We start from the raw sequence: 56084 nt of genomic DNA, 5'->3' as shown, positions 1-56084 counted from the left end.
CATCCGCAGCAGGTCGTCGAAGTTGGCGTCCGCGCGCACCACGCCGGCCGCCTGGGCCCGCGCGAACAGCGGCTCGCCCGCCGCGTACATCGTCTGGCGGCAGCGCGCGAACAGCTCCGACTCGCGGTTGAGCGCCTCGATGATGGCCCGCTTGGTGACCGCGTACTCCACGAACTGGTCGAGCCACGCCATCAGCGCCTCCCACGGCGGCCGCGAGGCGACCTCGGCGGCCACCGCGGCCAGCTGATCGATCTCGGAGACGTACACCGCCTCGAACAAATCCCGGCGCTTCGGAAAATTTCGGTACAGGGTGCCGATGCCCACGCCGGCCCGCCGAGCGATGTCCTCCAGTGAGGCGTTCGTCCCATCCGTTGCGAACGCCGTCCGGGCAGCGGCAATCAACGCGTCGTAGTTGCGCCGGGCATCCGCCCGCATCGGGCGCCGAGCATCGACCGCCGCCATGACGAGACTCACCTCATAAACCAGTTGCGAACCGGAGGCACCCCTCCACTAATGTGGAGGCATGCCTCGACTTTATCAGACCTTCGGCGTGCTCTCGGCCGCCGCGGCCGCGTTCGCGCTGATGCAGTCGCTGGTGACGCCGGTACTGCCGACCATCCAGCACGACCTGCACACCGACACCGGCACGGTCACCTGGGTGCTCACCGCCTGGCTGCTGGCCGCGTCGGTGGCCACCCCGCTGATGGGCCGCATCGCCGACATGATCGGCAAGGACCGCGCGCTGCTCGTCGCCCTCGGCGCGATCGCCCTCGGCTGCCTGCTCGCGGCGATCGCGCCCAGCATCGGGGTGCTCATCGTCGCCCGCGTCCTGCAGGGCCTCGGCGGCGCGATCTTCCCGGTCTCGTTCGGCATCATCCGCGACGAGTTCCCGCCGCACCGCGTCACCTCGGCGGTCGGCGTCATGGCCGCGGTCATCGCCTCCGGCAGCGGCCTCGGCATCGTGCTGGCCGGCCCGATCGTCGGCGCGCTCAACTGGCGCTGGCTGTTCTGGATCCCGATGATCGTCGTCACGCTGGTCGGCATCGTCGCCAAGTTCGTCGTCCCCGCCTCGCCGGTCGCAGCCCCGGCAAGGTCAACTGGCTGGCCGCGGTGCTGCTGTCCGGCTGGCTGGTCGCGCTGCTGCTGCCGCTGAGCAAGGGCACGACGTGGGGCTGGGGCTCCGGCCGTACGATCGGATTGCTGATTTTGGCAGTTGTCCTTTTCGCCGCCTGGTTCGTCGCGGAGCTCCGCTCCGCCAACCCGCTGATCGACATGCGCATGATGCGGCTGCCGGCGGTCTGGACCACCAACGTCGTCGCGCTGCTGTTCGGCGCCACCATGTTCGGCGTCTTCGCGTTCCTGCCGCAGCTCATGCAGGTGCCCAGCGCGACCGGCTACGGTTTCGGCGCGAGCGTCACCGAGGCCGGCCTGCTGATGCTGCCGATGATGGTCACGATGGCCGTCTTCGGCTCGCTCTCCGGCCCGCTCACCCGCTGGTTCCCCGGCAAGGTCCAGCTGATCGCCGGCGCCGCCCTGGCCGCCCTCTCCTGCTTCTCGCTGGCCACCGAGCACGGCTCGCGGCCGCTGGTCGCCCTGGCCGGCGGCGTCTTCGGCATCGGCCTGGGCCTGGTCTACTCCTCGATGATCAGCCTGATCGTCCAGAGTGTCCCGATGCACCAGACCGGCGTAGCCTCCGGCATGAACACCAACATCCGCACCATCGGCGCCTCCCTCGGCACCGCGGTCGTCAGCTCGATCGTCGCCGGCCACATCAGCACGACCGGCCTGCCCGCCGAGTCCGGCTACACCGAGTCGTTCCTGATCCTGGCGGTGATCGCGGTAGCGGCGATCGGCGTAGCCCTCCTCGTCCCGGCGGCCCGCCGCCGGCAAACCCCCGAGCGGGCCGAGGCACTGCCGGAACTCACGCCGGTCGAGGTCTAAACCCACATATCGTACGAGTCGAGCACCGTCCCACGCCGAGCGGCGACCGCCCCGCGGTCGCCGCCGCGCTGTAGTAGCAGGCCGGCCACGCTCACCCGGTCCGATTGAGCCGTGATCCGCTGCGCTCTTCTGGTTTCCAGGAGAATGCACTGGCGCGAATCTCGGAACAGCGATATCGGCCGCCTGTGGGCAGCCCCAGCGCGGCGGCGAGCCCCGGGCGAAGCGGCTCGTCCAGCTGGCCGGACAATCGCCGGTCGACGGTTCGGATCGAGCCCAACTGTTGAGCCGCTGCCCACCGGGACGCACGGCGTCGTCTTCGCCACGCACCCACAAATGGCCGAGCCTGTCCCGAAACCAGTTGCGGCATGTTCTCGCCTGGGCACGCCGGACCGGCGCTGCCGCGACAACCGCCTCTTCGGGCGCCGATTCGGATGCAGTGCCCCGGCCACCGGCTCCGATACCGTCCCCGGGTCGGTCTCCCGCCGCGCCCACCGCCGCGACCTGTTCCGCAACGGCGGTCTCCGGCACGACCTGCTCCGGCATTGTCTCCTCCGGCATGCTTGGCGGCGGCTCCGGCGGGACTGCCGGCCGGCTGGGTGCCTGCGCGGACGTTGCGGACGCGGACGCCGCCGCGCCGCCGTCGTGCCACCCGGCTCTCAATTCCTCGTCGCTCGGAATGTGGCCGTAAATGGAACGCAGCTTCCGCGCGTGGCGCTGTGTCATACCCCAAACGCGATGCCGCTGATGCTCCCGGCGAAATTCCTTGGCCTCGGCGGAATAGTTGCGGCGCTTCGTCGTGTCGCGCATCGTCGCCAATTGCGCGGTGGTGAACAACTGCAGCTGCCGCATAAACCATTTTCCCGCAGACCGACCCGGCCCAACCACTGTTCGATCATCCCGACGGGCAGCTAGTTTTCACGGAATCCGAAGGCACCGAGGCATCCAGCTGATTGGTGAACAAACAGACAGAAGCACGCCCGCTGGGCCAAGACCAACCCCAGGACGCTTAGCATCGCCGTGATGACCAATCCCGGAACACGACCCGACGCCCCCACCGACCGCGCTCGAACCGAGGAGGCCCTGCGGCTGCTGTCCGACGTACCGCTCGGACTCGACGTCGCCGTCAAGCGACTCGGCCGAGGCAGCGGCGTCTACGCCTGGTGGGCGACTCCTTCGATCTTTCCCGATTTCTCCGGTCCTCCGAACCGAGCCGACCCTTCGATGCGGCTGCTGTATCTCGGCCGGGCGACCAGCCTGCGAGGCCGGATCCTGCGCAACCATCTGCGGCGTTCGGGCAGCTCTACGCTACGACGTACGCTCGCCGGGCTTCTTGTCTCGGAGGGCTACTCAACGACTTGGACCGACCGTGTGGTCCTGATCCCGGCGGACGAGGCACGGCTGACCGCGTGGATGTCCGCGCATCTGCGGTTGACGTGGGCCGAGGACCCGGAGCCGGCAACCATCGAGGCCGAACTGGTCAGCCGCCTGCGCCCGCCACTGAACATATCGGGCGTCGACCCCAAACACGTTCAGGCGGCGGTAGTGGCCGCCAAAAACAGATACAACAACTCGGCCCGTCCGCCCGAGCCCTCGCCGGCGCCGTGACCCGGTTGCCCGACGCGTAGGGCATATACCGACGCGCGCTCACGGCCGCGATGATTGCGCGTTATCGAGCGCGGTTCCGGTCTGTCAGTGGGGCAGGCCGCGGTCTCGGAAGCTGTAGATGTTCGTGGCCGGCGCCAGTACCTGCTGTCCCGCCGCAGTGGCCACCAACTCGACGCTCGTAGCCGGCCCGTCGTCGGTCCACCAGTTCCGCTCGTCGTCCACGGCCGCCAACGCCGCCTGCAGCGGCTGAATGGTCAGGTCGACGGCGACCTCGACGAATCTCTTGCGTAGCAGCGAGTGCACCGCCTCCAGCAGACGTGGCACGTCGTCCGCCGGCGACTCGTGGTCGTAGTCGAGCCCCGGCCGCCACATGGCTAAAACGTCGAGGAGCATTGCGCTCTGCGCCGCCCCGATTTTGCCGCTGCCCGCTTGTCGGCCAGGTCACTCGTTGTCAAGCTCGCCGACCCCTTCCGGCTCGTCGAACGTGAGAACCAAGCGGCTGTGGTAGACGCCTCCGGAGGCACGTTTCAACCTCGGCGGACTGGCCGGCTCGACGTCCTCCGTCCAGACCTTCACCGCCCGGAAGCTGAACCCGTCCTGCTCGGCGGCCTCGGCCCGCAACCATACGTTCTGACCCGCTACGAGCTGCCGAAAACCGCCCATCGCGATCGCCGAGAAATGCACCCAGCAACCGCCTGGGACAGCCGGTCCGTCGATGACTCCCCAGCCCTCGTCCACGTGGAACTCACGCACAACACCGCTGTCGGCCATGTCGCCAGTCTGCACGAACATGTCCTCTCGCCGTTACAAGATCATGAGCGTTCTCATGTCGCCGATAATTGCGCGGCAAGGACTACCTGTAATCGCAGGGCCGTCGACCGGCCGGCGATTCAGAGGTTCGGCAGGTAGCGCGTGCGGCTACCGTACGTTCGATCCTCGAGTTCCACGAAGGCCAGGCCGGGGACCTCGGGTACGAGTTGCCCGTAAAGGTGTCGGGCGACCAGCTCGAAGGTCGGGCGGAACGGGAACCGGTCGGTCCACGACCCGTCGCTGAGCAGGTCTGCCCAGGCGGCCAGCCGGGCGGACAACGCATCAGTGTCGAAGAACCATCCGCGTTCGGTGAGGTTGCCGGTACATTTCGCCGGTGATGGCCGGCTCGCTTGACAACCCGATCGCGTTTCTCGATGTCGACGGCACGCTGCTCCCGTTCCGCGCCCGACCGACTGATCCTGCTCGACCGCAGACCAGCCGTGTCCTGCCCGCCGATGACGCACAAGGCAATCCGCTGCTGGAACGGCTCGACCCCGCGGACGGCCCCAAGCTTCTGGCCCTGGGATGCCAACTGGTCTGGGCTACGAGCTGGACGACCGACGCGAACGACCTCATCGCGCCCCGCCTCGGCCTGCCTCAGTTACCCGTCGTCGACTTCCCTGACAACGACGAACCCGCACCCGGTTCGCACTGGAAAACGGCATGCCTCGCCCGATGGGCAGTCGGCCGACCGTTCGTCTGGCTCGATGACGAAATCACCGACGCCGACCGCCGATGGATTCAAATCCATTATCCGGGAACGGCTCTGCTACAACGGGTGGATCCCTCCGTCGGCCTTGCAGATCGCGACTTCGACCACATCCGCGATTGGCTCGCCGAGCTTTAGAAACCTCATGATCGGTTCAACTATCATGCCGCAGACAAGTGCGCGGCGGCGTCCATTGACTCCCGCCGAGGTGGCCCAGGGCCGCCAGTTCCTGACGGCAACCGGGTTGACCCCGTATGCACTGGCTCGACGGGATCGGCCGGCCGTCCTGGTCGACGTGGTCGATGCGGGCGCGACCTTCACCGAGCTGTTCACGCTGATACGGGACTGGATCGAGCAGGAACGCGAGCCGTGGCCGGTCATCCGGCGCAAGCTGCGCTTCGTCGGCGTCACCAGCCGGCGCAAGGCCAGCCCGAACACCTACCGCTGGCAGCAGCACGCTGCCTGGACCCGGACGTTACCGGCCGCCGCGGTGATCAACGTGTCGCTGCCACCGTCGGTCAGGTCAGCCGGGCCACTATGCGGCCGGCCGAGTCGCGGCCCACCACCTCGGTGATGTCGGTCAGATTCATGCCGTCGCGGGCCGCGCCGCTGCGCGGGAGCCACACCGCATAGGCGCCGACCTTGCGTCCCCCGGTCGCGGGCAGCCGATGGACCTCCGCCGTCGCCGTCTCGCCGAACATCGTCACCGACACGCCGGCGATGGCGCCTCGGGCGGTGCCCACCAGGAGGATCCGCCGCGACTCCGGGTCCGGCGGGGCCAGGTACGGCAGCGGCTTGCCGGGCAACGCCGGGGCGCCGCTCTCTCGCAGCGCGAAAGGCGCCGGATCGCAGAAGACATTCGCATTCCCGCGGGCCCGCGCGGCCCGTACGCAGAAAGCCTCGCCGGCCAGCCAGGCCGAGGTCTCCCAGCCGGGCACCCCGGTATCGAGCACGACGGGCCGCCCCACATCTGGAGAGGGCGCGGGATCCGGGGGCGGCCGCTCGGCGGCGCAGCCCGCCAGCGCCGCCACCGTTGCGATCGACGCGATGCGCTTGCTGGCCGGGGACTCGACGGGCGTCCGAAGAGGTAGATCGAGTTGATGCGGCCCTCGGCGCTGCCGGTGAGCAGCGCCGAGGGCCAGGGTCGCACCAGCGGACGATCGGACGGACGTCAGGCGGCCGTGCAGGTCAGGGTGGGCGGCTGGTTGCTGCCGGTCCACGAGCCCAGCATGCCGAACGTGGTGCTCGCCGCGGCGGCGAGGGAGCCGTTGTAGCTCGCGTTGCGGGCGGTCACCGTCGCGCCGGAGGTGGAGATGACGGCGTTCCAGGCCTGGCTCACCTGCTGGCCATTGGCGAAGGTCATGGTGACGGTCCAGCTGGTGATCGGCCTCGCGCCGGCGGTCACCCGTACCTCGCCCTGGAACCCGCCGGTCCATTGACCCACCTGGCTGTAGGTCGCCGAGCAGGAGGCGGTGGCGGGTGGCGTCGTGGGCGGCGTGGTGGATGGCGTGGTGGGTGGCGTGGTCGGCGGCGTCGTGGGCGGGGTGGTCGGGGGTGTGGTGGGCGGCGTTGTCGTGCCGCCGCCCCACGCGGACGTGCCGTCGAGCCAGGCGGCGCGGCGCAGCATCCAGTCGCGCATCACCTGCACCTGGCCCGCCCACGTCGCGGACGTGTCGGTGATGAACGGGCCGATCATCCGGGTGCTCAGGTTGGGCCAGCGCTGGAAGTTGCGAGCGGCCGCGGCGGTCAGCGGGGCGGCGAGCGCGTCCACCCGGGAGTTCAGCGACGTGTTGGACAGCAGACCCTGGCGCAGCGTCTGCCAGCGGGTCTTGAGCTCCTGCTGGAACGCCGGGTCGGTGAGCAGGATCCGGAACCAGTCGGTGGCGTCCGGCGAGCGGGTCTGCTGGTACTGCCAGCCGGCGACCTGGTCGTTACCGAAGTACCCGCCAGTGCCGAAGCTCAGGTCGTAGTCCCACAGCGGGCCGGCCTCGATCGGGCCCTCCCGGTCCTTGTAGAAGTAGGTGCTGCGCAGGTACGAGTCCATCTCGCGGCTCAGCTCGTTCAGGATGATCAGGTCGATCCACGACTGCGTGTCGATCCAGCTGCGGTAGTTCGCGCCGAAGTCGGACCGGTGCAGCATGTCGTGGAACTGCTGGAGGTACTGGGTGAGCCAGGCCTTCTGCTCGGCGTTGAGCGGCGACGGGTCCGCGACCTCCAGGTAGTTCCAGCACGGCGAACCCGTACACGTCAGGGTCGGCTCCTCGGCGGCCATCCACTCGAACTTGAAGATGTAGCCGCCGGTGATCTTGGGCAGGGTGGTGTCGGCCTCTTTGAGCTGTTTGAGGTCGAGCCGGTTCTTGCTGTTCTTGATCGTCTCCTCGAGCATGTAGACGCCCTGGTAGTCGTTCGCGGCAACCGGGCCGGAGTCGGTGTTCAGGTACAGCTCGACGAACCGGTAGCGCGGCGTGGCCAGGCCCATCTCGCGGCCCAGGTCGAAGACGAGCGCCTCGCGGATCAGCGCCTTGTCGGTGAACGGCCCGCGCAGCACCCAATCGGAGTCGGCCGGCATGCCCAGCACCTCGAGGTCGCTGTCGTCGTCGGTGCTGTCGCGGAACTCGAGGCGGTAGGGCGCCTTGTCGAACATCGCCGACGACTGCCCGCGCAGGTGGATGCCCGCGCGGGTGGCCAGGGTGGGCGCCGCGGACACCGAGCGATCGAAGAGCATGGTGGCCGCGTCGACGTAGTCGCGTCCCGGCTTGCCCCGGCCGTAGTCGTCGATCAGCAGCACCGGCAGGTCGTGCTGAGCGTCGAAGTTGCGCGCCACGTAGAGCCCGGTCGCGCCGTCGCCGGAGGCCACGCCGTTGACGAACGCCTGGGCCCGCAGCTGCGTCGTCGAGGTCAGCGTCAGCGCCCGCCCGGGATAAACGGGCGACGCGGCGGTCGGCGCCGAGCCGTCCACTGTGTACCGGATCTCGGCGCCGGCCGTCGGGGTGCTCAGCGTCACCGACACCTGCCCCTGGAAGGTGCCGCTGGGCATCGAGAAGACGATGTCGCCGTCCGCCGCCGCGGCCGGGCCGGCCACCAGGGTCAGGAGCAGACAGGGTACGGCGAGGAGCGCGAGCGCACGCCTAACCATGGGCCAGTTCCTCTCTCGCAACGGTGAAGTGCCGCCGGAGCACCCGCCGCCAGGGCGCGGCCGGGAGGTCGGCGCGCAGGGCGGCCAGACCGACGGCGTACTTGGAGATGGCGATCGGGCGGTGGCCGCGCTGCCACAGCCGCCGGTCGGCGGAGGACACCGCCGCGCCGGTCTTGGTCTCGACAATGCTCATGCCGGGCAGCCGCAGTTGCGGCTCGTCGTCGGTCGTCCGCCAACGCAGCTCGGTGTCGATGGTGACCCGGCTGTCGCCCTCCGGCAGCAGCAGCGTGAACCGCTGGTAGGCGGTCCGCAGCGTGGCGCGCAGGCTCGCCGGGCAGGCGGCCATCCGGTGCCGCGCGAAGACCTCGCCGACGAAGACGTGGTCGATCGTCTCCGGCGAGGAGTGCGGCACCCGGTACTTGACCGTCGTGCCGCGCGGCCCCGGCACCTTGACCTCGAGCCAGCAGGACCCGGAGTCGACATACGTACGCGTACGGATCTTGAACCGGCGCCGCCGCCGGTAGGCCGCGCCCAGGTAGCTCGCCAATTCGGGCGTGTCGAAGTACAGCGACTCGTACGTGAACTGCCGCCGCCCGTCGATCTCCAGCACCCGGGCCGTCGGCGCCAGACCCGCCAGCAGCGCCTCCGCCTCGGCCTCGGGCATCAGGTACTTGCGGTCGACCCGGCTGCACAGCGCGGCCCGCTCCTCGAGCTCGGCCAGGCTCACCACGGGCAGGGCGGCCAGCTGCGCGTTCATCGCGGGTATCCCGCCGGGCTGACCGGCGCCGCGGACCGCACGCCCACGGTGTAGCGGACGTCCACCACCGTCGAGTCGTTGATCAGGTCGATGCGCTGGGCCTGTGCCGCGTGCACCCGCCCGCCGAGCAGCTCCTCCAGCCGCCGGACGAGCTCGTCGCGGTCGGTGATCGCGGCGTCCAGCACGACGATCTGGTGCTCGTGCCGGCGGAGCACGCGCCGGCCGTCGACCACCGCCATGACCAGCAGGATCAGGCCCATCAGCGCCAGGTTGCGCCAGATCGACGAGGTCTCCAGCGCGCCGAGCAACCCGAGCGCCAGCGCCGAGAAGAAGTACGAGACCTCGTGCTGGTCGAGCTCGGTCGAGCGCAGCCGGATGATCGACAGCACCCCGAACAGCGCCAGCCCGATGCCCAGCCCGCCCGCGCCGGGCTGCCCGGCCTGCAGCGCGTCGGCCACCGCCAGCACCCCGACGTTGACGCCGAAGTACGCGACCACCAGGTCGCGCCGGCGGTGGCGCGGCAGATAGAGCCCGACGACGAGCACCGTGACGGCCACCATCTCGGCGCCCAGCAGGGCGAGCTCCTCCATGCCCCATCCCCCTTCGCAACTTCCGGAAAGCTATCGGAAATTGATACGGAGATTACGAGCATAGTTCGATCGAAGTCAATGTCTTGTTCACCTGATGAACCGGTTCAGATGAGATCTACCCCGACCTGCGGGTTAAGCAGCCGATCAGGCGGAACCGAAAGTTTCGGTACGCAGGTGACCCACGATCGTCCCGAAGTTGGCGATCAGCGAGAGGTGCCCCTCGCCCGGCACCAGGTGCACGTCGGCCGATGGCAGGTGCGCCGCCAGCCAGCGCCCGTGCGCGAACGGCACCATCCGGTCCTGGTCGCCCTGCCACAGCGACACCGGCGCCCGGACGTCGGCCGGAGAGAACCCCCAGTCCCGCGCGAAGGCCAGGTCGTCCTCGCGCCAGCCGGCGATCCCGGTCGAGACGGCCGCCCGGAAGGACGCCGCGAGGTACTCGGCGAGCCCGCCGTCGACCAGGGCCCGCTTGTCGACCTCGGAGATCAGGTCGCCGAGCGCCTCGATCATGTCGGCGGCCGCCACCGACTTCAGCGGGGCCGCGGCCGCGGCCAGGAACGCGTCGAGGGACTCCGGGCCGGCCACCGCGGCGGAGAACTCCGCCACGTTCTCCTCGCCCATGCCGTCGAGCCAGTCGAGACCCTCCGCGTCGTACGGCGCCACCGCGGCGATGGTGGCCGCGGCCCGGCAGCGCGTGGGCAGCAGCGCGGCGCAGGCGAGCGCGTGCGGGCCGCCGCCGGACCAGCCGACGGTGACGAAGGTCGGCGCCCCGAGGGCGTCCAGCAGGGCCGCGGTGTCGGCGGCCACGTCGGCGACCCGGCGGCCCGGGTGCGGGGTGGAGGTGGCGTATCCGGGCCGGCTGGCCTGGACCACGCGGAAGCCGCCGGCCAGGGCGGCGTCGAAGACCGGGGCGTAGCGGACCGTGCCGGACGGGGTGCCGTGGTGCAGGACCAGCGGGATCGCCGACGACGGCCCCTCGACCAGGTATTCGAGGGTGCGGCCGTCGGGAAGGGAGAGATGCTGCATGCCGGAACGGTACCGGCGGAAGGGCCCGCGGGGGACGACGTTGCGCGGGCCCTTCCGGTTACCTCGGGAGCGGGCTTGAATGACGAAGTTGCATGGGGTTTTCCGCCGCGGGTCAGCTTAATTGCGGATGATGGTGAACGTGCTCGTCTGGTTCTCGATGTCCCGGTAGTTGTTGCTGAACTGCAGGTTGGTGAACGTCGCCGAGCCGACGGCCGGGCCCTGCCCCGCCTCGGGCATCGGGTTGGCCCAGATGCCGAAGCCGGACTTGGCGTCGTACTGATCGCCGGAGCGGACGGCGCCGCTGATCGTGACGTTGGTGAACGTGGTGTCCTTGATCGGGTACTGCGGCGAGGTGGGCGACGTGTAGTTGGTCTGGAACATGATCCCGGAGTAGGTCGGGTCGACGATGTCGACGTTGCTGACCCGGATGCCCTGGAAGACCTTCGACGCGCTGAAGACCCAGATCGCCGGGAAGGTCTGCGCACCCCAGAAGTGGCCGCCGGCCCGGACGATCGAGATGTTGTCGAACACCGTCGGCGGGCTGGCGCCGAAGCCGTTCATCGGATATCCGAAGTCCAGGCTGCTGATCGTGATGCCCGAGTAGACCAGCGTGTCGGCGATGTAGATGTTTTTGAACGTGTTGGCATAGCCGCCGTAGACGGCGACGCCGGCCGCCCGCCAGGTCAGGATCGATGTGAGGTTGGAGTAGGTGTTGTTGATCTCGTCGGCGCCGCCCGCGTCGATCGCCGAGAACAGCGCGAAGCTGTCGTCGCCGGTGGCCCGGGCCTCGTTGTTGTCGACCAGGTTGCCGGTGCTGCCGTTGGTCATGTTGATGCCGTCGGCGAACGTGTTCCGGATGCGCGAGTTCTTGATCACCATGTTGTCGGTGTTCGCGCCCCAGTACAGGCAGACCACGTGCTCGGCCCAGATGTTGTCGATGGTGATGCCGCTGACGTTGGCGAAGTCGAAGACCTTGCCGGGGCCGTCGATGCGGATCGTGTAGTTGCCGAAGTATGCGAAGTTCTTGAACGTGGAGCCGTTCGCGCCGGCGTCGGCCCGGAAGCCGGCGTCGGTCTCGGTCTGGGTGGATGGGGTGAAGAAGCGGGTGTACCACGGGCCCGCGCCGGTCACCACGATCGGCCGGCCGTACACCTGCAGCTTGCTGGAGACCTGGTAGTCGCCGGCCGGCAGGTAGACGCCGAGCTTGGTGGTGTCCTGCCGGGCCGTGTCCAGCGCGTTCTGCACCGACTGCTGGTCGAAGCCGGTCGGCACGACGTACTTCGACGGATCGGGGCTGGCCAGCGCCGCGACCTGCTCCAGGTTGACGAAGTCGATCGCGATGGTGCCCGGGTTACCGGAATCCTTCTGCAGGCGCAGCGTGCTGCCGGCCGGGAACGACCCGGTCAGCAGGGTGTTCGCCTCGTCGTAGATGTGCCGCGGGCCGGAGCCCGAGTTCTGCGGCGCGGTCTCGTTGCCGTACAGCCACGCGTACTTGGAGGTGAGCGGCAGCGTCTTGACGAGGTTGCCGTTCACGTACACGTTGACCGAGCTGGTGGTGCCGTCCGGGATAGAGAACCGGGCGACGATCGTGTTGGTGGCCGCGCGGGTGGTCCACTGCACGTACGCGCCGGTCTGGTTGAGCGTGACGGCCTTGCGCCCGGACGCCTCGCCGGCCAGGTCGCCGACCGTCCGGTTGGGACCGACGATCGCCGCACCGCCGCCGAGCGAGCCGTCCTCCGCCTCATACATGTCGTAAGGCATATTGGCCCCACGACCGACGAAGAACGGTTTGTCCGACGTGTTGTTCGCCTGCTTCACGGCCAGCTCGTTGGCGTCGACCGCGACAACGGTACGAACCGTATATTTCCCATTTGCGGCGGTCCACGTACCCAGTGACAGCGCCGGCGATGAGGCGCCGGCCGCCAAAACCCCGGTGTATGAGCCGGTCAGGGTCTTGATCACCGAAGACCCGCTCAAAACCGACAAAGTTACACCGTGCGCGCCGGAAGCCGACGCCGCCGAGCCCTGGTTCTTGATGGTCACCGAGAAGGTGACCGTGTTGCCGGCCGACGGGTTGCCCGGCGACCAGGAGACCACCGAGGCGACCAGGTCCGAGCTGGAGACCGGGGTGACGATCAAGGACGAGGACGACGTGTACGAATTGTTCGCCTCGTTCAGCTCGACGACGGTGTTCGACTCGTCGACCTTGGCGGTCAGCGCGTAGGTGCCGGCGTCCCGGGCGCCGATGTTCACCGAGACGGTGGCCGAGGCTCCGGCCGCCAGCGCCGCCACGGACGCGGTGCCGACCTTGGTCGTACCCAAATAGAAGTTGACGTTGGTTGCGCCCGACGCTGCCGTGCCGCCGTTGCGAATCGTGGCCGAGAGCGTCACCGCGTCGGTCTCGACCGGCGCGGCCGGGGTGGACGTGATGCCGGTGACGGTGAGGTCCGGGTTGGGCGCGGCGACGCCGATCACCTGCAGCTCGGCGACCTGACCGCTGGGCGCGCCGGTGTTCGCGGTGAAGGAGAGCCGCAGGTCCGCGGCGGTCCCGCTGACCGGGATGGTCACCGTGTTGCCCGAGGCCGGATTGAACGTGTACGAGGCCGAGCCGACCAGCGTCGTGAACGCGCTCGAGCTCTGCTCCCGGCCGAGGATCGAGAACGTCTGCTGCCGGGTGCCCCACGCGCCGTCCGGGTTCAGCTTGACCACGACCTGCTGCAGCGACGCGTTCGCGCCCAGCCGCACGGTCAGGGTCGACGGGTATCCGCTGCCCTCCCAGTACGTGGCGGTGTTGTTGTCGTTGGCGTTGGCGGGCACGAACGTGTACGTGTACCCGGACGCCTCGATCGGCCGGTTCAGCGCCAGGTTGGTCCCGGTAACGCCGCTGCCGGCCCGGGTGACCGTGTTGCTGGGCGCCGACGCGTTGCCGGCCGCGTCCTTGGCGGTGACGTAGTAGGCGACGGTCGCGGTGTCCGGCTGGTTGTCGGTGTAGGTCAGCACGCCCGCGCCGACGCTGGTGCGCAGCATCCCGTTGGCGAACACGTCGTAGCCGGTGACCCCGACGTTGTCGGTCGCGGCCGACCAGGTGAGCCGGATCTGCCCGCTCGCCGGCTGGGTGTAGGCGAGGTTGCCGGGCGCGCTGGGCGCCTGCGTGTCGCCGGTGGCGGGGCCGTAGACCTCCAGCTCGGACAGCTGGCCGGCGGGCCAGCCGGTGTTGCCGGTGAAGGTCAGCCGCACGAAGTGCGCGGTGGCCGCGGTGAAGTCGATGGTGACGGCGTTGCCGGTGGCGGGATTGAACGTGTAGCCCGCCGACGGCTTGATGGTGCTGAACGACGAGCCGTCGCCGGAGACCGAGACGGACAGGGTCTGGGTTCGGGTGGCCCAGGCCGTGGCCGGTGGCAGCTTGAGGACGACCTGGTTGACCGGCACGGCGGACCCGAGGTCGACCTGCAACCATTGCGGGAAGGCGTTGTTGCGGCTCTCCCAGTAGGTGTTCGGGTTGCCGTCGCCGGCGTTGCCGGCCGGATAGACGTCGGTGTAGCTGCTGGCGGCGAAGGCCTTGCCGACGGCGAGGTTGGGGCCGGCGGCGAGGGCGGGGGTGGGTGCGACGAGGACGGCGGCCACGACTCCCGCCGCGGCAGCCGCGGCGAGCAGTCGTCTTCTGAGTCGAGGCATGGCGGGGAGCGAGCCTTTCTTCCGTGAAAGCCCCCGGGGAAGGTGCTTTCCTCCTGTTAGCCCTTCATGCGCAGCCAGACGGCGGTGTCCGGGGGGAGGCGGTCACCGTCGAGCGGGCCGCTGGCGAGCAGGCAGGTCTCGTGGTCCGGCAGCGGGACGGGGCCGCCGGACATGTTGACGACGCAGGCGAAGTCCGCGCCGCGGGTGAAGGCCAAGACCTGGGGATGCAGGTCGAGCCAGGTCATCTCGGGGTGGCGAGGACCGGGGCGCCGCCGGATCGCCTCCCGGTACAGCTCGAGCATCGAGCTGGGGTCGCCGGTCTGCGCCTGGACGGTGCGGTCCTTCCACTCGGCGGGCTGGGGCAGCCACGGTTTTCCGGTGCTGAAGCCGAACGGGGGCTCGTCGCCGCTCCACGGCAGCGGCACCCGGCAGCCGTCCCGGCTGTGCCCCCGCCGCTCCCACATCGGGTCCTGGTACTGATCGGGCGGGATGTTCTCGTTCTCCCAGAGGCCGAGCTCCTCGCCCTGGTAGATGTAGGTGGCCCCGGGCAGCGACAGGGACAGCAGCGCCGCGGCCCGGGCGCGGCGGGTGCCGAGCTCGAGGTCGACCGGGGTGCCGTCGAGGTTGTTGTCGAAGCTGAACGTGGTGTCGGCGCGGCCGTACCGGGTGACGTGCCGGGTGACGTCGTGGTTGGAGAGCACCCAGGTGGCCGGGGCGCCGATCGCGGCGTGCGCCCCGACGGTGACGTCGATGCACTCCCGCATCAGGGCGGCGTCCCAGGCGCAGCCGAGGAAGAGGAAGTTGAAGGCCTGATGCAGCTCGTCCGGCCGCAGATAGTTGGCGAACCGCTCGACCTCGGGCATCCAGACCTCGCCGATCAGGGCCCGATCTCCCGGGTACGAGTCGGCGACCCGTCGCCAGGCCCGGTAGACGTCGTGCACCTCGTCCAGGTCGTGGAACGGATGCGGCTGCCCCTCGACGACCGGCGGCAGCGAGCGGTCCTTGAAGAGCAGCGCCGCGGAATCGATGCGAATCCCGTCCACCCCGCGGTCGAACCAGAAGCGCAGAATGCTCTCGAACTCGGCGCGGACGTCGGGGTGATCCCAATTGAGGTCCGGTTGCTCGGGCGTGAACAAATGCAAATACCAAAGGCCATCCGGCGTACGGGTCCAGGTGGTGCCGCCGAACTCCCCTCGCCAGTCCGTCGGCATCTCGTCGCCGTTCTCGCCGCGGCCCGGGCGGAACCAGAAGTAGTCGCGTTCGGGTGCGGCCGGGTCGGCCAGGGCCGCCCGGAACCACGGGTGCGCGCTGCTGATGTGGTTCGGGACGATGTCGACGATCATCCGGATGCCGGCCGCGTGCGCCTCCTCGATCAGCGCCTCGGCCTTGGCGAGCGAGCCGAAGGCCGGGTCGATGTCGCGGAAGTCGGCCACGTCGTAGCCGGCGTCGGCCATCGGCGACGGGTACCAGGGGCTCATCCAGATCGCGTCGATGCCGAGGTCGCGCAGGTGCCCCAGGCGGGCGCGGATGCCGTCGATGTCCCCGACGCCGTCGCCGTCCGCGTCGGCGAAGCTGCGCGGGTACACCTGGTAGATAACCGCGCTCTTCCACCACGGACTACTGTCTGTTGTGGACACAGGCACCAACTTTCTGCATGGTCGACCAAGCCCGGGGTCGCCGGACCAGAGATGTGCGGATGTGCGCGTCAGCCCTTGAGGCTGCCGGCGGTGAGGCCCGACATGATGTTGCGCTGGAAGATCAGGAAGATGATCACGGTCGGGATCGCGGCGATGACCGAGGCGGCGACGACCACGTTCATCGGGGTGCCGCCGGAGAAGGCGTAGATGCCGACGCTGAGCGTGCGCGTCTCCGGCGACGGCATGACCAGCTTCGGCCAGAGGAAGTCTTTCCAGACGTAGGTGACCGCGAAGATCGAGACCACCCCGAGGATCGGCCGCGACATCGGCAGGATCACCGACCACAGCGTGCGCAGCGGGGACGCGCCGTCCACCATGGCCGCGGCGATCAGATCCTCGGGGATCGAGTCGAAGAACCGCTTCAGCAGGAAGATGTTGAACGCGTTGGCGACCAGCGGCAGCCAGATCGCCCAGGGCGAGTCGAGCAGGCTCGCGTGCACGAACGGCAGGTCGATCGCGGTCACGTACTGCGGGACGATCACCACCATCGCCGGGATCATCAGCGTCGCCAGCATCAGCGCGAGGACGACGTTGCCGAAGATCGGGCGGAGCTTGGAGAGCGCGTACGCCGCCGCGGTGTCGAACACCAGCTGGAAGAAGACCGCGCCGATCGCGTAGTAGAACGTGTTGAACATCAGCTTCGCGAGGTTGAGGTTGTTCCACGCGTTCGCGTAATTCGCCGTCTGCGGGTCCTCGGGCCACAGCGTGGGTGGGGTCTGCGCGATCTCCTGGCCGCTCTTGAGCGCGCCGGTGACCATCCAGTACAGCGGCCCGATGAAGGCCAGGGTGAAGACGACGATGACGGCGACGAGAATCGTCCAGTAGAGGAACTTGCCTCGCCCGCGCCGGAGCTGGGCCTGCGAGATGAGGGTCCGTGACATCTCAGTCCTGCTTCGTGGTCAGCCGCACGTACACGGCGGAGAAGGCGGCCAGCACCAGCAGCATGATCACGCCGAGCGCCGCCGCGCCGTTCAGGTCGTTCTGGAAGAAGCCGTGCTGGTAGATGAGGTACGCCACCGAGGTCGCCGAGTCCTGGGTGCCGGCCCCGTTGGCCAGGATCAGCGGCTCGATGAAGACCTGCATGGTGGCAACGATCTGCAGCATCGCCAGCAACGCGAGGATCAGCCGGGTCTGCGGGATCGTCACGTTCCAGATCCGGCGCAGCAGGCCGGCGCCGTCCAGCTCGGCCGCCTCGTACAGCTCGCCCGGGATGTTCTGCAGGGCGGCCAGGTAGATCAGCACCGCGGCGCCCATGTTCATCCAGGTCGACGCGATCACCATGGCCGGCATGGTGGCGGTCGGCGACTGCATCCACTCCGACGTGGGCAGGTGGAGGAACTTGAGGATCGCGTTGAACAGGCCGGCGTCGCTCGGGTCGTACGCGTAGTACTTGAACAGGAACAGCGCCGAGGCCGGCGGCAGCATCACCGGCAGGTACACCAGGATGCGCAGGTAGCCCTTGCCGTGCCGGAGCTCGTTGAGCAGGATCGCCACCACGAACGGGACGGCGTAGCCGAGGATGAGCGCGAGGAACGTGAAATAGAACGTGTTCTTCCAGGCGGTCCAGAAGCTCGGGTCCTGTACGATCCGCACGAAGTTGTCGAAGCCCACCCAGGTGGTCTCGCCGCGCCTGGTGTGCTGGAAGCTCATCACGATGCCGCGGATCATCGGGAACCATTGGAACAGGGCGAAGCAGAAGATCGCCCCGATCAGGAACGCGTAGCCGGTCAGGTTGTCCCGCAGCCTGCGGCCGCGGCGCGTCCGCGCGGTCTTCGGTCCCGCGTAGACCCGCGGCCGCCGGCCGGTCTCCGGGGCGCTGATCATCGTCGCCAAGGGAACTCCCGCTTTCCGCAAGGGGGTGGGGGGGCTCGCGCCCCCGCATCTCATCCGATCAGCCGTTCGAGGCCAGGAGCTGGTTGGTCTTGGTCTCGGCCGTCTTCAGCAGCTCGTCGACGCTGGCGTTGGGGTTGGTCAGCACCCCGGACATCGCGCTGTCGAGCACCGCGTAGATCGCCTGGGCGTTGGCCGGCTCACCCTTGATCGGCACCGGAGTGGCCTCGAAGAGCGCGAAGTTCTCGCTCGGCACGTTCTGGTTGGCCTTGCGGGCGTCGAGCTCCTGCTTCTGCGCGTCGCTGCCGTTGGCGAACAGCAGCGGCTGGGGCAGGCCCACCGGCTGGTTCTGCGGCTTGGCCCGGGCGTAGTCGAACTGGCCCTTGCCCGGGGTCAGCTTCTCGAAGGCGATCCACTTGAGACCGGCCTTGACCTGCTCGGGGGTGAGGTCCTTGCGGAAGAAGTAGCCCTCGCCGCCGCCCAGCGTGCCCTTGGCCGCGCCGTCCTGGCCGGGCATCGGGGCCATCGCCCACTCGTCGTACTTGCCCTGGAACTGCTGGACGATCGCGGTGGTGGCGTCGGGCGCGCCGACGAACATGCCGACCTTGCCGGCGGCGGCGTTGGTCAGCAGGTCGGCCCACTGCAAGAGCTGGCGGCTGCCCATGCTGTTGTCGCCGTACCGCATGTCCTTGAGGTTCTGCAGGACCTGCTTGCCCTGCGCGTTGTTGAAGTCGGCCTTCTTGTTGTCGGCGGTGAGGATCTGGCCGCCCTGCGAGTACAGCTCGGCGGTGAAGTGCCAGCCGCCGGTGTTGCCCGCGCTGTATTCCGAGTACCCCGCGATGCCGCCGCCGAGGGCGGAGATCTTCTTGGCCGCGGCGCGGACCTCGGGCCAGGTCTTGGGCGGATTGGCGATGTCCAGCCCGGCCTTGGTGAACAGGGTCTTGTTGTAGAGCAGGCCCATCGAGTAGTTCTTCGTCGGGATGGCGTAGATCTTGCCGTTGTCGGTGAAGACCTCCTTGAGCGCCGGGTCGATGCTGTCCCAGGTCGGGATGTTGTCCTTGGTCGCGTACTGGGTGATGTCCATCGCCTGGCCGGAGTCCAGCACCTGCTGGAGGTCGGTCATGTACCCGTAGAAGACGTCGGTCATCGTGCCGCCGGTGAGGCGGGCCGTGAAGTCCGGCGGGTTGTTGCACTGCTGGCCGACGCTGACGCTCTTGATCGTGACGTCGGGGTTCTGCTTCTCGAACTCGGCGACGTCCGCGTTCCAGTTCGCCAGCAGGTCCTTCTGGGAGCCGTCGGGCTGGCAGTCGACCGTGATGACGGTCTTGCCGGCCGCGTCCTTGCCCGAGTCGTCACTGCCCTTGGTGGAACACGCCGCGATGCTGAATCCCAGGCCGGCCGCGAGGGCGATCGCCGCGGCCCTCTTGTACTGCGGTACGGACATCGGTCCATCCCTTCGGGAACGAAAAGTATCGGAGAACTGCGCTGAGCTGCGGTGTCGTCGCTGCGCGAGGCCCGGTGTGACGGGGGTCTCGTCGCCGTGTTTCGTGGAGGTGACGATACAAAGTCAAACGGCTCGCCGCAAGAAGGCGACTGCATGAAGAAAAAACGCGACGCGCGGGTAAAAACCCGGGAACGACGAAGGGCGGGCCGACGGCCCGCCCTTCGTTAAGGAATATTGCCTGGTCAGCCCGCCGGGGCCGGCGCGGTCGACCCGCGCACCACCAGTTCCGGCTCGAACAGCAACTCGTCGGCGGCCACCCCGCTGCCCTCGATCTGGTTGACGAGCAGGTCCACGGCCGCCTGGCCCATCATCTCGATGGGCTGCCGCACCGTGGTCAGCGGCGGGTCGGTGCAGGTCATCAGCGCGGAGTCGTCAAAGCCGACGACCGAGATGTCCCGCGGCACGTCGAGGCCGAGACGGCGGGCGGCGCGGATCGAGCCGAGCGCGAGCACGTCGGAGGCGCAGATCATGCCGGTCACGCCGCGCTCGATCAGGCGGGCCGCGGCCAGCCGGGCGCTCTCCATCGAGAAGTTGGTGCGCTCGACGTGCCAGTCGCCGGCCGCGATCTTTTCCAGGCCGGCCAGCTTGCGGCGCGACGGCACGTGGTCCTCGGGGCCCATCACCATGCCGATGCGCTGGTGGCCCAGCGACTTGAGATGGCCGTACGCCTGCTCGACGGCCACCGCGTCGTCGGTCGAGATGTGCGGGAAGCCCAGGTCGTCGACGCCGGCGTTGACCATCACGACCGGCATGCGGCGGTCGGTCAGCGCGCGGTAGTGGCTGTGCTCGGCGCCGGCCAGCGCGTACGACCCGCCGGCGAAGACCACCCCGGAGACCTGATGGTCGAGCAGCATCTCGATGTAGTCGCGCTCGGGGACGCCACCGATCGTGCGGGCCGCCAGCAGCGGGGTGAAGCCGCGCTGCGCCAGCGAGGCGGTCACCACCTCGGCCAGCGCCGGGAAGATCGGGTTTTGCAGCTCGGGCAGCACCAGGCCGACCAGCCGGCCGCGCTCGCCGCGCAGCTTGGTGGGCCGCTCGTACCCCAGGACATCGAGCGCGGTGAGCACGGACGCGCGGGTCGCCTCGGAGACGCCGCTGCGCCCGTTGAGCACCCGGCTGACCGTGGCCTCGCTGACGCCGGCCTTCTTGGCCACCTCGGCCAGACGTTTGGTCACGGCGGAATCCTACGTCAGCTCCTTGCAAATTTCGAACCTCTACTTGCAGCGGAACCCGTACCCGACGGCTGTCCTTGCAGATCACGTCAAAAGAGCGAGCCGGGACGTTACCGGACGGCCCCGGCGCGAAGCTGGGAGAATCCGGACATGGCCCGGAAGACGAAGACCATCACCGCCTGCCCGTGCGGCCGCGGTTTCCCGTACGCGGAATGCTGCGCCCCCGCGCACCGGGGGCACGCGCCGGCCACCGCCGAGGCGCTGATGCGGTCGCGGTACTCGGCGTTCGCGCTGGACGACGACGAGTACGTGCTGCGCTCCTGGCACCCCGACACCCGGCCGGCCACGATCGAGAACGACCCGCATCTGCGCTGGGTGGGTCTCGACATCCTGGAGTCCACCGGCGGCGGCATGTTCGACGCCGAGGGCGTGGTCGAGTTCCGGGCGCACTACCGCGACCACGGCAAGCCGGGCGACATGGTCGAGCGCAGTCGCTTCGTCCGCCACGACGGCCAGTGGGTGTACTGGGGCCCGATCCTCGCCGACGGCTCGCTCGCCACCATCTGACCGCCCCGTTCGCCGTTGCCGGGCCGGCATGGCAAGTGTCTTCGACGGTTCGGTCCGACCCGGCCGGAGCTTCGGCGTAACCCTTCGGATCGACCCCGTCACTCGGTGCGGACCGCCCGGCATATGCTGCGGGATTCGGGCGACCGTTCGTCGAGCGAGGTTGATGTGACCCGGACCGGAAACCTACCGGCGGAATTGTCGAGCTTTGTGAACCGGGGCAATGAGCGCGCCGCGCTGAAGCGGCTGCTCACCGCGTCCCGGCTGGTCACCGTCACCGGGGTCGCGGGCGTCGGCAAGACGCGTACGGTGCTGCGGGTCGCCGCCGAGGTGCAGCGGGCCTTCCCCGACGGGGTCTGGCTCGCCGACCTGGCCCCGCTCCCCCAGGCCGATCTGGTCGCCGAGGCCGTCGCGCTGGCGGTCGGGCTGCGCGACCAGTCGACCCGGCCGCAGGCCGACACCCTGGCGGAATACCTGGCGAACCAACACCTGCTGCTGGTGCTGGACAACTGCGAGCACCTCGCCGAGTCGTGCGCGCGCCTGGTCGACTCGCTGCTGCGCGCGGCGCCGGCCCTGCGGGTGCTGGTGACCAGCCGGCAGCCGCTCGTGGTGCAGGGCGAGCACGTCTTCCCGCTGCTGCCGCTGCCGCCGGCCGGCGCCGCGGTCACCCTGTTCACCGAGCGGGCCCGCGCCGCCTCGCCGACCTTCGCGCTGACCGACGACAACCGGGACGAGGTGGCCCGGCTCTGCCGCGGCCTCGACGGCATCCCGCTCGCCATCGAGCTCGCGGCGGTGCGGGCCCGGGCGCTGCCCGTACGGCAGATCGCCGAGCTCCTCGAGGGCCGGATGGCCGACCGGTTCGCGCTGCTCAGCGGCGGCGTGGTGGCCGGCCGGCACGAGTCGCTGCGCACCGCGATCGACTGGAGCCACGGCCTGTGCACCGCGGCCGAGAGCCTGCTCTGGGCCCGCGTCTCGGTCTTCGCCGGCGACTTCGACCTGGCCGCCGTGCGGGAGGTGTGCGACGGCGACCTCGAGGTGCTGGCCGCTCTGGTCGACAAGTCGATCCTGCTCGGCGACGGCGGCCGGTACCGGCTGCTGGACACCATCCGCGAATACGGGCTCGAGCTGCTGCGCGCGACCGGCGAGGAAGAGCTGTTCCGCGGCCGGCACCGCGACTTCTACCTGCGGCTCGCCCGGCAGTTCGACGCCGAGTGGTGCGGCCCCGGCCAGGTCGACTGGTACCGCCGGCTGAGCCGGGAACACGCGAACCTGCGAGCGGCGCTCGACTTCCACCTCACCGACGCGACCGGCCTCGAACTGGCCGGGTCGCTGTTGTTCTTCTGGATCGCCTGTGGGCACGCGCGGGAGGGCCGGCACTACCTCGACCGGATGCTCGCGGTCGAGCATCCGGTGAGTCCGGCGCTGGCCCGGGCGTTGTTCGTGAGCGCGTGGGTCGCCACGATGCAGGGCGACATGCCGACCGTCGCGGAGCGGATCGAACAATGCCGGCCGCACGCGGACACCGCCATCGCCGGCTGGCTCGGGTACCTCGCGAGCATCTGCGCCCTCTTCGAGGGCGACACCGGCCGAGCCCTGGCGATCGCCGAGGAGGCGGCCCGGCTGCACCGCTCCGGCGGCGACCCGGGCACCGGCCTGCTCGTGGCGTTGGCCGGGCAAGGCATCGCGCTCGCCTTCGCCGGCCAGTTCGACCGCGAGATCGCCGTCACCGAACAGGTCCGGACGCTGTCCGGCCGGTACCGCGAGCGGTGGATGCGCTCGTACGCCGACTACCTGCGCGCGCTCGCCGAGATGGGCCGCGGCGACCCCGTCGCCGCGGTCAGCTACGGCCGGGACGCGCTGCGCTTCAAGCGGCAGCTCGGCGACAGCTCGGGCTGCGCCATGGCGATCGACGTGCTGGCCACCGCGGCCGCCGCGCTGGGCGACGCCCTGCGGGCGGCCCGCCTGCTCGGCGTCGCCCACCGGATGTGGGAGGCCGTGGGCAAGCCGCAACTCGGCGCCCCCGACCTGGTCGCCACCCGGGTCGCGGTCGAGAAGCAGGCCCGGGCGACGGCCGGCGACGACGGCTTCGACGCCGCCTACGCCGAGGGGCTCGGGCTCGAGCCGGAGGCGGGGATCGACTACGCGCTCGGCGAGCCACCGCGGGCCGGCGCGGCGCCCAGCACATCGGGGGCGGCCGGCTGGGCGCCGCTGACCCGGCGCGAGCGCGAGGTCGCCGCGCTCGTGGCCGAGGGCCTGACCAATCAGCAGATCGCCGACCGGCTGGTGATCGGGCGGCGCACCGCGAACACGCACGTCGAGCACATCCTCACCAAGCTCGACTTCACGTCCCGCGCCCAGATCGCCGCATGGGCCGCGCATCAGGGCGCTGCGTGACCGGCTCCCTCCGCTCGGGGCGGCGGGTGGAAACCACGAACAGCTCGTCCAGGCCGAGCACGTCGAGGATCCAGCGGGTGGTCTGCGGCGCCTGGCTGATGGTCAGCGCGCAGTCCGCCGCGGCCGCGTCGAAGTGCAGGTCGTAGAGGACCCGCACGCCCGACACGTCGATGAAGTCGAGCCGGTTGAGGTCGAGCCGGATCATGCTGGGCCGCTCCAGCACGAGCGTCTCGCGCACCCGCCGCGCCAGATCGTCCGCCGTGTAGATGTCGAGCTCTCCCGACACCGTCAGGCGCACCGCGCCCGGCCCGGCCGGTTCCGACTCCACGCGCAAGGGTCGCACCCCACTCATCCGCGCTCCCAGCTCCGACAACTTGTCTGAAGGCATCGTCGCGAACGAGCCGCCCCAGGCGAATCGGTCAGATGACCGATTCGCGGGGCGAAACGCGCTCCGCCGCGGCCCGGTCGCGGTTCAGGCGTGCGAGCGGATCCAGCCGGTGCAGGTCTTGTCCACCTTGGCGAACCCGATCCCGTACGCGTCGTGGGCCGCGACATCGTAGGTCTCGCTGTGAACCAGCACCTCGCGCACGAAGCGGAACATCTTGTCCCGGCCGTAGACCGTCGCCATGCAGTCCACCGCGAAATGGCTCAGCCCGTAGTAGGCGTCGCCGGCCCGCACCGAGGCGTTGGCCCCCGGGTCCTTCGGGATCATCGTGGCCGGCCGCTTGCGGGCGATCTGCCAGCGCACGCTGGACCGGCGCATGCTCCCCGCCGCCGGCCGGGGCGACCAGCCGATGTACTCGGCGACGCCTTCGGCCAGCCACTTGTCGCGCGCACGGCTGCCCTGGGCGCCGTACAGGGTGATGACGTGGCCGAACTCGTGCTGCAGCGTCACTTGCGTCTCGGTGACGGTGTGCAACGACCGCACCCGGAGCACGACGTCGAAGCCGTACTGGTTGATCGGCACCGACATGCCGACCACCCATTTGGTGTCGTCCCCGCCGTACCACCGGTGCCACTGTTTCTCGCCGGCCAGGAAGACGCGGAAGCGTTTCTGCTCGGCGTGCAGCGTGGCGGCGAAGGGGTCGTTGGTGGCGGCCGCCTTCTCGGCCAGCGGCAGCACCTGGGCCAGGTATTTCGTCTCGCTGGGCTCGGCCGCGACGGTGACCCGCGAGCCTTGCGACACCACCAACGTGCCGTCTTCCCAGGGCGCCGGGTCGAACTCCTCCGGAGCCGGATCGGCGGCGACGCCGACGATCAGCCAGTGGCCGCCGATCTCCTTCATGGTCAGCGCCTGCCGGACGCGCGGCGGATCGACGCCGCCGCCGCCGCAGGTGTCCGTGCCGTAGCAGTAGTACATGTCGACCGGAATGACCAGCGCGGACGGGTCCTTCCGGTCCGCCTTGCCGATGCTCGGCGTGTATTCGACCTGGGTGCTGCCGAGCGCGCGCAGGGTCCGGAAGACGTTGCGGTAGCGCGCTTGCAGCTTCGGCTGACCGGGGTCGACCGCGGCCATCCACTTGGCCTCGTTTCCCTCCGCCACCGCGCCGGCCTGCCACTGCAGGGCCCAGGCGGCCTGGTCCCCCGGGGCGGTGGCGGTCGGCTGCGGCGGGTAGAGCGGACCGCCGGGAACGGGGGTGGGCGCGGACGCGGAAGCGAGCGGGTGGGCGGAGGGCGGCGCGGCCGACACGGCCGCGCGCCCGGTGAAGATCCGCGGCAGGGCCACCGCCGCCACGGCGCCGATCAGCACGAGTACGGCGACGCCCGCGACCGCCCGGCGTCGCCGGCGCCGAGGTACGGGCTCCGCCTCTGCCGGTGCCGGCAGAGGCGGAAACTCCGGTGACTCCGGAACGGACCCGTTCTCGTCCTCAGGCATGGCGTCCCCGTTTCCCGCGCCGTCGATCATGGCGCACGGACGATACACGCGCATCGCATCGAGCGGATAGGACGGTCAGGCGGTTGCCTTCGCGGCCTTCTCGACGACCCGGGTCACCGCCTTGGGGTCGGAGATCAGGCCGAGGTGGCCGGCATTGAAGTAGGAGATGTCGGAGCCCGCGCGCCGGGCCATCGTGCGCTCGACCGAGGGCGGGATGATCAGGTCCTTGGTGCCGATCAGGTACCAGGAGCGGATGGTCTTCCAGGCCGGGACGCCGGACGGCTCGCCCAGGGCGCCGATGGTGGCCGGGCGCTGGGTGGCGGCCAGGATGCGCGCGTCGCGGGCCGGGAGGCCGTTGGCGAACGAGGTCAGGAACGTCGGGGTCTTCAGGTAGAGATCGGTCGCCGGCGTGGGCGGCAGGGTCGGCGGGATCAGCGTGAAGACGGTGGTGGGGTCGGGCACGGAGAGCGCGGAGTCGGGGCCGGCCAGCGTGGTGGCGTCCTCGCCCTGGTCGGGGGCGAACGCGTCGATGTAGACCAGGGCCCGGACGTTGTGCAGGCCGGTCGCGGCGTTGGTGATGACCGCGCCGCCGTACGAGTGTCCAACCAGGACTATCGGGCCGGGGATGGTCTGCAGGTAGGCGCGGACGTTGGCTGCGTCGCCGGAGAGCGAGCGCAGCTCGTTGGGGATGGCGGCCACCGGGTAGCCGTCGTCCTGCAGCCTTCGCACCACGCCGTTCCAGCCGGAGGAGTCGGCCCAGGCGCCGTGCACCAGCACGACGGTGGGTTTCGCGCCGTGCGAACCGGAGGCGAAGGCCGGCATCCGGACGGCGGCGAAGGCGGTGAGCAGGACGGCGGCGAGCGCGCCCACGGTCAGGCGGCGCTTGAAGGATCGGGACATGGGTGTGGCTCCTTCTCGGTGAGATGGTCGTTCGAGAAGCAGGACCGGCGACCGTACGTGGATGTGACGTCACCCACGAATTCCCGTGCCAAGCTGGATTCCCAGCAGAATGACGCCGTGGGCCCGTGATCGACCGAACAGGAGTGACGGGTGACAACGAGCCAGGGGGATCTGGACGATGCCGTAGCGATCTTCACGAGCGTGCGACCGCGCCTGTTCGGGATCGCCTACCGCATGTTGAGCAGCGCCGCCGAGGCCGAGGACCTGCTGCAGGAGGTCTGGGTGCGGTGGCAGACGACGGACCGGTCGGTGGTGGTCAATCCGGGCGCGTTCCTGGCCACCGCGACGACCCGGATGGCGATCAACGCGCTGCGGTCGGCGCGGGTGCGGCGCGAGTCGTACGTCGGGCCGTGGCTGCCCGAGCCGGTGGACACCAGCGCCGACCCGTACCTGGGCGCCGAGCGCGGGGAGGCGCTCGAGTTCGCCACGCTGATGCTGATGGAGAAGCTCAGCGCGAACGAGCGGGCGGCCTACGTGCTCCGGGAGGCCTTCGATTACCCGTACGATCAAATCGCCCAGATCTTGAATTCCACCGAGCCCGCGGTGCGGCAATTGGTCTCCCGCGCCCGCCGGCACGTCACCGAGGAGCGGCACGCTCCGGTGGCGGCGGACGCCCAGCGCGAATTGCTGGACGCCTTCATCGCGGCGGCCCGCACCGGCCAGGTGTCCGCGCTCGAGCAGTTGTTCGCGACCGGGGTGACCAGCTTCTCCGACGGCAACGGGCGGGTCCGCGTCGCGCGCACGCCGATCGTCGGGACCGAGCGGGTGACGAAGTTCCTGGCCGCGATCTCCACCTGGTTCTGGGCGGACGTCGACCTGCGGTTCGTGAGCGTCAACGGGCAGACGTCCGTCGTCGTCCACCACGGCGGGGCCGTGCGATGCGTGTTCACGATCGGCGCTTCGGCCGGGGGGATCGACCACGTTCTGTGGATGTTCAACCCCGACAAGATTGGGGCAATATCGTCACGTGCCGCATGACGATCTCGTACGCAGGTTCGCGGAGGCCTGCCGTGTCGGTGACACCGAGGGCCTGCGCGCCATCCTCGATCCCGACGCCTCCGCCGTCTGCGACAGCGGCGGGACGCTCCCGGCGCTGGGCCCGATCCGCGGCGCCGACGACGTGGCCAGCCTCGCGATGGCGCTGCTGGGCGGGCGGCCCGGCACCGAGCTGACCACCGAGGCGGTCAACGGCCGGGCCGGGCTGGCGCTGCGCCGCACCGGGCAGGCGCTCGCGGTGACCGCGCTCGACACGTCCAGCGCGGGCGTCATCGCCCTCTGGATCATCGTGAACCCGGAGAAGCTGCGGTCATGGCAGCCGTGATCGGCACGTCGAGCCGCTCGGCGAGCTCTGCGAACGAGATGCCGAACGTCTCCCGCACCACCACCGCGTCCGGGTTGATCAGGAAGGTCGCCAGGTCGGTGTAGATCCGGTTCACGCAGCCCACGCCGGTCAGCGGGTAGGTGCACTCCGGGACCAGCTTCGGCGTGCCGTCCTTGGCGAACAGCGTCATCATCACGAAGATGCGCCGGGCGCCGATCGCGAGATCCATCGCCCCGCCCACGGCCGGGATGGCGTCGGGCGCGCCCGTGTGCCAGTTGGCCAGGTCGCCCCGCGCCGAGACCTGGAACGCCCCGAGCACGCACACGTCGAGGTGGCCGCCGCGCATCATCGCGAACGAGTCGGCGTGGTGGAAGTACGCCGAACCCGGCAGCTCGGTCACCGGGATCTTCCCCGCGTTGATCAGGTCGGGGTCGATGTCGTCGCCGGTGGCGGCCGGACCCATGTTGAGCATGCCGTTCTCGGTGTGCAGCACCACGCCCGAGTCGGCCGGCAGGTGGTCGGCCACCAGCGTCGGCTGGCCGATCCCGAGGTTCACGTACGCGCCGCGCGGAATGTCCCGGGCGATCCGCGCCGCGATTTGATTCTTGTCGAGGCTCATGCCCGTACCACCCGGTCCACGTAGATGCTGGGAGTCACGACCGCCTCCGGGTCGAGCGCGCCGGTCTCGACGATCTCGCTCACCTGGGCCACCACGAGCCCGGCCGCGGTCGCCATCACCGGCCCGAAGTTCCGCGCGGTCTTGCGGTAGACGAGGTTGCCCATCCGGTCCGAGCGGTACGCCCCGATCAGCGCCACGTCCCCGCGGATCGGATACTCCAGGACGTAGGTGCGCCCGTCGATCTCGCGGGTCTCCTTGCCCTCGGTCAGCGGGGTGCCCACGCCGGTCGGCGAGAAGAACGCCCCGATGCCCGCGCCCGCCGCGCGCATCCGCTCGGCCAGGTTGCCCTGCGGCACCACCTCGAGCTCGATCTTGCCGGCCCGGTAGAGCCCGTCGAAGACCCACGAGTCGGTCTGCCGCGGGAACGAGCAGATCACCTTGCGGACGCGTCCCTTGGCCAGCAGCGCCGCGAGGCCGGTGTCCCCGTTGCCGGCGTTGTTGGAGACCACGGTGAGATCCTTCGCGCCCTGCTCGATCAGCGCGTCCACGAGCCGCACCGGCATGCCGGCCATCCCGAAGCCGCCGACCAGCACGGTCGACCCGTCCTCGACCCCGGCGACCGCCTCGGCCGCGGTCTCGCAGATCCGCGCGGTCATGCCACGTTCTCCAGCACCACGGCCAGCGCCTGGCCCACGCCGATGCAGATCGCCGCGACTCCCCACCGCTCGCCCGAAGCACGCAGCCGCTCCGCGAGCGTGCCGAGGATCCGGCCGCCCGACGCGCCCAGCGGATGCCCGATCGCGATCGCGCCGCCCTTGGCGTTGACGATCGCCGGGTCGATGCCCCAGGCGTCCACGCAGGCGACCGACTGCACCGCGAACGCCTCGTTCAGCTCGACCGCGGCGACCTCGGCCCAGGTGATGCCGGCCCGCTTCAGCGCCCGGTCGGCCGCCTCGACCGGCGCGTACCCGAACATCGGCGGCTTGACTGCCGACACCCCGCGCCCGGCGATCCGCGCGACCGGCGCGCTGCCGATCCGCTGCGCGGCGTCCGCCGAGCCGAGCAGCACCGCGGACGCGCCGTCGTTCAGCGGCGAGGCGTTGCCCGCCGTGATCGTGCCGGTCGGGCGGAACGACGGCTTCAGCCCGGCCAGCTTCGCCGGCGTGGACCCCGGCCGGATCCCCTCGTCCCGGGCCAGGTCGACGCCCGGCACCGGCACCACCAGCGGGTCGTAGAAGCCGGCCGTCCAGGCCGCGTCGGCCAGGTTGTGCGAGCGGGCCGCGAACTCGTCCTGCCGCTCCCGGGAGATCCCGAACTTCTCGCCGAGCAGCTCGTTGGCCTCGCCCAGCGAGACCGTCCACTCCTTCGGCATGTTCTCGTTGACCAGCCGCCAGCCCAGCGTGGTCGACACCGCCGTGACATTTCCGGCCGGGAAGGCGCGCGACGGCTTCGGCAGCACCCACGGCGCCCGCGTCATCGACTCGACGCCGCCGGTCAGCACCACCTCGGCGTCGCCGGTCTCGATCGCCCGCGACCCGATCATCGCCGCGTCGAGCGAAGAGCCGCAGAGCCGGTTCACCGTCGTGGCCGGCACCTCCACCGGCAGCCCCGCCAGCAGCACGGCCATGCGCCCGACGTTCCGGTTGTCCTCGCCGGCCTGGTTGGCGCACCCCCACACCACGTCGCCGATCGCCGCCGGATCCAGCCCCGGCGTCTTGCCGAGCGCTCCCCGGATGGCGATCGCGGCCAGGTCGTCGGGACGCACTTCGGCGAGGGCGCCCCCGAACCGGCCGAACGGCGTGCGGACGGCGGCGTAGAGAAAGGCGGAGTTCACGACTCCCAACCTACGACCCGCGCCCCGATGATCAAACAGATCGCCAACGCCTACAGATTGTAGGTATCGGCGGATCGCCGAACGAGGGCCGCACCCCGGCGGTACGCAGCGATTTGTACCGATCTACGTGCAGGGTTTTCCCTACGGTTCCCCTTCGGCTCTTGTCCATCGTGGTGGGTGGTGACGAGGATGCGCGGGCGCGAGCGGTCATCGGACCGTAGCGCACCGTAGCGAAGGAGGGGCAATGGGGCCTCGTCTCGTCGCCGTGGCCGCCACGGCGATCGCGTTGCTTGTCTCGCCGGTCGCGGCGTCGGCGTCCGCGCCGGGGAACGGCGGCCGGCCGATGCCGTATCGGCATCTCAAGGACCTCGCGGCCGAGCGGGCCTCGCAGGTCGGCACGCTGGCGGCCGAAGAGGACGAGGGCGAGGACCCGGACGAGATCGCCGAGCAGGCCGAGCAGTGGGCGGAGGCCCGCTCGGCCCCGGGCATCGTCGCGCCCGGGGCCTACTCGGCGGCCTGGCGGCAACAGCAGAGCCTGCCGCACTCGCCGGGGCGCTGGACGCCGCTGACGAACCTGCCGTACAACTCCGACGACCCGCGCTATCGGGACATCGAGAGCAACTCCTCGGGCGGGGCCGGGCTGGTGACCGGCCGGGTCACCGGGCTGGCCGCCGACAACGACGGGTACGTCTACGCCGGCGCGGCCAACGGCGGGGTGTGGCGCTCCGCCCGCGGCGGCGGCCACTGGCAGCCGATCTCGGACCGGCTGCCGTCACCGTCCACCGGCGACCTGCGGCTGGACCCGCGCGGGCGGCTCTGGTACGCGACCGGCGAGGCCAACACCAGCGCCACCTCGTTCGTCGGGACCGGCGTGTACGTGCTGGCCCACCCGCGCGGCGGCACGTTCGGGCCGGGCGACCGGGTCGGCGGCACCGAGCTGGAGAGCACGATCATCCGGAAGCTCCGCTTCATCGGGGACACGGTGTGGGCGGCCACCAACCATGGCGCGTACACGCATTCGCTGCGCAACCTGCACGGACCGTGGAAGCTCGAGTTCGCCCCGAATCCGGACTTCCTGCCCGGCGGCGCGAGCGCGGCCGATCCCGACGCGCCGTACAAGAACATCGTCAACGACTTCGCGGCCGACAAGGCCGGCCGGTCGGGCCACACCCGGGTAATCATCGCGGCCGGGTGGCGCAGCGGCGACACGTACAACGGCTTCTATGTCCAAAATGCCGGGAGCTGGCAGCGGACGACGCTGCCCGGCCTCCCCTCGGGCCCGGGCGACGTCGGCCTGGTGACGTTCGCGGCGGCGGCCGACGGGTCCCGGTACTACGCGATCGAGCAGTCGCCGACCCAGCTGGCCACCAACCCGGACAGCGCCCTGCAGGGCATCTACGCCTCCCGCTCGGGCTCGCCGTTCGGGCCGTGGACGCTCGGCGCCGACTACCGGGAGCTGGCCGAATCCGGCTCCGCGCTGACCGATCCGGGCTACATGCCGGGCATCCAGGCCTGGTACAACCAGTTCCTGCAGGTCGACCCGGGCAATCGCGACCACGTCTGGGCCGGCCTCGAGGAGGTCTTCGAGTCGACCGACGGCGCGGCCAGCTGGACCACGCCCGGGCCGTACTGGAACTTCGGCTTCCCCTGCTGGAGCATCGACCCCGCGAAGCAGACCGGCGACTGCCATCAGACCGTGCACCCCGACCAGCACTCGGTGGCTGTCGGCCGCGACCACGGCCGGCCCTACCTGGTGGTCGGCGACGACGGCGGGATGTACCGGCGGCCGGTCCGCGGGCACGCCGACGCCGACGGGCACGCCACCGACTGGACCTCGCTGAACGACGGCACCATCGACGTGCTGCAGTACTACTCGGTGGACGCCGGCCGGGACCGGCACGGCCTCGCGATCTCCGGTGGCCTGCAGGACAACGGCCAGTCGATCCGGCGGCCCGGCGACCGCACGATGGGCTCCAACTTCGGCGGGGACGGCGGCGACACCATCGTCGACCCGGCCAACGGGTGCAACATCGCCCAGGAGTACGTCTACCTGGACATCTGGGTGACCAACAACTGCGCGGTCAACGACGGCTCGTGGGTCGAAGACCCGGCCCTGGCCACCAGCTACGAGGTGGCGCCGCCGGACGCCGAGACCGGCGCGGCGCGGTTCATCGCCCCGATCAACCAGGACCCGGCGAACAGCCGCACCTGGGTGTCGGGCGGCCAGCACGTCTGGCTCAACACGGCCGGCTATGCGATCCGCGACGGCGAGCAGTGGGTCAACCTCGCCGACCTGGGCGAGGGCCATGTGGCCACGGCCGTGGCGACGTCCGGCGGTTACGTGTACGCCGGCTGGTGCGGCCCCTGCAACAACCAGGGCTTCGCCCGGGGCATCGCGGTCGGCCGCACCGACGGCACCGGCTGGCACCAGCTGACGCTGCCGGTCGACGGCGACGTGCCGAACCGGTACGTCTCCGGCTTCGACATCGACCGGGCCGACCCGCGGCACGTGCTGGTCGCGATCAACGGCTTCTCCCGGAAGTGGACCGAGGGTCCGGGCGCGGGCGTCGGCCACCTCTTCGAGTCCCGCGACGCCGGCGAGCATTGGACGGATATTTCCGGCAACCTGCCGGACGTCCCGGCCAACTCGGTCAAGCTGCTGCACGGCGGCGCGATCGCGCTCGGCACCGACACCGGCGTCTTCTATCGCCCGGCGCACAGCACGAAGTGGCAGGTGCTCGGCAAGGGTCTGCCGACCACCACGACGCTCCAGCTCAGGACCGACCCCAACGGCCGGCTGATGGCCGCCACCCACGGCCGCGGCCTCTGGGCCCTCCGGTAGCGCGCTTTGCTCTGCTCACTGTGGGGAAGCGCGGACTGCCGAGCCGCGCTTCCTGCGAGTGAGCAGAGCAAAGGGGCCGAAAGTCAGGATGCCTTCCAGACGTCCTGGTTCGCCTCGTACATCTCGCGGAGGATCGCCGGCACGTCGTACGTGAGCTTCCACTCGGGGTAGTGCTGCTCGAAGCGTGACGTGCTGGAGATCCACCACTGATGGTCGCCGACCCGGTTCTGCTCGACGTAGTCGGTGCGGGCCTCCAGGCCGGTGATCTCCGACGCGATCTGGAACGCCTCGAGGTGACTGCAGTTCGAGAAGCGTCCGCCACCCATGTTGTAGACCTCGGCGACGCGCGGCGCCTTGTGGAACGCCTCGAACGCCGACACCAGGTCGTGCGAGTGGATGGCGTCGCGCACCATTTTGCCCTTGTAGCCGTAGATGTGGTAAACGCGCTGTTCCATCACGCAGCGCATCACGTACGCCAGGAAGCCGTGCAGCTCGGCGGCCGAGTGACCGGGCCCGGTGAGTGTGCCGCCGCGGAACACCGCGGTGGGCATGTCGAAGTAGCGACCGTACTCCTGGACCATCACGTCGGCGGCGACCTTCGACGCGCCGAAGACCGAGTGCAGGCACTGGTCGATCGACATCGTCTCGTCGATGCCGCCGTACCATTTGTGGTCTTCGGGCAGCTCGTATCGGGTCTCGCCCTCGATCAGCGGCAGCGAGTTCGGCAGGTCGCCGTACACCTTGTTGGTCGAGGTGAAGATGAACGGCGCGGCGGGCGCGTGCTGCCGGACCGCCTCGAGCATGTTGAGCGTGCCGACCGCGTTCACGTCGAAGTCGGTGAACGGCTCGCGGGCCGCCCAGTCGTGCGACGGCTGCGCGGCGCAGTGGATGACCAGGCCCACGTTCCTGCCCAGCGCGGCGAACAGCTTGAGCAGGGCGTCGCGGTCGCGGATGTCGATGTCGTGGTGCGTGTACCGCTCTCCGACCTCCTTCGTCAGGCGGTCCAGGTTCCACTTGGTGGACCCGTCCTTGCCGAAGAAGTAGCCGCGCATGTCGTTGTCGATCCCGACGACGTCCATGCCGAGGCCGGCGAAGTGCCGGACCGACTCGGAGCCGATCAGGCCGGCCGAACCGGTGACGACGGCCACACTGCTCATCAAAACCTCCGCGTATTCGGAACGGCCCGAGGCTACAGGGTGTGTGCATCCGGCCCGAAATGGGCACGACATGAATTCGGCACAAGCGATGGCGAGGGTAGGGCGGCCATCCCTGGACGAAGGTGGTCGCGCATGACGGAATCCCTCCCCACCGTGGCAGAAGAAAAGACCGTGGCGGAAGAAAAACCGGCAAAGCCGCTGGACCTCTCGCTCGGCGTCGAGGAAGAGCTGCATGTCGTCGACCTGGCCACCCGCGAGCTGGTGCCGCGTGCCCCGGAGATCCTGGCCGGCCTGGACGGCGACCGCTACTCGGCGGAGCTGCACCGCTCGGTGGTGGAGACGAACACCCCGGTGGCCGCGACGCTGGACGCGCTGCGCGACGGCATCGTGAGGCTGCGGCGCGACGCGATCCGGACGGCCGAGCGGCACGGCCTGGGTCTGGTCGCCGCCGGCACCGTGCCGCTGGTCGACCTGGAGTCGCTGCCGGTGACGCCGACCTCGCGCTACCGGCGGATGCTCGACGACTACCAGCTGCTCGCCCGGGAGCAGCTGATCTGCGGCGCGCAGGTGCACGTCGGCGTGCCGGACCGGGACGAAGCGGTCGCGGTGACCCAGCGTGTCGCGCCGGCGCTGCCGGTCCTGCTCGCGCTGTCGGCCAGCTCGCCGTACTGGATGGGCGAGGACTCCGGCTACGCGAGCGTCCGGTCGCTGGTGTGGATGCGCTGGCCGACCGCGGGCGACCCGGGCGAGCTGCGGTCGGCGGCCGAGCACGACGACCTGGTGGCCGACCTGATCGCCTCGGGCACGATCACTGACCCCAAGATGGTCTATTTCGACGTCCGCCCCTCGGCCCACGTGCCGACGGTCGAGCTGCGGGTGACCGACTCGTGCCCGGACGTGGACACGGTCGTGCTGCTGGCCGGCCTGTTCCGGGCGCTGGTGCTGCGGGCGCGGCAGGAACACCGGGCCGGCTACCCCATCACCCACGTGCGGCCGCCGCTGCACCGGGCGGCGATGTGGCGGGCCGCGCGCTCGGGCCTGGAGGGCGATCTGCTGGATCTGCCGCGGTCGCCGGCGCCGGTCCCGGCCGCGGCGGCGGTCGAGCGGCTGATCGCCGACCTGCGGCCGCAACTGGCCGAGCTGGGCGACTGGGAGCAGGTCTTCGACCTGTCGGTGCGGGCGCTCAGCCGCGGCAGCTCGGCGTCCCGCCAGCGCCGGGCGGTGTCGCGGCGCGGGCGCATCTCCGACGTGGTCGACCTGATCGTGGAGGACACGCGCGGCGGGGCGACGGGCATCGGGCTGGCCGGCCCGGGCGACACCGTCCCGGCGGGCCTCTTCCCGTACGCCGGCAGCGGCGACGAGGCGTTTTCCGGCGGGGACATCGCGCCCGCGTACGCCGGAATTGTCAATGTCCTGGGCGCCCTCGGATCGGCCGGCCTGCGCCGTCGCGAGGACGCCCGGGACGACGAGCAGCGCGCGCGGGGCATTACGTTCAGCGTGGCCGGCGAGGCCGCCACCAGGCTCTTCCCGTTCGATCTGGTGCCGCGCATCGTGCCCGCCGAGGACTGGGGGCGGCTGGGCGCGGGGCTGATCCAGCGGGTCCGGGCCCTGGACCGGTTCGTCAGTGACGTGTACGGCGACCGCACCGTCGTCCGGGACGGGGTCGTCCCCGAGTGGGTGATCGACGGATCGCCGGAGCTGCGGCCCAGCGGCGCGCTGGTCGGCCACGACGGCGTGCGCGCCCAGGTGGCCGGCGTCGACCTGGTGCGCGACGTCGACGGCGCCTGGTGCGTGCTCGAGGACAACCTCCGGGTGCCGTCCGGGATCGGCTACGCGATGCAGAACCGCCGCCTCACCGTCAGTGTGCTTCCCGAGCTGCCGATTCCCGACGGCCTGCTCTCGGTCGAGCCGACCCCGTCGCTGCTGCTGCGGGCGCTGCGCGAGGCGGCCCGCCCGGCGGCCGGCGACGATCCGCGGGTGGTGGTGCTCAGCCAGGGCCCGGAGGACGCGGCCTGGTTCGAGCACCGGATGCTCGCCGAGGAGATGGGCGTGCCGGTGGTCCGCTCGACCGAGCTGTTCGTCGAAGACACCCGCGTGTACCGGATGCGCGACGGTAAACGCTCCCCGGTCGACGTCATCTACCTGCGGATGGGCGAGGACGACGTGATGCACGCGCCCGGCGCGGACGGCATGCCGCTCGGGCCGAGCCTGGTGGCCGCGCTGCACGCGGACACCGTCACGCTGGCCAACGCCCTGGGCAACGGGATCGGCGACGACAAGGCCGTCTACGCGTACGTGCCGCGGCTGATCGAGTACTACCTGGGTGAGAAGCCGCTGCTGGCGGACGTGCCCACCTACCTGTGCGGGATCGCCGAGCAGCGCGCGGAGGTCCTGCGGCGGCTGGACGAGCTGGTCTGCAAGCCGGTCGACGGGTACGGCGGCGACCGCATCGTGATCGGCCCGCACGCGTCGCCCGAGGACCTCTCGGCGGTGCGCCGGCAGATCCTCGCGGCGCCGCGCCGGTGGGTGGCGCAGGAGGTCGTGCGGCTGTCCACGCATCCGGTCTTCGACGGCCACCAGCTCTCCCCGCGGCACGTGGACCTGCGTGCCTTCGTCTTCACCGGGCAGACGTCGTCGGTGGTGGCGCCGGCCGCGCTGACCCGGGTCGCCCCGGCCGGGAGCATGATCGTCAACTCCTCCCGGGGCGGCGGTTCCAAGGACACCTGGTTGCTGTCTTGAGGAGGTCGCATGTGTGGCATCGCCGGTGAGATCCGGTTCGACGGCGGCCCGCCGGACGGCGAGGCGGTCCGGCGGATGCTGCCGCGCCTGGAGTCACGCGGGCCGGACGGCGAGGGCTACTTCGAGCGCGGGCCGGTCGCGTTCGGTCATCGCCGCCTGAGCATCATCGACCTCTCCGACACCGGCCGGCAGCCGATGACCGACCCTCAGCTCGGGCTCACCCTCGTCTTCAACGGCTGCATCTACAACTACCAAGAACTTCGGCAAGAGCTTTCCGCGTACGGATACCGCTTCTTCTCCACGTCGGACAGTGAGGTGATCATCAAGGCCTATCACCGCTGGGGTGCCGACTGCGTGCGCCGGTTCCTGGGGATGTTCGCGTTCGCCGTGCTGTCGCACGAGACGGGCGAGGTGGTGCTGGCGCGGGACCGGCTCGGCATCAAGCCGCTCTACGTCGCCTCGGCGCCCGGCCGGATGCGCTTCGCGTCGACCGTGCCGGCGCTGCTCGCGGCCGGGGACGTGGACACCTCGATCGACCGGGTCGCGCTGGAGCACTACATGACGTTCCACTCGGTGGTGCCGGCGCCGCGGACGATCCTGAACGGCGTGCGGAAGCTGCCGCCCGCCACGGTCCGCACCATCCGCCCCGACGGGAGCTTCACCGACTCCGTCTACTGGGCGGCGTCCTTCACCCGGCACCTCGACGTGGACGACTGGCCGGCGCTGATCCACGAGAAGCTGCTGACCGCGGTCGAGCGCCGGATGGTCGCCGACGTGCCGGTCGGGGTGCTGCTCTCCGGCGGGATCGACTCCAGCTACATCGTGGCGCTGCTCGCCTCGCGGGGGCAGCGCGGGCTTACCACGTTCAGCATCGGGTTCGAGGCGGCCGGCGGGGAGAGCGGGGACGAGTTCGCCTACTCCGACCTGGTGGCCAAGCAGTTCGACACCGACCATCACCAGATCCGGATCGGGCGCGACCGGTTCCTGCCCGCGGTCGAGAGCACGGTGGCGGCCATGAGCGAGCCGATGGTCAGCCACGACTGCATCGCGTTCCACCTGCTCAGCGAGGACGTGGCACAGCACGTCAAGGTGGTGCAGTCGGGCCAGGGCGCGGACGAGATCCTGGCCGGCTACAGCTGGTACCCGCCACTGGCCGGCGTGCCCCGGGAACGCGCCGTCGAGGCGTACGCGAAGGAGTTCTTCGATCGGCCCAAGCGTGACCTCGCCGCCCAGCTCAACCCCGGCTGGCTGGCCGACCGGGACGAGAGCCTCGCGTTCGTGACCGAGAGCTTCGCCCGGCCCGGGGCGGCGACGGCGGTGGACGCGGCGCTGCGCCTGGACTCCGAGGTGATGCTCGTCGACGACCCGGTCAAGCGGGTCGACAACATGACGATGGCGTGGGGCCTGGAGGCCCGCGTCCCGTTCCTCGACCACGAGCTGGTCGAGGTGGCCGCGGCCTGCCCGCCCGAGCTGAAGCTCGCCCACGGCGGCAAGGGCGTGCTGAAGCAGGCGGCCCGCGGCGTCGTGCCGGACGAGGTGATCGACCGGACCAAGGGCTATTTCCCGGTGCCCGGGATCCGCCATCTCGAGGGACCGATGCTCGACCGGGTGCGCGACGCGCTGCTGGCGCCGGCGGCCCGCTCCCGCGGACTGTTCCGGCCCGAGTACGTCGACCGGCTGCTGGCCGACCCGAACACCCCGCGCACGACGCTCGGCGCCAACCAGCTATGGCAGCTCGCCCTGCTGGAGATGTGGCTGCAGAAAAACGGGATCAGTTGATCGGCAGCTGGTCGCCCGCGCTGTCGCCGGACGGCCGCCGATGCGCCTACATCTCCGACCGTGGCGGGCGGCCGCAGGTGTGGGTGCAGCCGGTGGACGGCCCGCGCGCGGTGCTGGTGGCGACGGGCGAGTCGCCGGTCGCGGCGGTGCGCTGGTCGAGCCGGGGCGACTGGCTGGCCTGCCAGGTGGCGCCGGGCGGCGCGCCCCGGCACGAGGTGTGGCTGGTGCGGCCGGACGGCTCCGGGCTGCGCCAGGTGGCCGGCTTCGGCGCGGACACCGCCGAGAACATGCGCTGGCTGCCCGGCCGCCCGCTGCTGGCGGTGACCGAGAACCTCACGACCGGCGTGCTGATCGACCCGGACGCCGCGGCCCGCACGGTCGTGGCCACCGGCCCGCTGACCGCCCTGCTGGACGTGTCGCCGGGCGGGCAGCGGGCGCTGCTGCGGATCGGGCCGCGCGGCGAGCGCCGGATCGTCGTGCGCGACCTGGCGACCGGGGCCGGCTCGCGGGTCGCGGTCGGCTCGCGGGTCGCGGCCGGCTCGCGGGTCGCAGCCGGTACCGATGCGGTGGTGGCGCCCGGCGAGCAGGCGGTGTTCGCCCCGGACGGCCGGGCGGTGTATGCCCGCTCGGAGGCCGGCGAGTTCCCGGCGCTGATCCGGGCCGGCCTCGCCGCCAGGGCGGAGCCGGTTGCCGACGCCGAGCCGCTGGCCGGGGCCGAGCCGCTGGCCCGGGCCGACGATGCCGAGGTCGAGGCGTTCGCGTTGCGTGCGGACGGCACGGCGGTCGCGGCGCTCTGGAACGTCCGCGGCGGCGAGTCCGAGGTCGAGCTCGTCGACCTTTGCGGCGGCGACCTTTGCGGCGGCGGGCTTGGTGACGGCGGGCTTTGCGGCGGCGGGCTTGGTGACGGCGGGCTTGGTGACGGCGGGCTTGGTGACGGCGGGCTTGGTGACGGCGGGCGCCGGCGGTTGCCGCTGCCGGGGATCGTCGTGGCCGGGCTGGACTGGAGCTTCGACGGATCGGCGCTGGCCTTCACCGCCGAGGGGCCCGGCCGGCCGCGCGGGGTGTGGGTGCACACCGAGCCGCACGGCGTCCGGCCCGTCTCGGCGACCCCGCCCGCCGCCGGGGCGGTCCGCCCCACGCTCGAGACCTTCGCCGCCCACGATGGACTCCCGCTCAGCGGATGGCTCTATCGGCCGCCGGGCGCCGGGCCGCACCCGACGGCGATCTGGCTGCACGGCGGGCCGGAGGCGCAGGAGCGGCCCGGGCACGAGCCGCTGTTCGAGGCGCTGACCGAGCGGGGGATCGCGGTTTTCGCGCCCAACGTGCGTGGGTCGTCGGGCTTCGGGCGGAGTTTCGTCAACGCCGACAACGGGTCGAAGCGGTATGCGGCCATCGAGGACGTGCGCACCTGCGTCCGTCACCTGGCGGACGCGGGCATCGCCGCGAAATCGCGGGTCGCCTGCGCGGGCCGGTCCTACGGCGGCTACCTCACGCTCGCCGCCCTGACCAGGTTTCCGGATCTGTTCGCGGCCGGCCTCAGCGTCTGCGGCATGTCCGACTTCGCGACGTTCTACCGGGACACCGAGCCGTGGATCGCGGCCGCCGCGATCTCGAAGTACGGCGACCCGGTCCGCGACCGGGACCTGCTCGCCGACCTCTCGCCGATCAACCACCTCGACCGGCTGCGCGCGCCCCTGATGATCGTCCACGGCGAGAACGACACCAACGTCCCGGTCGTCGAGGCCGAGCAACTCGTTGCCGCCCTGGCCGAGCGCGGTCACCCGCACCGCTACCTGCACTTCCCCGGCGAGGGCCACGAACTGCTGCACCGCGCGAACCGCGCCACCTTCCTGCGCGAGACGTCAAACTGGCTGGCGGCGCGCCTTGCGGACCGAACCTGACCGCAATTACTCGTAACGTCCGGGGCATGACCACGACGCTCAGCCGGCGCGCGCTCAACCGGGCCACTCTCGCCCGGCAGTTCCTCCTTGAGCGCCGGGCGATCGGCGCCCTCGAGGCGATCGAGCACCTGGGCGGCATGCAGTCCCAGGCCCCGCTCGCGCCCTATGTCGGCCTCTGGTCGCGCCTGACCGGCTTCGCGCCCGCCGAGCTCTCGGCGCTGACCGAGAGCCGGCAGGTCGTCCGGGCCCACCTGATGCGCACGACAGTCCACCTGGTGAGCGCGCGCGACTGCCGGAACTGGTACGCGCACTTCCACCGCCGGAAGGCCGCCGCGTTCGGCCCGCACCTGCGCGGCCTTTCCGCGAGCCTGGACGAGGTGCGCGCCGAGGCGACCCGCCTGCTCGACGAGCGCCCCCGCACCCGCGCCGAACTCGGCCGGCTGCTCGCCGAGCGCTGGCCCGGCGACGATCCGAGCGCGTTGTCGTTCGCCGCCGCGCAGCAGGTCGCCATCTGCCAGGTGCCGCCGCGCGGCGTCTGGGGGCGCACCGGCCCGGCCGCGTGGACGACCATCGAGACCTGGCTGGGCGAGCCGCTGCACACCACCCCGCTCGACGATCTCGTGCTGCGCGGCCTCGGCGCCTTCGGCCCGGCGAGCGTCGCCGACCTGCAGGTGTGGTCGGGCCTCACCCGCCTGTCCGAGGTGGTCGCCCGGCTTCCACTGCGAAAGTTCAAGACCGAGACCGACCAGATCGTGTACGACCTGCCGGCCGCACCCCGGCCCGGCGAGGACGTCCCCGCTCCGCCGCGCCTGCTGCCCGAGTACGACAACCTGCTGCTCTCCCATCAGGACCGCAGCCGCGTCAACCCGGCGAACCGCCGGGTCCCCCTCCCGCCCGGCAACGGCGCGACGACCGGCACCTTCCTGGTCGACGGCGTTTGGGAGGGCACGTGGCAACTCCGCGACGGAAAACTCCGGCTTCACCCGTACGCGAAAATCGACCTCGACCCCCTCCTGCCGGAAGCGGAATCGCTGTGCGCGTGGCTGGCGCCGGGCGCGGACGTGGAGGTGGTCATGCCCTGACCCCGCCGTGCCGTGTTCCGCTCGATCGCCGGACCCACCATGCTGGGACGATGACGGAGACGATCGGCAAAGTGTTCGGCGACATCACCGTCTCGGCCGACGGGTATTCGGCCGGGCTCGACCAGACCGAGGAACGCCCGTTCGGCGCCGACGGCGGCGACGGCACGGGCAGCAAGCTGCACGCGTGGATGTTCGACCACGCCGACGAGAACCGCGCCGAGATCGATCTGATTCTCGACGCCGGCGCCTTCATCATGGGCCGCAACATGTTCGGCCCGGTGCGCGGCGAATGGGACCGCCCGTGGAACGGCTGGTGGGGCGAGGACCCGCCGTTCCACGCCCCGGCCTTCGTCCTCACCCACCATGCCCGCGACCCGGAGCAGATGAAGGGCGGCACCACCTACCACTTCGTCACCGACGGCATCGAGGCGGCCCTGGCCGAGGCGCGCGCGGCTGCCGGCGCCCGCGACGTGGCGATCCTGGGCGGCGCCACCACCCTCAACCAGTACCTGGCCGCCGGCCTGGTCGACGAGTTGCGCCTGCACATCGCGCCGTTCACGCTGGGCGCCGGCACCCGGGTGCTGGCGGGCGTCCCGCCTTTGCAGCTCGAGCAGGTCAGCTCGCGAGCGGCGACCGCGATCACCCACCTGACCTACCGCGTGCGGTGAGCGTCCGCTCGGGGGCGTAGCGGGTCAGCCGATGGGCCGGCCGGAGATCAACGCTCGGCCACCGCGACGCGGCTGTTCTTGAGGGTGGACCGCTGGCTCAGGCGCACGCCGAGGCCGGTCGCGACGGTCAGCAGGTCGTTGTCCGCGCGGACGGCGAAGCCGTGCAGGGCCAGCAGGCGGGACATCGCGGCCGGCGACCAGGCCGAGCGCCACGGCTCGCCGGCCCACGGGCCGGTCGTGCGGAACACGGCCGACATGGTCTTGCGGATCAGGTCGCTCACCAGCGACGGGGACTGGTAGTTGACGATCAGGCGGCTGCCGGCGGCCGAGCGGGCCGCCACCGCCGCGACCGTGGCGGTGACCTCGGGCCGGGTCAGGTACGGCACCACGCCCTCCCACACCCAGACCGTGGGGGCGTCGGCGCGGTGGCCGGCCGACTCGAGGGCGTCGGTGAGCACGTCGCGGGCGAAGTCGACCGGCACGAAGACCGGCGGGGCGCCGTCGAGGCTCTCGGCGCGATCGCGCTTGTCCTGCTGGGAGGCGGGATGGTCGACCTCGAAGAAGGTGGCGCCGGACAGCGGTAGGCGCCACGCCCGGCCGTCCAGGCCCGCGCCGAGGATCACCACCTGCTCGGTCGGGGCCGCGCGCACGGCGTCGTCGATCGCGACCGTGCGGGGCACCATGATCTCGGCGGAGGCCCGGATCATCTCGTACCCCAGGCGCGGCTTCGTTCCGGCCGGGGGCTGCCCCCGGCGTACCAGATGGACCTGGGCCTGCTCCTCCGCCCGCAGCAACGGCATCGCCGTCGGATCCGCGAAGCGGTCCGGCGCCAGGCGGCCATGGGCCGCGGCCCGGCCCTGGCAGACGATCACGGCGGTACGGCTGGCGGCACGCTCGGTCACCACCCGCGAAACCCTACTCCCCACCGGCCGCCGCCGCCCGGCCCCGTGGGCAGCCCGGCGAATCCGGGCCCCACCAGCCGCAAGGGCCGCGCGACAGTGACCGGCGGCACGTGTGGCCTTGGCCGCGATGCGTTGTCGCGGCCGGGACCGCGGGCAAGGCTTGATCGCGTACGTGTGTCAGCAGCGATCGGAAGGCGAGCCATGCCCCTGCGACCCGGCCGGCGGGCCTGGGCGGTATGGGCCGTCGGGCTCGCCGCCTACATCGTCGCGGTGCTGCACCGCACGTCGCTCGGCGTCGCCGGGCTGGACGCGCAGGACCGTTTCCACGTCGGCGCGGGCGCCCTCGCCTCGTTCGCGGTGCTGCAGTTGCTCGTGTACGCCGGCCTGCAGGTGCCGGTCGGGCTGCTGCTGGACCGCTTCGGCTCGTTGCGGCTGGTCGTCTCGGGCGCCCTGATCATGGCGGCCGGGCAGGGGCTGATGGCCACCGCGCACGGCATCGAGGGCGCGGTGATCGCCCGGGTGCTGGTGGGCGCGGGCGACGCGATGACCTTCATCAGCGTGCTGCGCCTGGTCCCGCACTGGTTCCCGGCCCGGCGCGTCCCGATCGTCACCCAACTGACCGGGCTGGTCGGGCAGGCGGGGCAGGTGCTCTCGGCCGTACCCCTGGCCGCCCTGCTGGCCGGGCCCGGCTGGACCACCGCGTTCGTCGGCGCCGCCGGCGCCGGGGTGTTCGTCGCGATGGTGGCGCTGGCCGCCCTGCGGGACACGCCCGAGCGTAAGGTCTCCAGCGGCGCCTCCGTCACGCTGCGCCAGGTCGGCACCGACCTGGCCGGCGCGTGGCGGCACCCGGGCACCCGGCTCGGGCTGTGGTCGCACTTCACCACCCAGTTCACCGGCACGGTGTTCGCTCTGATGTGGGGCTTCCCGTTCCTGATCGCGGGCGAGGGCCTCGACCGGCAGACCGCGAGCACGCTGCTCACCCTGTTCGTGCTGGTCGGCATGGCGGCCGGCCCGGTGATCGGGGTGCTGGTGCAGCGGCATCCGCTGCGCCGCTCGTGGCTGGTGCTCGGGATCATCGCGGTGAACGCGGGCGCGTGGACGCTGGTGCTGGCCTGGCCGGGGCGCGCGCCGCTGCCGGTGCTGGTGCTGCTGGTGCTGGCGCTGGGCACCGGCGGGCCCGGCTCGATGATCGGCTTCGACTACGCGCGGACGTTCAACCCGCCGAACCGGCTGGGCACCGCGACCGGCGTCGTGAACGTCGGCGGCTTCGTCGCGTCGCTGGTGACCATCGAGCTGATCGGGCTGATCCTGGACGCCCGGACCGGCGGCCACCACGCCTACGGCATCGCCGACTTCAAGATCGCTATGAGCGTGCAATATCTCATCTTCGCCGTCGGGCTCGTCGCGATCCTGCGAAGCCGCAGGCTGGCCCGGCGGCACCTGGCCGCGGAGGGGATCGTGGTGCGCCCGCTGCGCGAGGTGTTCGCCGAGCGGCGGGGTTTAGCAATGAGCCGGGCGGCAAAGGCGAAGAGCTGACGACCGGCGGAAGCAGACAAGCAGGAGCAGAGGAGGACATGACCGAGCGCGCACCGGACCGGATCTGGTCCGGCATCGACATCCCGAAAACCCTTGCCGGCGTGCTGGCCGCGCTGTCCGCGGCCGTGATCGGGTCGTTTCTCGGCGTCGCGGGAACGCTCGCCGGGGCGGCGATCGCGAGCCTGATCGGATCCGTCGGCACCGAGGTGTACCAGCGCTCGATTCACAAGGGCGCGCGAAAGCTGCAGGGCACGTTCACGGCGGCGCCGGCCGCGGTGGGTACGCCTCCGGTGGCGGCGGGCGGCGACCCGGCGGTACCGCCGCCGGCGATGGACGCGGCCTCGGCGCGGAAGATCCGGTGGAAGCGCGTCGCGCTGGTTGCCGGGTCACTGTTCGTGCTGGCGATGGGTACGCTGACGGCGGCCGAACTGATCTCGGGCCGCTCGATTGAGGCCGCCACCCGGGGCGGGGACGCCGGCCGCTCGACGATCTCCACCGTCTTCGGCGACCACAGCGCCCGGTCCGGCCGATCCGAGAAGTCGACGCCCGCGCCCGCGGAGTCGGCGGATCCCGGCGAGCAGGCGACACCCGGTGCGACGCCGACGGAGCAGGCGCCGCCGACCGGCACGGCGTCCCAGCCGGCCGACGCGCCGACCACCGCACCGCCCACTCCGGCGCCGGCCGGGAACACCGAGACCGGCGGGACCGACCCCGGATCGGGCACCGGCGACGGGAGCGGCAGTGGTAGCGACAGTGGCAGTGGCGGCGGCTCCGGCGACGGGAGCGGCGCGGGCAATGGCAGTGGCACTGGCACCGGCACCGGCGCCGACAGCGGCAGCGGCGGCGCCGGTCTCGCGACGCAGACCGGGAGTGACGCGAACCGGGAGTGACGCGGGCCGGGAGTGACGCGGCCCCGGAATGACGCGGCCCCGGAATGACGCGACCGGCAATATCGGCGCGGAACGGCCGTAGGCGCGGATACTCAGAACCCGGATCGACGGGACGGAGCACCAGCATGGACGCCAAGGACATCCTGACCGACGCCTTCGGGCGCATTCCCGACCTCGTGCACCAGGCCGTGCACGGCCTCACCCGCGAGCAGCTGCGCTGGGCGCCCGCCCCCGGTGCCAACTCGATCGGCTGGCTGGTCTGGCACCTCACCCGGGTGCAGGACGACCACGTTGCCGACGTGATCGGCACCGAGCAGATCTACGTCACCGGCGACTGGGCCGCACGCTTCGGCCTCAAGCCCGACCCGTCGGACACCGGCTACGGCCACTCGCCCCGGCAGGTCTCGGTCGTCGCCCCGGAGAGCGCGCAGGCCCTCGAGGACTACTACCGCGCGGTGCACGAGCGCACGCTGGCCTTCGTCGCTGGCCTGACCGACGACGACCTGGACCGGGTGGTCGACACCGCCTGGGATCCGCCGGTGACGCTCGGCGTCCGGCTGGTCAGCGTCGCCGACGACGACGCGCAGCACGCCGGCCAGGCGGCGTACGTGCGGGGCCTGCTCTGACCGATTCCTTCCGGCGGTGGCGCGGGTCTGTACGGGCATGAATGCTCAACTCGTGGACACGGACATATTCGAGCGGGAGCGGCGCGGGCTGCTCGCGCACGCGTACCGGATGCTGGGGGCCTGGGACGAGGCCGAGGACGTGGTGCAGGAGACCTACCTGCGGGCGGTGCGCGGATGGCCCGGCTTCGGGCAGCGGTCGTCGGTGCGCACCTGGCTCTACCGGATCGCCACCAACGCCTGCCTGACCGCGCTGGACGGGCGGGGGCGGCGGGCGCTGCCCTCCGGGAGTGTCGGCGCCGACGGCTGGATCGGCACGTTCGCCGCCGACCCGGCCGACTCGGTCACCGACCTGGAGACCGTGCGGCTCGCCTTCGTCGCCGGCCTGCAATACCTCCCACCGCGGCAGCGGGCCGTGCTGCTGCTGCGTGAGGTGCTCGCCTTCTCGGCCGCCGAGACCGGGGAGATCCTCGAGCTGTCGGTGCCGGCCGTGAAGAGCGCGCTCCAGCGGGCCCGGCAGCGGCTCGGCGAGGTGGCCCCCCGGCGCGACGACGTGCTGGAGCCGGACGATCCGCGCGCCCGGGAGCTGCTTGACCGCTACATGGCGGCGTGGGAGGCGGCCGATCCCATCGCGTTCCGCGAGGTGCTGCGCGAGGACGCCGCGATCGAGCAGATCGGCTCGACGACGTGCGCGTCGGGGCGGGAGAGCTGCCTGGCGTTCGCCACGCCGTCGATGGGCGCGCCCGGCGACTGGCAGATGACCCCGGCGATCGTGAACGGCCAACCGGCCGCGCTCGCGCGGTGGCACGGCAGCACGTACGGCACCGCGGTGCTGACCGTGACCCCGCGCGGCATTCTCACCATCACCCTCTTTCCTGAGTAAGGATCGCCCTTTCCTGAGTAAGGATCGCCAGCCGGCTTTTCTAAGTGAGGGCCGCCAGCCGGGCCAAGGCCGACCTGCACATCCCGATCCCCGACGAGGGCAGCTATCCGGCCGACCTGCGGGCCTTCCTCGCGGCGGCGTTCGCGCTGGGCAGCAAGCCGCGGGTGATCGAGACGCTGCGGGCGCTGATGGCCGAGGCCCAGATCAACCCGGCGTTCGGCGAGCGGTTCCGCACCGGCTTCCTGCAACGGCGGCGCGATGCTCTCGCCGTACTCGTCGACCGGGCCCGGACCCGCGGTGACCTGCCACCCACCCCGCGGGCCGGCACCATCGCCGGCATCGTGTTCGGGGTGATCTGGTGCCGCGTGCTGGCCACCCGCGAGCCGGTCGACGACTCGCTGGTCGACGAGCTGGTCAGCGTGCTGGGGGCAGGCGATACACCGACACGTGCGAGCGCGAGTCGGCGGTGAACGGCGCGCCCGACCAGTCGGCGTCCCGGGACTCCAGCTCGAACCCGGCGAGCTGGGCCATCAGGTCGAGCTCGGCCGGCCAGATGTAGCGGTGCGGGGTGCGGCCGACTTGGGCCGCGCGGCCGTGGTCGGGGTCGAAGGTGAAGTGGTGCGACACGACGTGCTGGTGGAGCGTGTCGTAGGTGTCGACGCCGAGATATCCGGGCTCGCTGGTGAACACCGTGGCCGGCGTGCCCGGTGGGAGCCGGCGCAGCTCGGGCACCCACAGCTCGATCACGAAGCGGCCGCCGGGCTCGAGGTGGCGGGCCGCGTTGCGGAAGCACTCCACCTGCTCGCGCTGGGTGAGCAGGTTGGCGATCGTGTTGAAGACCAGGTAGACCAGCGTGAAGCCAGCTTCGACGAAGGTGGTGGCCATGTCGCCGGCGACCACCGGGATGTCCGCGTTCTTCGTGCGCAGCTGGTCGATCATCGGCTGGGACAGCTCGATGCCGGTGACCGGCACGCCGCGCTCGTGCAGCGGGATCGCGACGCGGCCGGTGCCGATCGCGAGTTCCAGCGCCGCTCCCCCGCCGGCCAGCGTGGCGAGCCTGTCGACGGCCGGACCGAGCACCTCGGGCGCGAACATGCCAGTGCCGGGGGTGTCGTAGTGCTGGGCGGCGTGGGCGTCCCAGATCTCGTCCTGTCGCACGCCGCCTACGATCTCCGCCCCGCGGCCGCGTTGTCGAGCGATTAACGTCGCACCCATGGAAAGGACCTTGCGCACCGAGCGGCTCGTGCTTCGCCCGGTACGCGACGAGGACGTCGACCGGATCATGGAGTACCGCACCCGGCCGGAGGTCACCCGCTGGCTGCTGCGCAAAGACGCCGACGCCGAGTTCCTGCGGCAATGGTGGCGCAGCGTGGCGGACGACCCGGACAACCACAGCATGGCGGTGACCCTGGACGGCCTGGTGATCGGGACCGTCTCGCTCGAGGTGCACGACGGCATGGGTCAGCCCGGCATGCCGCCGCGCACCGAGGCGGAGATCGGCTACATCTTCGACCCGGCCCACGGCGGGCGCGGCTACGCGACCGAGGCGGTGCTCGCGATGATCGCGCACGCGTTCGACCGGCTGGGGGTCCGGCGGCTCACGGCCGGCTGTTACGCGGACAACCACGCCTCGGTGCGGATCCTCGAGAAGGTCGGCATGCGCCGCGAGCAGCACGGCGTCGAGGACTCCTGGCACGACGAGCTGGGCTGGGTGGACGGCTACACGTACGGCCTGCTGGCCGCGGAATGGCGCGAGGCGACCTCCTCGGGACGGGTCCTCCGGTAACGGCGCTTTGCTCTGCTCACTCGTAGGAAGCGGCGCGTTCCCCGTCGGAAGCGGCGCGGCTGGGCAGCAGCCTGCGCTTCCCCAGAGTGAGCAGAGCAAAGCGGAAGCGGCGCGGCTGGGCAGCAGCCTGCGCTTCCCCAGAGTGAGCAGAGCAAAGCGGTGCCAGCGGGGCCGGGGCGGCGACGCCCCGACGCGGTAGCCCACCGTGAGGGCGGATTGAGGCCGGCAGGGACGGTGGGTCGTCAGCGCGTTGGGACCGGTCGCACCTCGGCGAGCCGCTTGATCGAGTACTCGTCGTCCCAGCAGACCGCGGCCTCCCACGCGGCCGAGGCCTGCGCGGCGATGTCGTACGCCTGGTCGTCGAGGCCGGCGGCGTTGTCCGGCAGCACCAGGTCGAGGTCGGGCACGTCGACGTGCGACTCGTCCCAGTCGATCAGCGCGACCCGATCGGCGGTCACCCGGACATTGCCGACATTGGGGTCGCCGTGCACCACGCAGGTGGGCCGGCCGGCGAGCCGGGCCCAGGCCGCCCGGCATCGGGCGACGCCCTCCGCGGGCATCGCGCGCAGGTCAACCTTGGTCCCGGTGTCGGCGTGCAGCAGGTCGGCCGACGAGCGCCAGCCCGGCCGCTGCGGCCAGCCCCGGGTCAGCCGATGCAGCTCACGTAGCGTGCCGGCCACCCGGCGCCAGTCGGCCGGGGTCTCCGGCGGGCGGCCCTCCACGTAGGTCATCACCATCAGGCCGTCGGCGAACAGCCGGCCGTCGGTGGCCGGGATCGGCACCGGCACGGTCAGGCCGGCGCGGTCGAGGTGCCGCAGGAGGCCGGTTTCCCAGGCCAGGTCGGCGTCGCTGCGGGTGCCGAGGCGTGCGACCGCGAGATTTCCGCCGACACGTACGCTCCACACGTCGTTGGCAACCCCGCCGGCGAGCCGTTCGAGCCGTGTGGCGTCGGCGCCCCACTGCCGCAGCGCCGCCCACCCGGGCTGCCGCATCAGGCGAACCGCACGGTGGCCAGGAAGGTGCCGACCAGCAGGCCCATCCCGTTGGTCGCCCAGTGCAGCGCGGCTGCGGCGAGGATGCTCCCGCTGCGCCGGCGCAGCTCGCACAGGAGCAGCCCGGCCAGCGCGGTGAACGCGACGACGCCGGCCACGGTGAGGACCCGGCCGGCCAGGTCGGTGCCGAGCACCGCGCCGACCGCCTGGTTGGCGCCGTTGAGGCGGAGCGACGGCAGGATGTGCCAGAGGCCGAAGAGGACCGATGAGGTGATGCTCGCCCAGGCGGCGCCGCGGTGCCGGCGCACCAGGCCGAGCAGCACTCCGCGGAAGGCCACCTCCTCGAGCAGCACGGTGCCCAGCGGCACCACGATGAACGCGGTCATCAGCGCGGCGCCCAGGTGCAGGTGATAGCGGACGTCGTGGAACGCGGGCCGGGTCCAGGGCAGCGCCGCCCCGGCGCCGTAGACGACGGCGACCGCGAGGACGGCGCCGACGGCGTACTTGAGGCCGGGAAGCAGGGTGCGTTTGGACATGCCGAGGTCGTGCCAGCTGAGGCCGGCGCGCCGGCCGAGCAGCACCAGGCCCAGGGCGACCAGGGGGCCGACGACGAGGCCGGTGTGGTGCGGACCGTACTTGTCGGCGACGTTGACCGCGGCCAGGACCACGAGCACGGCGCCGAAGAGGAGGACCAGACGGCGGCGGGAGGGACGGGGATTACGGAGTGTCATCGCGGACGAAGGGTACCCGCGGACGACGCCGGCCAACCAACTCAGCGGCGCCGATATCCCACGACCGAGGTCGCGAGCAGCGCCAGCCCGATCGCGAGCGTGCCCACGCCCACCCACACCGGCGTCGCCTGGGTGACGACCGAACCGTTCACCCGCAGCGCGACGGCCTGTCCGGGAACGACATTGCCGCTCAGATCGATCGGCGCGGTGTGCGGGCCGCTCGCATCGTCCCAGGCGACGTCGCAGGTCTGGATCGTGCGCGACGTGGTTTCGGTGCGGTCCACCCGGGTCGTGCAGGCGCCGACGACGCCGTCGGCCCGATCCCAGCCCTGACTGGCCAGCAGCACGCCGCCGACGATCAGGAAGATCAGCCCGATCCCGCCGGCGATGAACGGGCCGAAGCGGCGAAAGGCCGGCGGTACCGTGCTTGACATGCGCACACGTTAACCGCCGGCCCGGGCCTTGTGGATCATCCAAATAGCCGGTGGATCATCCCATCAGGCAGAGGCGGGCTCGGTGATCGGGAGCCGCACCTTGAACTTGGTGTCGCCCGGCTCGGAGTCGAGCACGATGTCGCCGCCGTGGCCGTTGACCACAATGCGGTAGGAGATGTCGAGGCCGAGCCCGGTGCCCTCGCCGACCGGCTTGGTGGTGAAGAACGGCTCGAACACCCGCTTCTTCAGCTCGTCGGGCACGCCCGGGCCGGTGTCCCCGATCGAGACCACCACGTGGTCGCCCTCGCGGTAGGTGCGCAGCGTCAGCGTGCCGACGCCGTTCATGGCCTGCACCGCGTTGTCGATCAGGTTGGTCCACACCTGGTTGAGCTCGGCCGGGTGGGCCGGGATCTGCGGCAGCGTACGGTCGAAGTCCTTCACCACCCTGATGCCCGTGCCGATCTTGTGGTTGAGCATGACCAGGGTCGACTTCAGGCCCCCGTGTACGTCGATCCACTGGTGCGCGGCCCGGTCCATCTGCGAGTACTGCTTGGCCGCGTTGACCAGGTTCGACACCCGGCCGGTGGCGTCCTCGATGTCGCTCATCAGCTGCTCGGTCTCCAGCGCGTACCCGAGCCAGTGGATCGCCTGGTCGAGCAGGTCGGGCGACCCGACCCGGGTCTCGATCTCGTTGAGGCAGTCGATGTCGATCCCGCCCTGGGCGAAGACCGCCGCGAGGTCCCAGCCGCCGGTGACGTTGCGCTCCTCCATCCACTCGCCCAGCTCGTCCTCGCGGTCGGCGGTCTCCATGGCCGTCAGCGCCGGCGCCTTGGCGGCCCGCTCGATGACGTCCTCCTGGAGGTCCACCAGCGCGATCAGCCGGTCGGTGGGCACCTTGCCGGCGGCGAGCATGCCGAGCTTGTGCCGCATGCCGGCGACCCGCTGGCGCAGCGCGGCGGCGGCCCGGGACGCGGCCGCGGCCGGATTGTTCAGCTCGTGCATGAGGCCGGCCGACAGGGCGCCGAGCGCGGTGAGCCGCTGCCGCTCGCTGATCGCCGCGGCCGTGGTCCGCATGCCCAGAGTCAGCCCCTCGAGCAGGTGGATCGCCATCGGGAACCACTCGCGCATCATGTGGCCGAAGTCGGCGGCCGACATCACGAAGAAGTCGGAGTCGTCGAGCGCCCGCATGGTCGCCATGTACTTGCGCGGGATGCCGTCGTCGCGCAGGTACGACTGGGTCGCGCCCATGTAGACGCCGCGCTGCTCGGTGCGGGTGGTCTCGACGTCGTCCTGGCCGACTCGCCGGGTCAGCGCGATGGTGCCGCTGAGCAGCACGAAGAACTGGTCGGCCGGATCGCCCTCGCGGATCACGACGCCGCCGGCCGGCATGTGCATCGTGCAGCCGTGCGCGGCGATCCAGGCGAGCTGATCGTCGGTCAGCTTCTCGAACAGGAACAGGGTGCGCAGTTCCGCGGGCGTGAGGGCACCGGGCTCACACGGGACGAGGGTGAGCGATTCTTCGGACATTACTGCGCCTCCAGGTAACGATGGACCAGCGTGACGGCCATCGCGCCCTCGCCGACCGCCGAGGCCACCCGCTTGACCGAGTTGGCCCGGACGTCGCCGGCGGCGAAGATGCCGGGAACACTGCACTCCAGGTAGAACGGATCGCGGTCCCGATCCCATCCCTTCGGACGGGATCCGTTCGCCAGCAGATCGGGGCCGGTGAAGACGAAGCCCCGCTCGTCGCGGGCCACCGTCTCGCCGAGCCAGTCGGTGCGCGGCTCGGCGCCGATGAAGATGAACAGCGCCCCGCACTCGACGGTGGTCTCGAGGCTGCCCTTGTTCTCGCAGATGGTGATCGCCTGCAGGTGGCCGTCGCCGTGCGCGCTGAGCACCTCGCAGCGGGTCCGGACCTCGATGTTCCCCGTCTGGTTGAGCTGCTGGATCAGGTAGTACGACATGCTGGCCTCGAGCGAGTCGCCGCGGACCAGCAGCGTCACCTTCTTGGCGTACCGGGAGAAGAACAGCGCCGCCTGGCCGGCCGAGTTGGCGCCGCCGACGATGAAGACGTCGGCGCCCGCGCAGGCCGGGCCCTCGGTGGAGGCCGAGCCGTAGTAGACGCCGGAGCCGGTGAGCCGGGCGATGCCGTCGGCCTGCAGCGGGCGGTAGGCGACGCCGGTGGCCAGCACCACCGAGTGCGCCGAGATCTCGCCGCCGTCGGCGAAGGTCAGGGTCCGGGCCGAGCCGTCCAGCCGCAGGCCGGTGACCTCGCGGGTGTTGAGCACCTCGGCCTCGAACTTGCCGGCCTGCCGGCGCGCCCGGTCGGTCAACTGCGCGCCGGAGATGCCGTCGGGGAAGCCCAGGTAGTTTTCGATCCGGGAGCTCTGCCCGGCCTGGCCGCCGACCGCGGTGCGCTCGACCAGGAGCGTCTTGAGCCCCTCGGACGCGCCGTAGACGGCCGCGCCGAGCCCGGCCGGCCCGCCGCCCACGATGATCAGGTCGTAGAAGTCGCGCCCGGGCGTGGTGGACAGCCCCGCCGCCTCGGCCACCTCGGCGGTGGTCGGCTGGGCCATCGCCCGCCCGTCGGCGGTGACCACCAGCGGCACCGACTCGGGGCCGACCGAGGCGGCCTCGAGCAGCCGGCGGCCCTCCGGCTCGTCGGCGGCCAGCCAGCGGTACGGCACCAGGTTGCGGGCCAGGAAGTCGCGGATCTGGTACGACGGCTCGGACCAGCGGTGCCCGACCACCCGGATGTCCTCGATCTCGCGGTCGCCGGTGGCCTGCCACGCGTCGAGCAGCGCGTCGAGCACCGGGTACAGCTTCTCCTCCGGCGGGTCCCAGGGCTTGAGCAGGTAGTGATCGACGTCGACCACGTTGATCGCCTGGATCGCCGCGTCGGTGTCCGCGTACGCGGTCAGCAGCGCCCGGCGGGCGTTGGGGAACAGGTCCATCGCCTGCTCCAGGAACTCGATGCCGTTCATCTGCGGCATCCGGTAGTCGGCGAGCATGACGGCGACGCGGCCGCCCCGCAGCTTGATCTCCCGCAGGGCGTCCAGGGCCTCGGCCGCCGAGGAGGCGCGCAGGATGCGGTACTCCTCGCCGTACTTGCGCCGCAGGTCGCGGGCGATCGCCCGGGAGACCGAGGGGTCGTCGTCGACGGTCAGGATGGCGGGATGGCCCATGTGTCAAACCCCATCTGATAGCAGGTCGGAGTATTCCGGGTGGCGGTCCAGGTAGCCGCGGACGAACGGGCAGGTGGCGACGACCGGGGTGGCGCGGGAGCGGGCGTCCTCGAGCGCCGCGGAGGCGAGCCGGCCGGCCAGGCCCTGGCCCGAGAACGACTGCTCGATCTCGGTGTGCATCAGCTCGACCCGGCCGCCGTGCCGGCGGTAGTGCAGCACCCCGGCGACCTCGCCGCCGAGCAGGATCTCGTAGCGCTGCCGCTCGAACGCGTCGACCACCACGGCGCTGTCCGCCGGGTCGCGCACGCTCACCTGGGCGCTGCCCTCGACCCGAAGCTTGCGCCGGGCGCGCTCGTAGAACGAGGTGGAGCCGAGCCGGACCACCTGCGCGGCGGCCGGCACCGGCTCGATCCGCAGCTTGTCGTCGGCGTCGACGTACCCCTCGATGATGCCGTCCACCTCGATGGCGAGGCGGCCGCTGGTGGGCAGCACGTCCAGCTCGAGCCGCTCGTCCAGCGCGAGCATGAGCGAGCGGTTGAACGACGAGTGCGCGGCCGCGGCGCTGACGATCAGGGCCTCGACGTTCGGCGAGACGATCGGGCCGCCGGCCGAGAACGAGTACGCCGTCGAGCCGGTGGGCGTGGCGACGATCACCGCGTCGGCCGCGTAGTTCACGAAGTTCTTGCCCTCGACCGCGATGCCGACCGCGGCGAGGCCGTCGCCGGGCACCCGCACCAGCGCGATGTCGTTGAAGGCCGACACGTCGCGGCCGTCGGGCAGCACCGTGCGCACCGCCGTGCGCGACTCGATCGTGAACTTGTGCTCGTCGATCGCCGAGAGCGCGGCGGCCAGATCGGGCAGGTCGACCTCGGCCAGGAAACCGAGCCGCCCCACGTTGACCCCGAGCACCGGCGTCTTGCGCCCCTCGACCAGCCGCATCGTGCGCAGCATCGTGCCGTCGCCGCCGAGGCTGACCAGCAGGCCGGCCCGCTCGACCATCTCCTCGGGGGTGACCGCCACGGCGTCGCAGTCGATCCGGCTGATCTCGTCGTGCAGGCCGAGGACGGTCACGCCCCGCCGGGTGGCCCACGCGACGATCGCGTCGATCGCCGAGCCGCAGTCCCGCCGCGGGTGCAGCACCAGCCCGACAACTTTGATCATGCCCATTGGCCCCGTTTACCCCATCGCTCGTGGCATCGAAAGAACCAGCCTCCCACGCGCGCCCCCGCGGCGGCGAGGGCACGCGATCCAGCACACGCCGGTAACTCCGGGGAAGGTTTCGCGCAGGTTTCGCGACGGCGTCGGGGCATCGCGGGTAATCCGCCCCGGGCGAACGGGCAATCGCACCTTAAAGGAACTGTAAAGACCTGTCGGTCGTACCGCCGCGCTTCCCAGGATGGCGGTCATCCCCGTTTCCCCCTTTCCCGGAGGCAGCCCGGCGATGCGCCGTAACCGAACTCTTCTGCTCACCGTCGTGGCCGCGGTAGCGGCCGCCGCGACGATCTGGATCGCCCTGCCGGCCTCGGCCGCGGCGCCGACCGCATCCGTGCGGACGGTGTCCGACTGGGGCAGCGGCTGGCAGGACGAGGTGACCGTCAGCAACACCGGGGCGGCCGCCATGGCCTCGTGGAAGGTGGAGTTCGATCTTCCGGCGGGGGCCACCGTCGGCAGCTTCTGGGAAGCGGACATGACGCTGTCCGGGCAACACGTCACGTTCGCCAACCGCGGGTGGAACGGATCGGTGGCCGTCGGGGCCTCGGCGACCTTCGGGTTCGTCGGCTCCGGCGGCCGGCCGGTCAACTGCCGGATCAACGGCCTGCCCTGCGACGGGGTCGTCGCGACCGGCACGCCCGGCACACCTGCCACGGCTGCGCCCACCACGGTCAGGCCGACCACCGCCGCGCCGGCCACCGCGCCCACGAAGGCGCCCACCA

General features: G+C 71.2%; 52 protein-coding genes (2 of these 52 running past the window's edge). 22 read left to right on the top strand and 30 right to left on the bottom strand.

The window, feature by feature from the left end; translation table 11 throughout:
- Positions 1-462, bottom strand: partial view of a TetR/AcrR family transcriptional regulator gene (locus ACFQS1_RS15965; protein WP_378968640.1) — the 5' portion only. Its footprint begins 93 nt before the window's first position; the window shows 462 of its 555 coding nt (coding positions 1-462); it begins with the start codon at positions 460-462; its stop codon lies beyond the left edge, outside the window.
- Between the two features lie 61 nt (positions 463-523).
- Here ACFQS1_RS15965 and ACFQS1_RS15960 point away from each other — a divergent pair, with 61 nt between their 5' ends.
- The 3 genes from ACFQS1_RS15960 (at position 524) to ACFQS1_RS15950 (ending at position 3546) form a co-directional block, all read left to right on the top strand.
- Positions 524-1153 carry an MFS transporter gene (locus ACFQS1_RS15960; protein ID WP_378968638.1) on the top strand — a complete coding sequence of 210 codons (630 nt, stop codon included), beginning with the start codon at positions 524-526 and terminating at the stop codon, positions 1151-1153.
- Positions 1111-1941: an MFS transporter gene (locus ACFQS1_RS15955; RefSeq protein ID WP_378968636.1), complete on the top strand. Its 831-nt coding sequence runs from the start codon at positions 1111-1113 to the stop codon at positions 1939-1941. Before ACFQS1_RS15960 ends, ACFQS1_RS15955 begins: the two co-directional genes overlap by 43 nt.
- Before the next feature lie 1020 nt (positions 1942-2961).
- Positions 2962-3546 carry a GIY-YIG nuclease family protein gene (locus tag ACFQS1_RS15950; protein ID WP_378968633.1) on the top strand — a complete coding sequence of 195 codons (585 nt, stop codon included), beginning with the start codon at positions 2962-2964 and terminating at the stop codon, positions 3544-3546.
- Positions 3547-3630: 84 nt separating this feature from the next.
- Here ACFQS1_RS15950 and ACFQS1_RS15945 read toward each other — a convergent pair whose 3' ends face one another.
- The 3 genes from ACFQS1_RS15945 to ACFQS1_RS15935 form a co-directional block, all read right to left on the bottom strand.
- Positions 3631-3939 (bottom strand): hypothetical protein, encoded by a 309-nt coding sequence (locus ACFQS1_RS15945; RefSeq protein WP_378968631.1) that lies wholly within the window; start codon positions 3937-3939, stop codon positions 3631-3633.
- A gap of 48 nt (positions 3940-3987) precedes the next feature.
- Positions 3988-4338: a cold shock domain-containing protein gene (locus tag ACFQS1_RS15940; RefSeq protein WP_378968628.1), complete on the bottom strand. Its 351-nt coding sequence runs from the start codon at positions 4336-4338 to the stop codon at positions 3988-3990.
- Positions 4339-4436: 98 nt separating this feature from the next.
- Positions 4437-4634, bottom strand: coding sequence for a hypothetical protein (locus ACFQS1_RS15935; protein ID WP_378968626.1), 198 nt, complete (start codon positions 4632-4634; stop codon positions 4437-4439).
- Positions 4635-4693: 59 nt separating this feature from the next.
- Here ACFQS1_RS15935 and ACFQS1_RS15930 point away from each other — a divergent pair, with 59 nt between their 5' ends.
- Positions 4694-5203, top strand: a complete 510-nt coding sequence (locus ACFQS1_RS15930; protein ID WP_378968655.1) for an HAD domain-containing protein — start codon at positions 4694-4696, stop codon at positions 5201-5203.
- Positions 5204-5228: 25 nt separating this feature from the next.
- Positions 5229-5639 carry a hypothetical protein gene (locus ACFQS1_RS15925; RefSeq protein WP_378968624.1) on the top strand — a complete coding sequence of 137 codons (411 nt, stop codon included), beginning with the start codon at positions 5229-5231 and terminating at the stop codon, positions 5637-5639.
- Here the strand turns inward: ACFQS1_RS15925 and ACFQS1_RS15920 are convergent.
- The 11 genes from ACFQS1_RS15920 to ACFQS1_RS15870 all read right to left on the bottom strand — a co-directional run bounded on the left by ACFQS1_RS15920 (position 5584) and on the right by ACFQS1_RS15870 (position 20455).
- On the bottom strand, positions 5584-6018 hold the full coding sequence (locus ACFQS1_RS15920; RefSeq protein WP_378968622.1) for a hypothetical protein: 435 nt from the start codon (positions 6016-6018) through the stop codon (positions 5584-5586). The two genes, ACFQS1_RS15925 and ACFQS1_RS15920, sit on opposite strands and share 56 nt — an antisense overlap.
- A gap of 218 nt (positions 6019-6236) precedes the next feature.
- Positions 6237-8201: a CotH kinase family protein gene (locus ACFQS1_RS15915; RefSeq protein WP_378968620.1), complete on the bottom strand. Its 1965-nt coding sequence runs from the start codon at positions 8199-8201 to the stop codon at positions 6237-6239.
- Positions 8194-8958, bottom strand: a complete 765-nt coding sequence (locus tag ACFQS1_RS15910; protein WP_378968617.1) for a polyphosphate polymerase domain-containing protein — start codon at positions 8956-8958, stop codon at positions 8194-8196. The genes ACFQS1_RS15915 and ACFQS1_RS15910 overlap by 8 nt, the downstream gene beginning before the upstream one ends.
- The gene (locus tag ACFQS1_RS15905; protein ID WP_378968615.1) at positions 8955-9548 is read right to left on the bottom strand and encodes a DUF4956 domain-containing protein; all 594 of its coding nucleotides are present in this window, start codon (positions 9546-9548) and stop codon (positions 8955-8957) included. The genes ACFQS1_RS15910 and ACFQS1_RS15905 overlap by 4 nt, the downstream gene beginning before the upstream one ends.
- Before the next feature lie 144 nt (positions 9549-9692).
- Entirely contained in the window at positions 9693-10574 is an 882-nt protein-coding gene (locus ACFQS1_RS15900; protein ID WP_378968613.1) for an alpha/beta fold hydrolase, read from the bottom strand.
- Positions 10575-10691: 117 nt separating this feature from the next.
- Positions 10692-14249 carry a CARDB domain-containing protein gene (locus ACFQS1_RS15895; RefSeq protein ID WP_378968611.1) on the bottom strand — a complete coding sequence of 1186 codons (3558 nt, stop codon included), beginning with the start codon at positions 14247-14249 and terminating at the stop codon, positions 10692-10694.
- 56 nt (positions 14250-14305) lie between these two features.
- The gene (locus ACFQS1_RS15890; RefSeq protein WP_378968609.1) at positions 14306-15835 is read right to left on the bottom strand and encodes a glycoside hydrolase family 13 protein; all 1530 of its coding nucleotides are present in this window, start codon (positions 15833-15835) and stop codon (positions 14306-14308) included.
- Between the two features lie 119 nt (positions 15836-15954).
- On the bottom strand, positions 15955-16827 hold the full coding sequence (locus ACFQS1_RS15885) for a carbohydrate ABC transporter permease (protein WP_378968607.1): 873 nt from the start codon (positions 16825-16827) through the stop codon (positions 15955-15957).
- Position 16828: 1 nt separating this feature from the next.
- On the bottom strand, positions 16829-17770 hold the full coding sequence (locus tag ACFQS1_RS15880; protein ID WP_378968605.1) for a carbohydrate ABC transporter permease: 942 nt from the start codon (positions 17768-17770) through the stop codon (positions 16829-16831).
- Between the two features lie 67 nt (positions 17771-17837).
- Positions 17838-19220, bottom strand: coding sequence for an ABC transporter substrate-binding protein (locus tag ACFQS1_RS15875; RefSeq protein WP_378968603.1), 1383 nt, complete (start codon positions 19218-19220; stop codon positions 17838-17840).
- Positions 19221-19462: 242 nt separating this feature from the next.
- Positions 19463-20455 carry a LacI family DNA-binding transcriptional regulator gene (locus tag ACFQS1_RS15870; RefSeq protein ID WP_378968600.1) on the bottom strand — a complete coding sequence of 331 codons (993 nt, stop codon included), beginning with the start codon at positions 20453-20455 and terminating at the stop codon, positions 19463-19465.
- A gap of 147 nt (positions 20456-20602) precedes the next feature.
- Between ACFQS1_RS15870 and ACFQS1_RS15865 the strand changes: the two genes are divergently transcribed.
- Entirely contained in the window at positions 20603-21019 is a 417-nt protein-coding gene (locus ACFQS1_RS15865; RefSeq protein WP_378968597.1) for a YchJ family protein, read from the top strand.
- Positions 21020-21226: 207 nt separating this feature from the next.
- Positions 21227-23410 (top strand): ATP-binding protein, encoded by a 2184-nt coding sequence (locus ACFQS1_RS15860; protein ID WP_378968595.1) that lies wholly within the window; start codon positions 21227-21229, stop codon positions 23408-23410.
- On the opposite strand, the gene ACFQS1_RS15855 is transcribed toward ACFQS1_RS15860, so the two are convergent.
- From ACFQS1_RS15855 to ACFQS1_RS15845, 3 genes are all read right to left on the bottom strand, one after another.
- On the bottom strand, positions 23358-23762 hold the full coding sequence (locus ACFQS1_RS15855; protein WP_378968593.1) for an STAS domain-containing protein: 405 nt from the start codon (positions 23760-23762) through the stop codon (positions 23358-23360). The two genes, ACFQS1_RS15860 and ACFQS1_RS15855, sit on opposite strands and share 53 nt — an antisense overlap.
- 120 nt (positions 23763-23882) lie before the next feature.
- Complete coding sequence (locus ACFQS1_RS15850) at positions 23883-25286, bottom strand: hypothetical protein (protein ID WP_378968591.1); 1404 nt, start codon at positions 25284-25286, stop codon at positions 23883-23885.
- A gap of 75 nt (positions 25287-25361) precedes the next feature.
- Positions 25362-26186: an alpha/beta fold hydrolase gene (locus ACFQS1_RS15845; protein ID WP_378968589.1), complete on the bottom strand. Its 825-nt coding sequence runs from the start codon at positions 26184-26186 to the stop codon at positions 25362-25364.
- Positions 26187-26336: 150 nt separating this feature from the next.
- Between ACFQS1_RS15845 and sigJ the strand changes: the two genes are divergently transcribed.
- The gene (gene sigJ / locus ACFQS1_RS15840; protein ID WP_378968587.1) at positions 26337-27224 is read left to right on the top strand and encodes an RNA polymerase sigma factor SigJ; all 888 of its coding nucleotides are present in this window, start codon (positions 26337-26339) and stop codon (positions 27222-27224) included.
- Complete coding sequence (locus ACFQS1_RS15835) at positions 27214-27567, top strand: sigma-70 family RNA polymerase sigma factor family protein (protein ID WP_378968585.1); 354 nt, start codon at positions 27214-27216, stop codon at positions 27565-27567. Before sigJ ends, ACFQS1_RS15835 begins: the two co-directional genes overlap by 11 nt.
- Here ACFQS1_RS15835 and ACFQS1_RS15830 read toward each other — a convergent pair.
- Genes ACFQS1_RS15830 through ACFQS1_RS15820 form a run of 3 tightly spaced genes read right to left on the bottom strand, consistent with a single transcriptional unit; the run spans position 27527 to position 30020 of the window.
- Positions 27527-28186 carry a 3-oxoacid CoA-transferase subunit B gene (locus ACFQS1_RS15830; protein WP_378968583.1) on the bottom strand — a complete coding sequence of 220 codons (660 nt, stop codon included), beginning with the start codon at positions 28184-28186 and terminating at the stop codon, positions 27527-27529. The genes ACFQS1_RS15835 and ACFQS1_RS15830 overlap by 41 nt on opposite strands.
- The gene (locus ACFQS1_RS15825; protein WP_378968580.1) at positions 28183-28842 is read right to left on the bottom strand and encodes a 3-oxoacid CoA-transferase subunit A; all 660 of its coding nucleotides are present in this window, start codon (positions 28840-28842) and stop codon (positions 28183-28185) included. The genes ACFQS1_RS15830 and ACFQS1_RS15825 overlap by 4 nt, the downstream gene beginning before the upstream one ends.
- Entirely contained in the window at positions 28839-30020 is a 1182-nt protein-coding gene (locus tag ACFQS1_RS15820) for a thiolase family protein (RefSeq protein WP_378968578.1), read from the bottom strand. Before ACFQS1_RS15820 ends, ACFQS1_RS15825 begins: the two co-directional genes overlap by 4 nt.
- Before the next feature lie 244 nt (positions 30021-30264).
- On the opposite strand from ACFQS1_RS15820, the gene ACFQS1_RS15815 reads away from it, so the two are divergent.
- Positions 30265-32862 (top strand): glycosyl hydrolase, encoded by a 2598-nt coding sequence (locus tag ACFQS1_RS15815; RefSeq protein ID WP_378968576.1) that lies wholly within the window; start codon positions 30265-30267, stop codon positions 32860-32862.
- A gap of 83 nt (positions 32863-32945) precedes the next feature.
- Here ACFQS1_RS15815 and ACFQS1_RS15810 read toward each other — a convergent pair whose 3' ends face one another.
- The gene (locus ACFQS1_RS15810) at positions 32946-34019 is read right to left on the bottom strand and encodes an NAD-dependent epimerase/dehydratase family protein (RefSeq protein ID WP_378968574.1); all 1074 of its coding nucleotides are present in this window, start codon (positions 34017-34019) and stop codon (positions 32946-32948) included.
- Between the two features lie 132 nt (positions 34020-34151).
- On the opposite strand from ACFQS1_RS15810, the gene ACFQS1_RS15805 reads away from it, so the two are divergent.
- From ACFQS1_RS15805 to ACFQS1_RS15785, 5 genes are read left to right on the top strand one after another with little or no spacing between them, the layout of a single operon-like run.
- On the top strand, positions 34152-36758 hold the full coding sequence (locus ACFQS1_RS15805; protein ID WP_378968571.1) for a glutamate--cysteine ligase: 2607 nt from the start codon (positions 34152-34154) through the stop codon (positions 36756-36758).
- 9 nt (positions 36759-36767) lie between these two features.
- Positions 36768-38537 (top strand): N-acetylglutaminylglutamine amidotransferase, encoded by a 1770-nt coding sequence (locus tag ACFQS1_RS15800; RefSeq protein WP_378968569.1) that lies wholly within the window; start codon positions 36768-36770, stop codon positions 38535-38537.
- Entirely contained in the window at positions 38510-40438 is a 1929-nt protein-coding gene (locus tag ACFQS1_RS15795; protein WP_378968567.1) for a S9 family peptidase, read from the top strand. The genes ACFQS1_RS15800 and ACFQS1_RS15795 overlap by 28 nt, the downstream gene beginning before the upstream one ends.
- 26 nt (positions 40439-40464) lie before the next feature.
- Positions 40465-41520: a winged helix DNA-binding domain-containing protein gene (locus ACFQS1_RS15790; protein WP_378968564.1), complete on the top strand. Its 1056-nt coding sequence runs from the start codon at positions 40465-40467 to the stop codon at positions 41518-41520.
- 50 nt (positions 41521-41570) lie between these two features.
- A complete protein-coding gene (locus tag ACFQS1_RS15785; RefSeq protein ID WP_378968562.1) occupies positions 41571-42188 on the top strand; it encodes a dihydrofolate reductase family protein in 618 nt (205 codons plus the stop codon).
- A 47-nt stretch (positions 42189-42235) separates the two neighbouring features.
- On the opposite strand, the gene ACFQS1_RS15780 is transcribed toward ACFQS1_RS15785, so the two are convergent.
- Entirely contained in the window at positions 42236-43093 is an 858-nt protein-coding gene (locus ACFQS1_RS15780) for a class I SAM-dependent methyltransferase (RefSeq protein WP_378968560.1), read from the bottom strand.
- Between the two features lie 198 nt (positions 43094-43291).
- Between ACFQS1_RS15780 and ACFQS1_RS15775 the strand changes: the two genes are divergently transcribed.
- The 5 genes from ACFQS1_RS15775 to ACFQS1_RS15755 all read left to right on the top strand — a co-directional run bounded on the left by ACFQS1_RS15775 (position 43292) and on the right by ACFQS1_RS15755 (position 47492).
- Positions 43292-44626: an MFS transporter gene (locus tag ACFQS1_RS15775; protein WP_378968558.1), complete on the top strand. Its 1335-nt coding sequence runs from the start codon at positions 43292-43294 to the stop codon at positions 44624-44626.
- 38 nt (positions 44627-44664) lie between these two features.
- Positions 44665-45516 carry a hypothetical protein gene (locus tag ACFQS1_RS15770; protein WP_378968556.1) on the top strand — a complete coding sequence of 284 codons (852 nt, stop codon included), beginning with the start codon at positions 44665-44667 and terminating at the stop codon, positions 45514-45516.
- A 125-nt stretch (positions 45517-45641) separates the two neighbouring features.
- Positions 45642-46142, top strand: coding sequence for a mycothiol transferase (locus ACFQS1_RS15765; protein WP_378968554.1), 501 nt, complete (start codon positions 45642-45644; stop codon positions 46140-46142).
- 52 nt (positions 46143-46194) lie between these two features.
- A complete protein-coding gene (locus ACFQS1_RS15760; protein ID WP_378968552.1) occupies positions 46195-47022 on the top strand; it encodes an RNA polymerase subunit sigma-70 in 828 nt (275 codons plus the stop codon).
- Positions 47023-47066: 44 nt separating this feature from the next.
- Complete coding sequence (locus tag ACFQS1_RS15755) at positions 47067-47492, top strand: TetR-like C-terminal domain-containing protein (protein ID WP_378968550.1); 426 nt, start codon at positions 47067-47069, stop codon at positions 47490-47492.
- Here the strand turns inward: ACFQS1_RS15755 and ACFQS1_RS15750 are convergent.
- Complete coding sequence (locus ACFQS1_RS15750) at positions 47437-48180, bottom strand: class I SAM-dependent DNA methyltransferase (RefSeq protein WP_378968547.1); 744 nt, start codon at positions 48178-48180, stop codon at positions 47437-47439. The genes ACFQS1_RS15755 and ACFQS1_RS15750 overlap by 56 nt on opposite strands.
- 55 nt (positions 48181-48235) lie before the next feature.
- On the opposite strand from ACFQS1_RS15750, the gene ACFQS1_RS15745 reads away from it, so the two are divergent.
- Positions 48236-48808: a GNAT family N-acetyltransferase gene (locus tag ACFQS1_RS15745; RefSeq protein ID WP_378968545.1), complete on the top strand. Its 573-nt coding sequence runs from the start codon at positions 48236-48238 to the stop codon at positions 48806-48808.
- Between the two features lie 242 nt (positions 48809-49050).
- Here the strand turns inward: ACFQS1_RS15745 and ACFQS1_RS15740 are convergent, their stop codons facing one another.
- From ACFQS1_RS15740 to ACFQS1_RS15715, 6 genes are all read right to left on the bottom strand, one after another.
- Positions 49051-49800: a phosphotransferase enzyme family protein gene (locus ACFQS1_RS15740; protein WP_378968543.1), complete on the bottom strand. Its 750-nt coding sequence runs from the start codon at positions 49798-49800 to the stop codon at positions 49051-49053.
- A complete protein-coding gene (locus tag ACFQS1_RS15735; protein WP_378968541.1) occupies positions 49800-50531 on the bottom strand; it encodes a CPBP family intramembrane glutamic endopeptidase in 732 nt (243 codons plus the stop codon). Before ACFQS1_RS15735 ends, ACFQS1_RS15740 begins: the two co-directional genes overlap by 1 nt.
- Before the next feature lie 41 nt (positions 50532-50572).
- Positions 50573-50965 carry a hypothetical protein gene (locus ACFQS1_RS15730; RefSeq protein ID WP_378968538.1) on the bottom strand — a complete coding sequence of 131 codons (393 nt, stop codon included), beginning with the start codon at positions 50963-50965 and terminating at the stop codon, positions 50573-50575.
- A gap of 63 nt (positions 50966-51028) precedes the next feature.
- Positions 51029-52492, bottom strand: coding sequence for an ATP-binding protein (locus tag ACFQS1_RS15725; RefSeq protein ID WP_378968536.1), 1464 nt, complete (start codon positions 52490-52492; stop codon positions 51029-51031).
- Positions 52492-54150 (bottom strand): FAD-dependent oxidoreductase, encoded by a 1659-nt coding sequence (locus ACFQS1_RS15720; RefSeq protein ID WP_378968533.1) that lies wholly within the window; start codon positions 54148-54150, stop codon positions 52492-52494. Before ACFQS1_RS15720 ends, ACFQS1_RS15725 begins: the two co-directional genes overlap by 1 nt.
- A 3-nt stretch (positions 54151-54153) precedes the next feature.
- Complete coding sequence (locus ACFQS1_RS15715; protein WP_378968531.1) at positions 54154-55311, bottom strand: NAD(+)/NADH kinase; 1158 nt, start codon at positions 55309-55311, stop codon at positions 54154-54156.
- A gap of 280 nt (positions 55312-55591) precedes the next feature.
- On the opposite strand from ACFQS1_RS15715, the gene ACFQS1_RS15710 reads away from it, so the two are divergent.
- Positions 55592-56084 carry the 5' end (the start) of a beta-1,3-glucanase family protein gene (locus ACFQS1_RS15710; protein ID WP_378968529.1) on the top strand. It continues 1136 nt past the right edge of the window, so only the first 493 of its 1629 coding nucleotides appear in the window; the start codon lies at positions 55592-55594; the stop codon falls past the right edge of the window.

The organism is Paractinoplanes rhizophilus (assembly GCF_042664765.1).
In the GTDB taxonomy this organism is placed as follows: domain Bacteria; phylum Actinomycetota; class Actinomycetes; order Mycobacteriales; family Micromonosporaceae; genus Actinoplanes; species Actinoplanes rhizophilus.
The sequence above is the reverse complement of the archived record's forward strand: the minus strand, read 5'-3'. Positions and strand labels throughout refer to the sequence as shown.

Excerpts from the sequence above, each read along its gene's own strand:
- ACFQS1_RS15720 (WP_378968533.1), bottom strand. The coding sequence starts at position 54,150 with ATGGGCCATCCCGCCATCCTGACCGTCGACGACGACCCCTCGGTCTCC.
- ACFQS1_RS15735 (WP_378968541.1), bottom strand. The coding sequence starts at position 50,531 with ATGACACTCCGTAATCCCCGTCCCTCCCGCCGCCGTCTGGTCCTCCTC.
- ACFQS1_RS15740 (WP_378968543.1), bottom strand. The coding sequence starts at position 49,800 with ATGCGGCAGCCCGGGTGGGCGGCGCTGCGGCAGTGGGGCGCCGACGCC.
- ACFQS1_RS15960 (WP_378968638.1), top strand. The coding sequence starts at position 524 with ATGCCTCGACTTTATCAGACCTTCGGCGTGCTCTCGGCCGCCGCGGCC.
- ACFQS1_RS15790 (WP_378968564.1), top strand. The coding sequence starts at position 40,465 with ATGACCACGACGCTCAGCCGGCGCGCGCTCAACCGGGCCACTCTCGCC.
- ACFQS1_RS15775 (WP_378968558.1), top strand. The coding sequence starts at position 43,292 with ATGCCCCTGCGACCCGGCCGGCGGGCCTGGGCGGTATGGGCCGTCGGG.
- ACFQS1_RS15950 (WP_378968633.1), top strand. The coding sequence starts at position 2,962 with ATGACCAATCCCGGAACACGACCCGACGCCCCCACCGACCGCGCTCGA.
- ACFQS1_RS15855 (WP_378968593.1), bottom strand. The coding sequence starts at position 23,762 with ATGAGTGGGGTGCGACCCTTGCGCGTGGAGTCGGAACCGGCCGGGCCG.
- ACFQS1_RS15800 (WP_378968569.1), top strand. The coding sequence starts at position 36,768 with ATGTGTGGCATCGCCGGTGAGATCCGGTTCGACGGCGGCCCGCCGGAC.
- ACFQS1_RS15895 (WP_378968611.1), bottom strand. The coding sequence starts at position 14,249 with ATGCCTCGACTCAGAAGACGACTGCTCGCCGCGGCTGCCGCGGCGGGA.
- ACFQS1_RS15940 (WP_378968628.1), bottom strand. The coding sequence starts at position 4,338 with ATGTTCGTGCAGACTGGCGACATGGCCGACAGCGGTGTTGTGCGTGAG.
- ACFQS1_RS15900 (WP_378968613.1), bottom strand. The coding sequence starts at position 10,574 with ATGCAGCATCTCTCCCTTCCCGACGGCCGCACCCTCGAATACCTGGTC.
- ACFQS1_RS15880 (WP_378968605.1), bottom strand. The coding sequence starts at position 17,770 with ATGATCAGCGCCCCGGAGACCGGCCGGCGGCCGCGGGTCTACGCGGGA.
- ACFQS1_RS15810 (WP_378968574.1), bottom strand. The coding sequence starts at position 34,019 with ATGAGCAGTGTGGCCGTCGTCACCGGTTCGGCCGGCCTGATCGGCTCC.
- ACFQS1_RS15830 (WP_378968583.1), bottom strand. The coding sequence starts at position 28,186 with ATGAGCCTCGACAAGAATCAAATCGCGGCGCGGATCGCCCGGGACATT.
- ACFQS1_RS15765 (WP_378968554.1), top strand. The coding sequence starts at position 45,642 with ATGGACGCCAAGGACATCCTGACCGACGCCTTCGGGCGCATTCCCGAC.
- ACFQS1_RS15815 (WP_378968576.1), top strand. The coding sequence starts at position 30,265 with ATGGGGCCTCGTCTCGTCGCCGTGGCCGCCACGGCGATCGCGTTGCTT.
- ACFQS1_RS15865 (WP_378968597.1), top strand. The coding sequence starts at position 20,603 with ATGGCCCGGAAGACGAAGACCATCACCGCCTGCCCGTGCGGCCGCGGT.
- ACFQS1_RS15850 (WP_378968591.1), bottom strand. The coding sequence starts at position 25,286 with ATGCCTGAGGACGAGAACGGGTCCGTTCCGGAGTCACCGGAGTTTCCG.
- ACFQS1_RS15945 (WP_378968631.1), bottom strand. The coding sequence starts at position 3,939 with ATGCTCCTCGACGTTTTAGCCATGTGGCGGCCGGGGCTCGACTACGAC.
- ACFQS1_RS15925 (WP_378968624.1), top strand. The coding sequence starts at position 5,229 with ATGCCGCAGACAAGTGCGCGGCGGCGTCCATTGACTCCCGCCGAGGTG.
- ACFQS1_RS15825 (WP_378968580.1), bottom strand. The coding sequence starts at position 28,842 with ATGACCGCGCGGATCTGCGAGACCGCGGCCGAGGCGGTCGCCGGGGTC.
- ACFQS1_RS15930 (WP_378968655.1), top strand. The coding sequence starts at position 4,694 with ATGGCCGGCTCGCTTGACAACCCGATCGCGTTTCTCGATGTCGACGGC.
- ACFQS1_RS15875 (WP_378968603.1), bottom strand. The coding sequence starts at position 19,220 with ATGTCCGTACCGCAGTACAAGAGGGCCGCGGCGATCGCCCTCGCGGCC.
- ACFQS1_RS15905 (WP_378968615.1), bottom strand. The coding sequence starts at position 9,548 with ATGGAGGAGCTCGCCCTGCTGGGCGCCGAGATGGTGGCCGTCACGGTG.
- ACFQS1_RS15725 (WP_378968536.1), bottom strand. The coding sequence starts at position 52,492 with ATGTCCGAAGAATCGCTCACCCTCGTCCCGTGTGAGCCCGGTGCCCTC.
- ACFQS1_RS15730 (WP_378968538.1), bottom strand. The coding sequence starts at position 50,965 with ATGTCAAGCACGGTACCGCCGGCCTTTCGCCGCTTCGGCCCGTTCATC.
- ACFQS1_RS15910 (WP_378968617.1), bottom strand. The coding sequence starts at position 8,958 with ATGAACGCGCAGCTGGCCGCCCTGCCCGTGGTGAGCCTGGCCGAGCTC.
- ACFQS1_RS15845 (WP_378968589.1), bottom strand. The coding sequence starts at position 26,186 with ATGTCCCGATCCTTCAAGCGCCGCCTGACCGTGGGCGCGCTCGCCGCC.
- ACFQS1_RS15715 (WP_378968531.1), bottom strand. The coding sequence starts at position 55,311 with ATGATCAAAGTTGTCGGGCTGGTGCTGCACCCGCGGCGGGACTGCGGC.
- ACFQS1_RS15770 (WP_378968556.1), top strand. The coding sequence starts at position 44,665 with ATGACCGAGCGCGCACCGGACCGGATCTGGTCCGGCATCGACATCCCG.
- ACFQS1_RS15785 (WP_378968562.1), top strand. The coding sequence starts at position 41,571 with ATGACGGAGACGATCGGCAAAGTGTTCGGCGACATCACCGTCTCGGCC.
- ACFQS1_RS15885 (WP_378968607.1), bottom strand. The coding sequence starts at position 16,827 with ATGTCACGGACCCTCATCTCGCAGGCCCAGCTCCGGCGCGGGCGAGGC.
- ACFQS1_RS15805 (WP_378968571.1), top strand. The coding sequence starts at position 34,152 with ATGACGGAATCCCTCCCCACCGTGGCAGAAGAAAAGACCGTGGCGGAA.
- ACFQS1_RS15745 (WP_378968545.1), top strand. The coding sequence starts at position 48,236 with ATGGAAAGGACCTTGCGCACCGAGCGGCTCGTGCTTCGCCCGGTACGC.
- ACFQS1_RS15915 (WP_378968620.1), bottom strand. The coding sequence starts at position 8,201 with ATGGTTAGGCGTGCGCTCGCGCTCCTCGCCGTACCCTGTCTGCTCCTG.